The 56,927-nt window shown below is 61.8% G+C and carries 54 protein-coding genes and 1 pseudogene (1 of these 55 running past the window's edge); 26 read left to right on the top strand and 29 right to left on the bottom strand.

Features of this window, described 5'->3' with window-relative positions; all coding sequences use genetic code 11:
- On the bottom strand, nt 1–235 hold the 5' portion of the coding sequence (locus tag DDE20_RS00275; RefSeq protein WP_116556456.1) for a hypothetical protein. Its footprint begins 257 nt before the window's first position; only the first 235 of its 492 coding nucleotides appear in the window; its start codon is at nt 233–235; its stop codon lies beyond the left edge, outside the window.
- Nucleotides 236–491: 256 nt separating this feature from the next.
- Here DDE20_RS00275 and DDE20_RS00270 point away from each other — a divergent pair, with 256 nt between their 5' ends.
- Nucleotides 492–1,013: a MarR family winged helix-turn-helix transcriptional regulator gene (locus DDE20_RS00270; protein WP_116556455.1), complete on the top strand. Its 522-nt coding sequence runs from the start codon at nt 492–494 to the stop codon at nt 1,011–1,013.
- A 310-nt stretch (nt 1,014–1,323) separates the two neighbouring features.
- Here DDE20_RS00270 and lipA read toward each other — a convergent pair whose 3' ends face one another.
- From lipA to dusA, 6 genes are all read right to left on the bottom strand, one after another.
- On the bottom strand, nt 1,324–2,373 hold the full coding sequence (gene lipA, locus DDE20_RS00265; RefSeq protein ID WP_116557186.1) for a lipoyl synthase: 1,050 nt from the start codon (nt 2,371–2,373) through the stop codon (nt 1,324–1,326).
- Nucleotides 2,374–2,457: 84 nt separating this feature from the next.
- Complete coding sequence (locus DDE20_RS00260; protein WP_116557185.1) at nt 2,458–3,006, bottom strand: peroxiredoxin; 549 nt, start codon at nt 3,004–3,006, stop codon at nt 2,458–2,460.
- Nucleotides 3,007–3,132: 126 nt separating this feature from the next.
- Entirely contained in the window at nt 3,133–4,317 is a 1,185-nt protein-coding gene (locus tag DDE20_RS00255) for a vWA domain-containing protein (protein ID WP_116556454.1), read from the bottom strand.
- The gene (locus tag DDE20_RS18940) at nt 4,317–4,481 is read right to left on the bottom strand and encodes a hypothetical protein (protein ID WP_165814373.1); all 165 of its coding nucleotides are present in this window, start codon (nt 4,479–4,481) and stop codon (nt 4,317–4,319) included. Before DDE20_RS18940 ends, DDE20_RS00255 begins: the two co-directional genes overlap by 1 nt.
- Before the next feature lie 21 nt (nt 4,482–4,502).
- Nucleotides 4,503–5,939, bottom strand: coding sequence for a DUF2927 domain-containing protein (locus tag DDE20_RS00250; RefSeq protein ID WP_240607834.1), 1,437 nt, complete (start codon nt 5,937–5,939; stop codon nt 4,503–4,505).
- Nucleotides 5,939–6,925 (bottom strand): tRNA dihydrouridine(20/20a) synthase DusA, encoded by a 987-nt coding sequence (gene dusA / locus DDE20_RS00245; protein WP_276308514.1) that lies wholly within the window; start codon nt 6,923–6,925, stop codon nt 5,939–5,941. Before dusA ends, DDE20_RS00250 begins: the two co-directional genes overlap by 1 nt.
- Nucleotides 6,926–7,138: 213 nt before the next feature.
- Here dusA and hemE point away from each other — a divergent pair, with 213 nt between their 5' ends.
- Nucleotides 7,139–8,179, top strand: a complete 1,041-nt coding sequence (gene hemE / locus DDE20_RS00240; protein WP_116556453.1) for a uroporphyrinogen decarboxylase — start codon at nt 7,139–7,141, stop codon at nt 8,177–8,179.
- Between the two features lie 94 nt (nt 8,180–8,273).
- On the opposite strand, the gene DDE20_RS00235 is transcribed toward hemE, so the two are convergent.
- Nucleotides 8,274–9,107, bottom strand: coding sequence for an MBL fold metallo-hydrolase (locus DDE20_RS00235; RefSeq protein ID WP_165814372.1), 834 nt, complete (start codon nt 9,105–9,107; stop codon nt 8,274–8,276).
- A gap of 139 nt (nt 9,108–9,246) precedes the next feature.
- On the opposite strand from DDE20_RS00235, the gene DDE20_RS18935 reads away from it, so the two are divergent.
- Entirely contained in the window at nt 9,247–10,026 is a 780-nt protein-coding gene (locus DDE20_RS18935) for a metalloregulator ArsR/SmtB family transcription factor (RefSeq protein ID WP_165814371.1), read from the top strand.
- Nucleotide 10,027: 1 nt separating this feature from the next.
- Here DDE20_RS18935 and DDE20_RS00225 read toward each other — a convergent pair whose 3' ends face one another.
- Nucleotides 10,028–10,675, bottom strand: a complete 648-nt coding sequence (locus DDE20_RS00225) for a lysoplasmalogenase family protein (protein ID WP_165814370.1) — start codon at nt 10,673–10,675, stop codon at nt 10,028–10,030.
- Nucleotides 10,676–10,766: 91 nt separating this feature from the next.
- On the opposite strand from DDE20_RS00225, the gene DDE20_RS00220 reads away from it, so the two are divergent.
- On the top strand, nt 10,767–11,426 hold the full coding sequence (locus DDE20_RS00220) for a DUF938 domain-containing protein (protein WP_116556450.1): 660 nt from the start codon (nt 10,767–10,769) through the stop codon (nt 11,424–11,426).
- A 53-nt stretch (nt 11,427–11,479) separates the two neighbouring features.
- The gene (locus tag DDE20_RS00215; protein WP_240607786.1) at nt 11,480–11,830 is read left to right on the top strand and encodes a carboxymuconolactone decarboxylase family protein; all 351 of its coding nucleotides are present in this window, start codon (nt 11,480–11,482) and stop codon (nt 11,828–11,830) included.
- Between the two features lie 324 nt (nt 11,831–12,154).
- On the opposite strand, the gene DDE20_RS00210 is transcribed toward DDE20_RS00215, so the two are convergent.
- Genes DDE20_RS00210 through xdhA form a run of 7 tightly spaced genes read right to left on the bottom strand, consistent with a single transcriptional unit; the run spans nt 12,155 to nt 21,532 of the window.
- Entirely contained in the window at nt 12,155–13,243 is a 1,089-nt protein-coding gene (locus tag DDE20_RS00210) for a BMP family ABC transporter substrate-binding protein (protein ID WP_116556449.1), read from the bottom strand.
- A 49-nt stretch (nt 13,244–13,292) separates the two neighbouring features.
- Nucleotides 13,293–14,225 (bottom strand): ABC transporter permease, encoded by a 933-nt coding sequence (locus tag DDE20_RS00205; RefSeq protein WP_116556448.1) that lies wholly within the window; start codon nt 14,223–14,225, stop codon nt 13,293–13,295.
- The gene (locus DDE20_RS00200; protein WP_116556447.1) at nt 14,225–15,346 is read right to left on the bottom strand and encodes an ABC transporter permease; all 1,122 of its coding nucleotides are present in this window, start codon (nt 15,344–15,346) and stop codon (nt 14,225–14,227) included. Before DDE20_RS00200 ends, DDE20_RS00205 begins: the two co-directional genes overlap by 1 nt.
- Nucleotides 15,333–16,850 carry an ABC transporter ATP-binding protein gene (locus DDE20_RS00195; protein ID WP_116557180.1) on the bottom strand — a complete coding sequence of 506 codons (1,518 nt, stop codon included), beginning with the start codon at nt 16,848–16,850 and terminating at the stop codon, nt 15,333–15,335. The genes DDE20_RS00200 and DDE20_RS00195 overlap by 14 nt, the downstream gene beginning before the upstream one ends.
- A complete protein-coding gene (xdhC, locus tag DDE20_RS00190) occupies nt 16,850–17,794 on the bottom strand; it encodes a xanthine dehydrogenase accessory protein XdhC (protein ID WP_116556446.1) in 945 nt (314 codons plus the stop codon). Before xdhC ends, DDE20_RS00195 begins: the two co-directional genes overlap by 1 nt.
- Entirely contained in the window at nt 17,787–20,150 is a 2,364-nt protein-coding gene (gene xdhB, locus DDE20_RS00185; RefSeq protein ID WP_116556445.1) for a xanthine dehydrogenase molybdopterin binding subunit, read from the bottom strand. Before xdhB ends, xdhC begins: the two co-directional genes overlap by 8 nt.
- A complete protein-coding gene (xdhA, locus tag DDE20_RS00180; RefSeq protein ID WP_116556444.1) occupies nt 20,147–21,532 on the bottom strand; it encodes a xanthine dehydrogenase small subunit in 1,386 nt (461 codons plus the stop codon). The genes xdhB and xdhA overlap by 4 nt, the downstream gene beginning before the upstream one ends.
- Before the next feature lie 215 nt (nt 21,533–21,747).
- On the opposite strand from xdhA, the gene dnaE reads away from it, so the two are divergent.
- The gene (dnaE, locus tag DDE20_RS00175; protein WP_116556443.1) at nt 21,748–25,242 is read left to right on the top strand and encodes a DNA polymerase III subunit alpha; all 3,495 of its coding nucleotides are present in this window, start codon (nt 21,748–21,750) and stop codon (nt 25,240–25,242) included.
- A gap of 62 nt (nt 25,243–25,304) precedes the next feature.
- Here dnaE and hemF read toward each other — a convergent pair whose 3' ends face one another.
- From hemF to DDE20_RS00155, 4 genes are all read right to left on the bottom strand, one after another.
- On the bottom strand, nt 25,305–26,177 hold the full coding sequence (hemF, locus tag DDE20_RS00170) for an oxygen-dependent coproporphyrinogen oxidase (protein ID WP_116556442.1): 873 nt from the start codon (nt 26,175–26,177) through the stop codon (nt 25,305–25,307).
- Between the two features lie 136 nt (nt 26,178–26,313).
- Entirely contained in the window at nt 26,314–27,009 is a 696-nt protein-coding gene (gene pth / locus DDE20_RS00165) for an aminoacyl-tRNA hydrolase (RefSeq protein WP_116556441.1), read from the bottom strand.
- A gap of 138 nt (nt 27,010–27,147) precedes the next feature.
- Complete coding sequence (locus DDE20_RS00160; protein ID WP_116556440.1) at nt 27,148–27,786, bottom strand: 50S ribosomal protein L25/general stress protein Ctc; 639 nt, start codon at nt 27,784–27,786, stop codon at nt 27,148–27,150.
- Between the two features lie 139 nt (nt 27,787–27,925).
- Entirely contained in the window at nt 27,926–28,807 is an 882-nt protein-coding gene (locus DDE20_RS00155) for a TIGR01459 family HAD-type hydrolase (protein WP_116556439.1), read from the bottom strand.
- A 120-nt stretch (nt 28,808–28,927) separates the two neighbouring features.
- On the opposite strand from DDE20_RS00155, the gene DDE20_RS00150 reads away from it, so the two are divergent.
- Nucleotides 28,928–30,178, top strand: coding sequence for an aminopeptidase (locus DDE20_RS00150; RefSeq protein WP_116556438.1), 1,251 nt, complete (start codon nt 28,928–28,930; stop codon nt 30,176–30,178).
- A 175-nt stretch (nt 30,179–30,353) separates the two neighbouring features.
- Here the strand turns inward: DDE20_RS00150 and DDE20_RS00145 are convergent, their stop codons facing one another.
- Nucleotides 30,354–31,274: a manganese-dependent inorganic pyrophosphatase gene (locus DDE20_RS00145; protein WP_116556437.1), complete on the bottom strand. Its 921-nt coding sequence runs from the start codon at nt 31,272–31,274 to the stop codon at nt 30,354–30,356.
- Between the two features lie 111 nt (nt 31,275–31,385).
- Between DDE20_RS00145 and DDE20_RS00140 the strand changes: the two genes are divergently transcribed.
- Nucleotides 31,386–32,105, top strand: a complete 720-nt coding sequence (locus tag DDE20_RS00140; RefSeq protein ID WP_116556436.1) for a DUF2161 domain-containing phosphodiesterase — start codon at nt 31,386–31,388, stop codon at nt 32,103–32,105.
- A gap of 76 nt (nt 32,106–32,181) precedes the next feature.
- Here DDE20_RS00140 and DDE20_RS00135 read toward each other — a convergent pair whose 3' ends face one another.
- Complete coding sequence (locus tag DDE20_RS00135) at nt 32,182–33,321, bottom strand: amidohydrolase (RefSeq protein ID WP_116556435.1); 1,140 nt, start codon at nt 33,319–33,321, stop codon at nt 32,182–32,184.
- Entirely contained in the window at nt 33,314–33,826 is a 513-nt protein-coding gene (locus DDE20_RS19085) for a phosphatase domain-containing protein (protein ID WP_205961587.1), read from the bottom strand. Before DDE20_RS19085 ends, DDE20_RS00135 begins: the two co-directional genes overlap by 8 nt.
- Before the next feature lie 359 nt (nt 33,827–34,185).
- On the opposite strand from DDE20_RS19085, the gene DDE20_RS00125 reads away from it, so the two are divergent.
- From DDE20_RS00125 to DDE20_RS00115, 3 genes are all read left to right on the top strand, one after another.
- A complete protein-coding gene (locus tag DDE20_RS00125; RefSeq protein ID WP_116556434.1) occupies nt 34,186–34,473 on the top strand; it encodes a co-chaperone GroES in 288 nt (95 codons plus the stop codon).
- 46 nt (nt 34,474–34,519) lie between these two features.
- The gene (groL, locus tag DDE20_RS00120; protein WP_116556433.1) at nt 34,520–36,175 is read left to right on the top strand and encodes a chaperonin GroEL; all 1,656 of its coding nucleotides are present in this window, start codon (nt 34,520–34,522) and stop codon (nt 36,173–36,175) included.
- A 134-nt stretch (nt 36,176–36,309) separates the two neighbouring features.
- Nucleotides 36,310–36,747: a DUF3592 domain-containing protein gene (locus DDE20_RS00115; protein ID WP_116556432.1), complete on the top strand. Its 438-nt coding sequence runs from the start codon at nt 36,310–36,312 to the stop codon at nt 36,745–36,747.
- 81 nt (nt 36,748–36,828) lie between these two features.
- Here the strand turns inward: DDE20_RS00115 and DDE20_RS00110 are convergent, their stop codons facing one another.
- Nucleotides 36,829–37,173 carry a DUF6455 family protein gene (locus DDE20_RS00110; RefSeq protein WP_116556431.1) on the bottom strand — a complete coding sequence of 115 codons (345 nt, stop codon included), beginning with the start codon at nt 37,171–37,173 and terminating at the stop codon, nt 36,829–36,831.
- 426 nt (nt 37,174–37,599) lie between these two features.
- Nucleotides 37,600–37,806, bottom strand: coding sequence for a SlyX family protein (locus DDE20_RS00105; protein ID WP_116556430.1), 207 nt, complete (start codon nt 37,804–37,806; stop codon nt 37,600–37,602).
- A 100-nt stretch (nt 37,807–37,906) separates the two neighbouring features.
- Here DDE20_RS00105 and hisS point away from each other — a divergent pair, with 100 nt between their 5' ends.
- The 4 genes from hisS to DDE20_RS00085 are packed head-to-tail and all read left to right on the top strand — an operon-like array spanning nt 37,907 to nt 41,869.
- Nucleotides 37,907–39,412 (top strand): histidine--tRNA ligase, encoded by a 1,506-nt coding sequence (gene hisS, locus DDE20_RS00100; protein WP_116556429.1) that lies wholly within the window; start codon nt 37,907–37,909, stop codon nt 39,410–39,412.
- 2 nt (nt 39,413–39,414) lie between these two features.
- Nucleotides 39,415–40,539, top strand: a complete 1,125-nt coding sequence (locus DDE20_RS00095) for an ATP phosphoribosyltransferase regulatory subunit (protein WP_116556428.1) — start codon at nt 39,415–39,417, stop codon at nt 40,537–40,539.
- Entirely contained in the window at nt 40,536–41,240 is a 705-nt protein-coding gene (gene hisG, locus DDE20_RS00090; RefSeq protein WP_116556427.1) for an ATP phosphoribosyltransferase, read from the top strand. Before DDE20_RS00095 ends, hisG begins: the two co-directional genes overlap by 4 nt.
- Nucleotides 41,237–41,869 carry an HAD-IA family hydrolase gene (locus DDE20_RS00085; RefSeq protein ID WP_116556426.1) on the top strand — a complete coding sequence of 211 codons (633 nt, stop codon included), beginning with the start codon at nt 41,237–41,239 and terminating at the stop codon, nt 41,867–41,869. Before hisG ends, DDE20_RS00085 begins: the two co-directional genes overlap by 4 nt.
- Before the next feature lie 378 nt (nt 41,870–42,247).
- Here DDE20_RS00085 and DDE20_RS00080 read toward each other — a convergent pair whose 3' ends face one another.
- Nucleotides 42,248–42,673 (bottom strand): DUF1489 family protein, encoded by a 426-nt coding sequence (locus DDE20_RS00080; protein ID WP_116556425.1) that lies wholly within the window; start codon nt 42,671–42,673, stop codon nt 42,248–42,250.
- Nucleotides 42,674–42,841: 168 nt separating this feature from the next.
- On the opposite strand from DDE20_RS00080, the gene DDE20_RS00075 reads away from it, so the two are divergent.
- The 4 genes and pseudogenes from DDE20_RS00075 to DDE20_RS00060 all read left to right on the top strand — a co-directional run bounded on the left by DDE20_RS00075 (nt 42,842) and on the right by DDE20_RS00060 (nt 47,149).
- On the top strand, nt 42,842–45,118 hold the full coding sequence (locus DDE20_RS00075) for an adenosylcobalamin-dependent ribonucleoside-diphosphate reductase (protein ID WP_116556424.1): 2,277 nt from the start codon (nt 42,842–42,844) through the stop codon (nt 45,116–45,118).
- A 446-nt stretch (nt 45,119–45,564) separates the two neighbouring features.
- Nucleotides 45,565–45,903 (top strand): TA system antitoxin ParD family protein, encoded by a 339-nt coding sequence (locus tag DDE20_RS00070; protein ID WP_116556423.1) that lies wholly within the window; start codon nt 45,565–45,567, stop codon nt 45,901–45,903.
- Between the two features lie 329 nt (nt 45,904–46,232).
- Nucleotides 46,233–46,451 (top strand): annotated as a pseudogene (locus DDE20_RS00065) (transposase); the annotation flags it as partial.
- Between the two features lie 26 nt (nt 46,452–46,477).
- A complete protein-coding gene (locus DDE20_RS00060; RefSeq protein WP_116556422.1) occupies nt 46,478–47,149 on the top strand; it encodes a type I restriction endonuclease in 672 nt (223 codons plus the stop codon).
- Nucleotides 47,150–47,988: 839 nt separating this feature from the next.
- Here the strand turns inward: DDE20_RS00060 and tnpC are convergent.
- The 3 genes from tnpC to tnpA (DDE20_RS00040) form a co-directional block, all read right to left on the bottom strand.
- Nucleotides 47,989–49,554 carry an IS66 family transposase gene (gene tnpC, locus DDE20_RS00050; protein ID WP_116556420.1) on the bottom strand — a complete coding sequence of 522 codons (1,566 nt, stop codon included), beginning with the start codon at nt 49,552–49,554 and terminating at the stop codon, nt 47,989–47,991.
- A gap of 67 nt (nt 49,555–49,621) precedes the next feature.
- Nucleotides 49,622–49,954, bottom strand: a complete 333-nt coding sequence (tnpB, locus tag DDE20_RS00045) for an IS66 family insertion sequence element accessory protein TnpB (protein ID WP_205961585.1) — start codon at nt 49,952–49,954, stop codon at nt 49,622–49,624.
- A gap of 20 nt (nt 49,955–49,974) precedes the next feature.
- On the bottom strand, nt 49,975–50,391 hold the full coding sequence (gene tnpA / locus DDE20_RS00040) for an IS66-like element accessory protein TnpA (protein WP_205961584.1): 417 nt from the start codon (nt 50,389–50,391) through the stop codon (nt 49,975–49,977).
- Nucleotides 50,392–50,482: 91 nt separating this feature from the next.
- Between tnpA (DDE20_RS00040) and DDE20_RS00035 the strand changes: the two genes are divergently transcribed.
- From DDE20_RS00035 to tnpA (DDE20_RS00005), 7 genes are all read left to right on the top strand, one after another.
- The gene (locus DDE20_RS00035) at nt 50,483–51,850 is read left to right on the top strand and encodes a DUF1998 domain-containing protein (RefSeq protein ID WP_116556418.1); all 1,368 of its coding nucleotides are present in this window, start codon (nt 50,483–50,485) and stop codon (nt 51,848–51,850) included.
- Between the two features lie 542 nt (nt 51,851–52,392).
- Nucleotides 52,393–52,611 (top strand): hypothetical protein, encoded by a 219-nt coding sequence (locus DDE20_RS19080; RefSeq protein WP_205961583.1) that lies wholly within the window; start codon nt 52,393–52,395, stop codon nt 52,609–52,611.
- 72 nt (nt 52,612–52,683) lie between these two features.
- Complete coding sequence (locus DDE20_RS00025; protein WP_133240308.1) at nt 52,684–55,032, top strand: hypothetical protein; 2,349 nt, start codon at nt 52,684–52,686, stop codon at nt 55,030–55,032.
- A 71-nt stretch (nt 55,033–55,103) separates the two neighbouring features.
- A complete protein-coding gene (locus tag DDE20_RS00020; protein WP_116556416.1) occupies nt 55,104–55,577 on the top strand; it encodes a hypothetical protein in 474 nt (157 codons plus the stop codon).
- 236 nt (nt 55,578–55,813) lie between these two features.
- The gene (locus tag DDE20_RS00015) at nt 55,814–56,092 is read left to right on the top strand and encodes a transposase (protein ID WP_116556415.1); all 279 of its coding nucleotides are present in this window, start codon (nt 55,814–55,816) and stop codon (nt 56,090–56,092) included.
- A complete protein-coding gene (locus tag DDE20_RS00010; protein ID WP_116556414.1) occupies nt 56,089–56,421 on the top strand; it encodes an IS3 family transposase in 333 nt (110 codons plus the stop codon). Before DDE20_RS00015 ends, DDE20_RS00010 begins: the two co-directional genes overlap by 4 nt.
- 20 nt (nt 56,422–56,441) lie before the next feature.
- Nucleotides 56,442–56,861: an IS66-like element accessory protein TnpA gene (gene tnpA, locus DDE20_RS00005; protein ID WP_116556413.1), complete on the top strand. Its 420-nt coding sequence runs from the start codon at nt 56,442–56,444 to the stop codon at nt 56,859–56,861.
- Nucleotides 56,862–56,927 lie beyond the last annotated feature (66 nt).

The following is a 56,927-nucleotide window of genomic DNA, read 5'->3' as shown; positions in this document are numbered from 1 at the left end:
AATCGGGCGATTCGACAATATAGCCATAGCCGGGGATGTCATCGCAGTTACCCAGCTGGATATCGCCACCGGCATAGAGGTCATGGCTCTGGGCGCTATAGACGGTGTCGCTGTCATAGCTCAGCGCGCTACCGGAGCTGCCGTAGCTCGGGCAGCTTTGCGCGCTGGCGGCGCTGGCGAGAAAAGGTGCACCGATCAAAGCGGCGGCAAAAAAGGCATTGGAAATCAGACGCATGGGAACTCCTGTGAACTTATAGCGTATGGATGGCACAGCGAATTTCATCGGTCAACGGTCTTGCACGGGGGTGCCGATTTTGTGAGGTGGCACCTAACAGGCGTTACGGAATGGGCCGCGCAGAACACGGCTGTATACGCGGTCTGCGGGCAGGCGAAAGCCATCAAATACCGAGAAATCTAAAAAAGTTTTCACGGCTTAACCTGCTGTTGGTAATTGGCGCGCATACTGGCTCAAATGCCAAGTCGGAGGCCCTATGAGTTTTCATACACCAGTCAACCAAACCACGCAGAATGACGCCGGCAGGTCCGACACTTTGGACCTGTTGCCACGCTACCTTGATAGTCTGTCACTGGTCGAACGCTTGCACCGTTTGCTGCTCGATGTGATCAAGGATGAATTCGAACGCCTCGCGGTGCTCGATATCAATGCGGTGCAGGCGCTCTTGCTGTTCAATGTCGGCGATAATGAGGTAACCGCCGGCGAGTTGAAGACGCGCGGTTATTATCAGGGCTCGAATGTGTCCTATAACCTCAAGAAGCTGGTCGAAAACGGCTATATGCATCACGCGCGTTGCGAGATTGATCGCCGTTCGGTGCGGGTGAAGCTGACCGAAAGCGGGCAGGATGTGCGCCGGATCGTGACCGAATTATTCGCCCGCCACGCCGAGGGGTTGGTCGGCAAAGGGGTGATCGAGATTGACGAATTGGACCGGATCAACGGCGCGCTTAAACGGATGGAACGGTATTGGTCCGAGAAAATCCGGTATATTTATTAAGGGCTTGCGGCGGTGCTGATCCCTACGTAACGCGCTGGGGGATCACGCGCCGCGCCGTGCATTTCGCCCAATTGTCGCGAAAAGGGACGCGCCCGACCCTGGGTGGGCGCTAGTAACTTTTCCACAGCGCACTGCGCTCAGAAGCATGTATGTCGTTTGAGCGGTGGATGTCACTACCAATGCGCCCTCCCGGGGGGCGGGTCGGGCGCGGCCCGTGGCGCCCACGGGCTAGAGAGGTGCTTTAGCAAATGCCGGAAGAGATAGGCATTGCCGATGCTTTGAAAGCGGCAATGCCTCAATTCTCAACGGATTACGCGCGGCCCAGATGCGCCTCGCGGGCGCTGCGCAGACGGGCGAAATCATCCCCCGCGTGATACGAAGAGCGCGTCAGCGGCGTCGCCGAAACCATCAAGAACCCCTTGCCATAAGCAGCCTTCTCATAGGCGGCGAATTCCTCAGGGGTGACGAAGCGATCGACATGGTGATGCTTGGGCGTCGGCTGCAGATATTGGCCGATGGTCAGGAAATCGATATCCGCCGCGCGCATATCATCCATCACCTGCGATACCGACTGCCGGTCCTCGCCCAGACCGACCATGATGCCGGATTTGGTGAACATCCCGGGATCAAGTTCCTTAACCCGCTGCAATAGACGCAAGGAGTGGAAATACCGCGCCCCGGGCCGCACGCTCGGATAGAGGCCGGGCACGGTTTCCAGATTGTGGTTAAACACATCCGGCCGCGCCGCAACCACGGTTTCCAACGCCGAATCGTCGCAGCGCAGGAAATCGGGGGTCAGAATTTCAATCGTGGTATCCGGCGCACGGTGGCGCACGGCGCGGATCGTCTGGGCGAAATGCTCGGCCCCGCCGTCCGCCACATCGTCGCGGTCAACCGAGGTGATCACCACATGGTTGAGCCCCAGCGTGGCCACCGCATGCGCCACACGGCCGGGTTCGAACGCGTCAAGCGCGTCGGGCTTGCCGGTCGCCACGTTGCAAAACGAGCAGGCGCGGGTGCAGACCTCGCCCATGATCATCATCGTCGCGTGGCCCTGGCTCCAGCATTCGCCCACATTCGGGCAGCCGGCCTCTTCGCAAACCGTGGTCAGATTGTTGTCACGCATGATGCGCCGCGTCTGGTTATAGCCCTCACCACCGGGCGCGCGGACCCTGATCCACGAGGGTTTCTTCGGCTGCACAGCCTGATCGGGACGATGCGCTTTTTCGGGATGGCGTTGGTCTGGCAGTTTGAGGTCGCGCATCGGGTCGTTCCCTTGATAGAAATCTGCCTGCACAATAGACCCCCGCTGCGCAAGTGGCAAGAAACCTGCCGCCGTGGCTCCATGTCTGCGGCGCATGGCTGTGATTGCGGACGCAATGAGAAAGGGCCGCCCCTTGATCAAAGGGCGGCCCGAATTCTGCTGCAGATGCAAAGCTGTCGCTCAGGCGGCTTGCTCGCGATTGGCGTCGTTCAGCCAGTTCAACACGGTCTCGGGCGAGGAAACGCCGTAGGGGTCTTCGCCGTGGTTGTCGCAGAGGCCCGGCTCTTCGAACCATGCTTCGACAACACCGTTGTTGATCACTGCGGCATAGCGCCACGAGCGCAACCCGAAGCCCAGATTGTCCTTGCGCACCAGCATGCCGAGACGGCGGGTGAATTCGCCCGAGCCATCGGGGATCACCTGCACGTTTTGCAGCTTCTGGTCCTGCGCCCATTTGTTCATCACAAAGGCGTCATTAACCGACATGCAATAGATCGCGTCGATGCCCTGGGCTTTGAAATCCGCAAAGCCGTTCTCGAATCCGGGCAGCTGGTAGGTCGAGCAGGTCGGGGTGAAGGCGCCGGGCAGCGAGAACAGAACCACGCGCTTGCCAGCGAAATAATCTTCGGTGGACTTGCTTTCCCAACGGAACGGGTTCGGCCCCTCGATGCTCTCGTCGCGGATGCGGGTCTGGAAGGTCACGGCGGGAAGTTTATAGCCTGTGTGCATGGTCTCTCTCTCGATAGTGCAAAATTTAGCAAGCATTTTCAGCTGCATCGCGGCACGTTCTAGAATGATTCCAGACTGATTTGCAACCGCAGAAAGCGGCAAAGCAGTGCAGCATCTTGCCACAGGCTAGCGACCGAGCATCCGCATGCCTTTGGTCAACCCGTCCAGCGTCATCGGCACCATCCGGTCCTCGAAAATCTCCGATATCATCCGCGTTGAATGCGAATGCTGCCAGTAGTGCTCGGGCGTCGGGTTGATCCAGAGGGTATCGGGCCAATGTTCGCGCGCGCGGGTTAACCAGGTCGCGCCGCTCTCTTCGTTCCAATGCTCATTGGCACCGCCGACATAGGCGACCTCATAGGGCGACATATTCGCGTCACCGACGAAAATGCACTTATAATCAGAGCCATAGGTGCGCAGGATCTCCCAAGTCGGGGTCCGCGCGTCCCAGCGCCGCGCGTTGTCGCGCCAGAGGAATTCGTAAAGACAGTTGTGAAAATAGAAATGCTCGAGATGCTTGAACTCGACGCGCGCGGCGCTGAACAATTCCTCGACCACCTGCACATAGGGGTCCATCGAGCCGCCGATGTCGAAAAACAGCAGCACTTTCACCGCGTTGTGCCGCTCGGGTCGGGTTTTCACATCCAGCCAGCCCTGTTCGGCGGTGGCGCGGATGGTGCCGTCGAGGTCCAGCTCCTGATGCGCCCCGTCGCGCGCCCAGTTGCGCAGCCGTTTGAGCGCGACCTTAATGTTGCGCGTGCCCAATTCTACGGTGTCGTCCAGATTGCGAAACTCGCGCTTGTCCCAGACCTTAACGGCGCGCCCGTGACGGCCCTCTTTTTGGCCGATGCGCACGCCTTCGGGGTTATAGCCGTAGGCGCCGAACGGGCTGGTGCCAGCGGTGCCGATCCATTTGCTGCCGCCCTGATGGCGGTCCTTTTGCTCCTCAAGCCGCTTTTTCAGTGTCTCCATCAGCTTTTCAAACCCGCCCATCGCCTCGATCTGCGCGCGGTCTTCTTCGCTCATGTGTTTCTCGGCCAGTTTCTCCAGCCATTCGGCGGGCAGATCCATCGCCTGCACCACCGCCTCGGGGGTGATCTGATCCAGCCCTTTGAACGTCGCCGAGAACGCCTGATCAAAGCGGTCGATGTGCTTTTCGTCCTTCACCATCGTGGTGCGGGCGAGATAGTAAAACCCCTCGGGATCGAAGCGCGCCAGCCCCGCATCCATCGCTTCCAGAAAGCCCAGATACTCGCGCACCGTGACCGGCACACCGTGATGGCGCAGCTGTTCGAGGAAGGGGCGAAACATTACAAAAGCCGTTCAATTCCAAGGGTCAGGAAGACACCGAGCAAAGCGCCGATCAGCGCCCAGACAGCGGCATATTGGGCGATATCGAAGCGGTTGCCATTGCGTCGGCGGGTATAGATCACGCCCCAAATGGCGCCGATTACCAGACCTGCGATGATGATCATAAGTGCCTCAAACTGGCCGGTTTACAGACGCGCAAGCCGTTGGGCGGCGGTCCCGATCCGGGCGATTTCATCCATCCGGGCGCGCGCGGCGGCCTCGGTGCCAAAGCCATATCGCGCGGCTGGAAAGGAGTCGACCCTCAGCCGCTCGGCCTCATTGGTGCGGCCGATCAGGCTCAGCGCTTCGGCGCGCAAAAAGCCCAGAGAGGCGATGAAAGCGGCGTTTTCACTGCGTTCGGCGGCGGGCAGGGCGCGAGCGGTGAGGTCCAGCACCATCTCGGCCTGACCGGTGGCCAGCGCCTGCACCGCCAGATGCATGTCGATATGCGCCGCATGCACCTCGCCACCCGGCGCGCGGCGATAGAGTTCGGCGGCGGCCAAGAGCGCATCCAGCGCCGCCTCACCCTGATCGCGGGGCGCCAAACGGGCATTCAACATCAGGCTCAGCGCCAGCCGGTTGTCGCGCCAGCCCTGCGCGCGCGCCAATGACAGCGCCCGCGTGGCACCGGCGCGCCGTTCCACCAGCCCGCCGTCCGAGGCCAGCGCCTGTTCCACCGCCTGCTGCCAGACCCGCGGCGTGGGGCCGGGATCGACATTCGAGGGGCGGCGACCGCTTGGATTGAGCCGGTTGAACAGCGTCGGCAACCGCGCCTGCACCTCGGCTTTGCTCATCCCCGAGCGCAATTCCGGCGCATACCAGACGCGCAGCAGCAGCATGTCAAAACCGGTCAGCGTGGTCTGGAAATTGTCATCATTGAACACGCTGTCGGCAAGGCGGAACAGATCGTTGAGCGGGCCGAGCGCTTGGCCGATTTCCTCATGCAGACAGTCGCGGATTTCCTGCGGCGTGGTGTCACTGGGCACGAAAACCGCCGCCTGCGTGCGGGACACCACCCGTGTCCAGTCGATCGCCGAACTGCGCCGGTTGGCGACAAAATCCGACCAATTGCTGACATTCGGCACGACAAAACAGGCCGCATTCGGCACCACCGCTTGCATCTGTCGGCGCGGCAGGAATTCAACGGCGATCAGGTTTTGCGGCACATCGGAGGCGTTGAATGAGGCGTTAACCAAAGTGGCTGCGGGCGCGGCGCGGTTGATCTCGATCCCCGCTTCACCGCGCAAACGGGCCAGCAGCCGGTCCAGATCCGCCAGTGCCTGAGCCGGCACCGGCCCGCGTGTGATCACCTGCACCGGCCCTTCAAACCGCGAGAACTGCGGGATTTCGCGCCCGCTTTCCATGGCAAACCCCAGCTCGATGAAATCAGTCACCATCTCGGCATTGGGGCGGCTGGCGGGCAGCGGGCGCGGCGTTCCGGGCGCGTAGCTGGTCACCGGCGCGGTTGCGCCGCTGGCCACCTCGAGCCGCTGCACCTGTCCGGTCGGCGTGCAGGCACCCAGCGCAAAAATGCCAAGAATTCCGGCAGTTGCATAGGGTCCAAGGCGCCCGACCGCGCGCATCACGCGGCGCTCCGCTGTTGCACGCCGTCCAGCAGCTCCTCGAGATCCGCCAGCGTGCCATTGGGCATTTCCGAAAGCGCCCGGCGCCAGGCCCGCGCGCCGGTCTGTCCGGCAAACAGCCCCAGCAGATGCCGTGTGATGCCGATCAACCGGCCGCCACGCTGCAGATGCGCTTCGATCACCGGCAGCATCTCGTAGGCCACCTGCACCGGATCGGCATCGGGCGCACTGCTGCCAAAAATCCGCCGGTCCGCCGCCGCAAGAACCGCCGTCGGCTGGTGATAAGCGGCGCGCCCCAGCATCACACCGGCAAATCCGCGCGCCAACAGCGCCTCGGCCTCGTCCAGCGTGGCGATCCCGCCGTTCAGGCAGATGGTGAGGGCCGGAAATTCGGTTAACATCCGCTCGACCAGCGCGTAATCCAGCGGCGGGATGTCGCGGTTTTCCTTGGGCGAGAGCCCCTGCAGCCAAGCTTTGCGCGCATGCACGCTGACCCGCGTGATCCCCGCATTCTGTGCCGCCTCCAAAACCGCTGGCAATGCCTCCTCGGGGTCCTGATCATCCACCCCGATGCGGCATTTCAACGTGACTTCAGCTCCCTGCGCTGCTTTCATCGCCGCCAGACATTCGCCGACCAACCCGGGTGATTTCATCAGCACCGCGCCGAAACTCCCCGATTGCACCCGGTCCGAAGGGCAGCCGACATTCAGGTTGATCTCGCCGTAGCCTTCCTCGGCCCCCATCCGCGCCGCCTGCGCCAGTTCCACCGGATCCGAGCCACCGAGTTGCAAGGCCACCGGCTGCTCAACCGGATCAAATTCCAGCAAATGCCGCGCCCCGCCGCGCACCAGCGCCGCCGAGGTCACCATCTCGGTATAAAGGAGCGCATGCCGCGACAGCCGCCGGTGAAACTGGCGACAATTCGAATCGGTCCAATCCATCATCGGCGCCACCGAGAGGCGCCAAGGGGCGAAATGTTGTGCCAAAAGAGCCACCCAGCAATGACAAGCCAGCACTTGGTATAAACCAGCGCTGCCCGCGCGTCTATCGGCCCGCGCCAATTGCAGGGCGTATTGCAGAACACGCGTACGGCCCCGCCGACCGCCTCCACACGGGCATCATGTCGCGGCTCGGGCGGCGCGGCTTGACATCGCAGCCCCTGCAGCCCATCGACAGGCGACGTTATAAGGAGTGTTCCCGTGACCCAGACCGCCCCCCAAAAGACCATTCTGCGTGCTCTCGCAGGCGAGACCCTGCCAGTGCCACCTGCGTGGATGATGCGGCAGGCGGGGCGCTATCTGCCCGAGTATAAGGCGACCCGCGCGCAGGCCGGAGACTTCCTGTCGCTGTGCTACAACCCCGAACTGGCCGCCGAAGTCACCCTGCAGCCGCTGCGCCGGTTTGATTTCGATGCGGCGATCCTCTTTGCCGATATTCTGCTGATCTGTCAGGCGCTTGGTGCGAAACTCTGGTTTGCCGAGGGCGAGGGGCCTCGTCTCTCCACGATCACCGACCGCAGCGGCGTCGCCGCATTGCGCCCCGCGGGTGATGTGCATGAGACACTCTCGCCGATCTATGAGACGATCAAGATCCTCACCCGCGAGCTGCCCGCGCCGACCACGCTGATCGGCTTTGCCGGCGCGCCCTGGACCGTGGCGACCTATATGACCGCTGGCCGCGGCACGCCGGATCAAGGCCCCGCGCATGCGTTCATCGCTTCGGACCGCGAAGGCTTTGCGATGTTGATCGACCGGCTGACCGAGGCGACAATCGAATATCTCTCGGCGCAGATCAAGGCTGGCGCCGAAGTGATAAAGATTTTCGACAGCTGGGCCGGCAGCCTCAAGGGGCAGGATTTCGACGATTTCGCCCTCAAGCCCACCGCCGCGATCATCTCCGCACTCAAGGCCCGCCACCCGCAGACGCCGATCATCGCCTTCCCGCGCGAGGCCGGTGACCGCTATATCGGTTTCGCCAAAGCCACCGGCGCCGATTGCGTGGCACTCGACAATTCGGTCAGCGCCTCTTGGGCCGCAGAAAACGTGCAAAAAGACGGCTGCGTGCAGGGCAATCTGGCGCCGCGTCACATGGTTGAGGGCGGGCCGGAATTGATCACCGAGACCAAACGCATCGTCAAGGCATTCTCGGGCGGGCCGCATATTTTCAATCTCGGCCACGGTATCACCCCCGACGCCAACCCCGACAACGTCCTGCGCATGCTCGAAGCCATTCGCGGCTGACCAACCCGGATCGCAGAGCACCCTGCGGCTTCATCTTGCCAAAAATACTCAAAACGCCCGGCTTACCCCCGGGCGTTTCGCATGTCTGGCGCAGTTACGGGCGCTCCAACCGGTAGCCATCCCCGTCGCGCACCGCCTGATGAAATGCCGGATGCAGGAAATGCCCGCCGGTGAACAGCGCCCCGTCGCTGGCCAATTCATCGAGCAGCCGTTTGCGCGTCTCGCGCGCGGTGTCGGCGTCCATGTCAAAGGCAATCGCGATATTCGGATCGGCGGCCTGCAGGACAGGGGCGTGGATAATGTCGCCGGTATGCAGCAATTGCGCGCGCCCGCTCTCCAGCCGCCAGCCGCCATGCCCCGGCGTATGACCCGCGAGCGGCAGGATATGCAGCCCCGCCGCGATCTCGCCACCGCCCGAGACTATCCGCAGCCGGTCGGCATAAGCCGCCAGAACCGCCCGCGCCAAAGCACCCCAATCGGGCATCGGCTCGGGCAGGTTGTCGGTATTTGCGGCGTCGCTCCAGAAGGCGTGCTCAGCCTCGCTGACCACCAGTTCGGCATTGGGAAACACCGCCGCGCCCTCCGGGGTGATCATCCCGGCGATATGATCGGGGTGTAAATGCGTGGCATAGAGCGTGTCGATATCGCCGGGCGCCGCCACCGCTTCGCGCAGCGCGTCGGGCAGAAAACCGCAGGTGGGGCCAAACAGGTCACGCGGACCGGCGTCGCAAAGGATGGTGTTGCGCGCAGTGCGGATCAGCACCGCGTTGAAATTCGTGGCGATCGCATTGGCCGCCTGCGCAGTCAGCAGTTCGGCGATATGCGCCTCACTGGTGCCGGGAAATAGCTCGGTGCCGAAATCAAGGCCGCCGTCGGTCAGGATGACCACTTCGGCGTCGCCGATGGATTGCGTTGCGGTGCGTGACATGCGGATCTCCCTTTGTTTGGCGCAGGCTAACACGATTGGCGCGTCAAGCAATTGCCACAGTGGCGGGATCGGCAGCAGTTTGCGATTGCTGCGATGCAGAAAAATCTTGCCATGCATTCTGCAGTGCAGTATTTCGCTTATGATGGAACATAATCTCGTGCCCGTTTTCGCGGCCCTCGCGCATCCGCAACGCCTGCAGATCATGCATTTGCTGGTCCGCCAGCATCCCGCGCCGGTGGCCGCAGGAGCGATTGGCGCGCGGCTCGGGCTCAAACCCAGCACGCTTTCGGGCTATCTTGCGCAACTGGTCGAGACCGGTCTGATCGCGCAAGAGCGGCGCGGCACCTCGCTGTTGTATTCCATCGTGCCCGAGGCATTGGCTGGTTTCAACACGGCATGGATTGGCGATCTGTGTCAGGGGCGCGGGCTGCCTGAATTGTCCGCTGCCGGGCCACGCATCCGCAATTTGCTGTTTGTTGACCATCAGAACTCCACCGCCAGTCTGATGGCCGAAGCCGCCTTTCGCACCCTTGCGGGTGAGCGGTTCGAGGTCTTCTCGGCGGGGCTTCATGCGGCCTCCGAGCCTGACCCCGAGGTGCTTGCGATGCTTGAGGAACAGGGGTTTCAAGCCGGCGTGTTGTGGTCGAAATCGCTCGATCTCTTCACCGGCCCCGACGCGCCGGTGATGGATATCGTGATCACCTTGGGCGAGGTCGCAGCCGAGGATTTACCCGCGCTCTCCGGCTATCCGGTCCATGGCCGCTGGCAATTGCCCGAGGCTTCCGCCCCCGTCGACACCGTGCGCCTGTTGCTGGCACGGCTGCGTGCGCTATGGGAGATCGATCCGACCAGCGCCTCGCGCGCGGAAATTCAGGAGATCGTGGATTTCCATTGCGATACGGTCCTGCAAACCGCCTAGGTCAGAGCACCGCGCCCCAGAGGATCAGCGCTTGACCGCCCCAATATAGTGGCCAGAGACTGCGCGCCGCGAGCAGCCGTGTGCGCGGATGTGTGGCGATGAATTTCCCCAGCGCGAGGATGAAATCCGACGCGAGAAACGCCGCGACGCCGATTTGCAGCAGCCAAAGCCCCGAGGAATGCGGCAGGAGGCTGGCCGCCAGCGCCATCGCGCCGATGATCAGAGCATAGGCGCGCACCGGCCAGGCGAGACCACCCGCTTTTGGCGCGATCCACAGCAGGGTCAACGGCACGAGCAGGGCCATTGCCGCCACGGTCACCCAGAACACCGAGCCGACCTGCGGGTCGCCCGCCGCGAGAAGCCGCGCGAATTCAATCACATAGGCCAGATGGCCCACAGCGAAGGCCAGCATACCGGCGAGAAACGCGCGGTCTCCGGCGCGCGATAGTGCCAGATCGCCGAGCGATCCGAAGGCCAGCCCGATCACCACCAAAAGCGGCGCATTCAGCCACCAGCCCAGCAGCGCCAGCGCTGCGGTGCTCAGGGTTTTGACGCAGGAGGCGGCGGGTGAGGGCGTCTCGGCTCCCGCATATCGCAACCAATAGACCAGCGCCGCCACGGCGGCCACGCCCCCCAATATGATCTGCAATGCGCCGCCCTCCTTGTGCTGGTCTGCATCCTCTGACACCCTTAAGGAATTGGCGAGAGGTAACGTCGCGGGATCATCAGGGCAGGGCGAAATGCGCAAACTTCAGCTACCGGACAGCGCCGCGCTTATTGCCGAGGGACGCCGCAACGCCCCCTCGGCCGAGCGCAATCTGGCGCCGATCCTCGCGGTTCTGGCCGAGGCATTGCCCGACAGCGGCGCCGCGCTCGAGATCGCTAGCGGCACCGGCCAGCATATCGCCGCCTTCGGGGAACGGTTTCCGCATATTCGCTGGCAGCCGAGTGACGGTAATCCGGCAAACCTCGGCTCAATTGCGGCGTGGTGCGAAGGGCAGGCGAATATCCTGCCGCCGCAGGTTCTCGACGCCTGCAAAACGGGTTGGGCGCAGGCATGGCGGCGCGATCACCGGGCGTTGACCTCGATCCATCTGACCAATCTGCTGCATCTGATTTCCACCCCCGAGGCCGAGACTTTGCTGGAGGAGGTCGCGCAGGCGCTGGCGCCCGAGGGGGTGTTTTGTCTTTACGGTCCATTCAAACGCGGTGGCGCGCTGGTCAGCGAGGGCGACCGCGCCTTTGATGCCTCCTTGCGCGCGCAGGATCCCGCGATCGGCTATAAGGATATCGAGTGGGTGCAAGAGCGCCTGCGCAGCGCCGGTCTCCAAACCATTGAACTCATCGAGATGCCCGCGGATAATCTGATGCTACTGGCGCGGCGCCCGCTCTCGGCTTGACCTGAATCAAAGCCCGCGCCGCGCGGCTGTGCGATCCCTTGCATGAGACATTCATGAAAGGGAATATTATGGGCGCGAAAGCCGATCTCGAACGCACCAAGGACCGCTCGCGGGCGTTGATCCAAGCGGTGAAACCAACGATGAAAGCCTTTGGCGGGGTCAGCGCGGCGGTGAAAGCCGCGGAGGCGCTGAGCAATAAGGAAAAGGAATATATCGCCCTCGGCATCGCCGTGGTGCAGGGCTGCGATGATTGCGTCGGCTATCACGCGGATTTGCTGCAGAAACTGGGCGGCACGCGAGAGGAATTCTGTGATGTGCTGGCAATGTCGATCCAGATGGGCGGCGGGCCAGTGGTGATGAACGCAGGCCGCGCGCTGGAAATCTGGGACGGGCTGGCGGGGTAGGCACAGGCAGGCATCGGTGCCTCGGACTGCTGCCCCGCCGTTTTCGCCTCGTTCCGATCACCGCATCGCTCGACGCAAAGCGATGAGGGCAGCGCCCGACCCTGGCTGGGCGCTTGTTCCGTCTCCGCAACGGGCAGCGCTTACAAGCATTGATGGGGTTCGAGCAGTGAATGACTTCGCGAGTGCGCCCTCCCGGGGGGAGGGTCGGGCGCGGCCCGTGGGGGCCACGGGCAGGGCGGTTCGAACAACGACATAGCGTTACGACGCCACAGAAAAGGGCGGCCCGCAACACGGACCGCCCTTCGAATTAGACTAACGCTCCGATCAGTTCGGGATTTCGCCGGTCATGCCTTCGACATAGAAATCCATGCCCAAGAGGTCACCATCCGGCGCGGTTTCACCCTCGGCCAGCCATGTCGAACCGTCCTGACGGTTGATCGGGCCGGTGAACGGGTGGAAGGAGCCATCGGTGATCGCCGCGATCATCGCGTTGGCTTCTTCCTGCACATCCGCAGGAATACGGTCGTTGAACGGCGAGAGCACCACTTCGCCATCAGGAATGCCGAGCCAGACGTTGTCGGCCTCCCAGGTGCCATCCATCCGCTCTTGGATGCGGCGGATGTAATAGGGCGCCCAATTGTCCTCGATCGCGGTCAGATGCACATCGGGGGCAAAGGAGGACATATCCGAGGCCTGACCAAAGGCCAGCGCACCATGCTCTTGTGCCACGGTCAGGGGCGCGGTCGAATCGGTGTGCTGCATGATGATGTCAGCGCCCTGTTCGATCAGCGCTTCGGCGGCGGCGGCCTCTTGCGCGGGGTCAAACCACGTATAGGCCCAGACCACGCGGAACTCGATGTCGGGATTGGCGGCCTTGGCAGCCAGATAGGCGGCGTTGATGCCCATGATCACTTCGGGGATCGGGAAGGAGGCGATATAGCCCACCACATTCGATTCCGTCATCCGTGCCGCAATATGGCCGATGACCGCGCGGCCCTCGTAGAAACGCGCGTTATAGAGCGAGACATTCGGCGCTTCCTGCAGGTAGCCGGTGGCATGCTCGAAAGCGATGTCGGGGAAGCGCTGCGCGACGGCGTTGATCTCGGGGCCATAGCCAAAGGAGGTCGCGAAGATCATATCCGCACCCGAGAGCGCCATCTGGGTCATCACGCGGCCCGAATCCGCGCCTTCCGGCACGCTTTCGACAAAGACCGTCTCCAGCGAGTCGCCGAAATGCTCGACCGCGGCCAGACGGCCGACGTCATGCGCGGTGGTCCAGCCGAAGTCGCCGACCGGTCCGACATAGATAAAGCCGACCTTCAGCGGCTCATCCTGCGCCAGCGCGGCGGTGCCCATGGTCGCGGCAAGGCCGAGCGCCATGGCCGAGGAGGTAAGTAGGGTTCTGCGTTTCATTGAGACTCTCCCAGTTGAACGGGCGTTGTGCCCTTAAAGTGCTGCCAGATCACCCGGCGGCGTGGAACGACCGACCCAAAGAGCCGGGCGCGGCCATGGATCTGCGTCCTCGACTTGACGACATTATGACGAGAACGACAATAGTGATCAGATACGGCGACATCGACAGGTATTCCACCGGAATCCGGAAACCCGCGGCCTGAAGGTTCAGCTGTAACACCATGATTCCACCGAAAAGATAGGCACCGGCCAGCACCCGCCATGGCCGCCATGAGGCAAACACCACCAGCGCCAGCGCGATCCAGCCCGCGCCTGCGGTCATGCCCTCGGTCCAGCTGGGCACCCGCACAAGGCTGAGATAGGCGCCGCCCAGACCGGCGCAGGCACCGCCGAACATGATTGCCAGAATCCGCACGCGGGTGACCTTATAGCCCAGCGCATGGGCGCTATCGTGATTCTCGCCAACCGCGCGCAACACCCGCCCGCCTTGGGTTTTGTTGAGCCAGAACCACGTCGCGGCGACGATCAGGAGCGAGATATAGACCAGAATATCATGGCCAAAGATGATCCGCCCGACCACCGGCAGATCAGTTAGTGGACCAAAGTCCAGCTTGGGTGTGCGCGGCGGCACGATGCCCACATAGTTCTGCCCGACCAGCGCCGAGAACCCGAGGCCAAACAGCGTTAATGCCAGACCCGAGGCCACCTGATTGGCCATCAAGAGTTGCGTCAGCGCGGCAAAGATCAGCGCCACCAGCGCACCGGCGACAATCGCCGCCAGCATCCCCAGATAGGGGTTCTGCGTGGTCACCGCGATGGCAAATCCCGAGACCGCACCGACGATCATCATCCCTTCGACGCCAAGGTTCAGCACGCCGGATTTCTCGACCACCAATTCGCCGATGGCGGCCAGCAGGATCGGTGTCGCCGCCACCATCAATGAGGCGATCAACACGACCGGATTGATTGAGCTCAGGTCCATCAGACACTCTCCGTGCTGGGTTTGGGCGCGGGCGCTGTGACCGGCGCCGGGCGCATCAGGCGCAGGCGGTAATTCGACAGGACATCCAGCGCCAAAAGGAAGAACAACAGCATGCCCTGAAACACCTGAATCGCCGCTGAGGGCAGGTTGAGCATGAATTGCGCCAATTCCCCGCCGATATAGGTCAGCGCCAGCAACAGCCCTGCCAGCACAATGCCGATGGGGTGCAACCGGCCCAGAAACGCCACGATAATCGCGGTGAACCCGTAGCCCGAGTTGAAATCAATGGTGATCAGACGGGCAGGGCCGGCAACCTCGAACATCCCCGCAAGCCCCGCCATCAACCCCGAGATGCCAAGGCACAAGAGCACCAGACGCGCCGGCGCGACACCGGCGAATTTGGCCGCGCGCGGTGCTTGACCGGCAAGCTGCACATGAAAGCCCAGAAGATGCCGGTGCAGAAGCACATAGGCGAAAATCACCGCGATGAACGCTGCAACCACACCCCAATGCAGGCCGGAATTGGCAATCAATTCCTGATTGGATGCCGCGCTGTAGTTGAAAATATTGCGCGATCCGGGAAAGCCCGAGCCTTCGGGGTTGCGCATAAAGCCGGTGGCGGCGGCGGCGAGAATTTTCTCGGCGACATAGACCAGAAGCAGCGAGACAAGGATTTCATTGGTGTTGAACCGCGTCTTCAGCACCGCAGGGATCATCGCCCAGAGCCAGCCGCCAAAGGCCCCCGCAAGGATCATCAGCGGGAACACGATCCACAGCTCGGCGGGGTAGAACCACAGCGCCATCTGCGCGGCACAGAGCGCGCCGATGATATATTGGCCTTCGGCGCCGATGTTCCAGATACCGGCGCGAAAGCCGATCGCCAGCCCGACCGCAATCAGGATCAGCGGGCCCGCTTTGATCAAGAGTTGCGGGCGCGAATAGGCGGCGAATTGCTCGGAAAACAGCGGGTCCCAGAAGATCAGCTTGATCGCCTCGAAAGGGTTCTTGCCGAGCACCCAGAACAGGATGCCACCGGCGACCATGGTCAGCAGAACCGCAACCACCGGCGTGGCGTAATTCCAAAATTGCGAGGGATTGGGGCGCTTTTCAAGCCGCAGCATCGCTGTCTCCTTCTGCGCCACCCAGCAACAGGCCGATCTGGTCCATCGTCAAGCCCTGCACAGGTCGCGGTGCGCTTAATCTTCCGGCGTTCAAAGCCGCGAAACTATCCGCGACTTCAAGGATTTCATCAAGGTCCTGGCTGATCACCACCACCGCCGCTCCGGCTGCCGCCAGATCCAGAAGGGCCTGCCGGATCGCCGCCGCCGCCGAGGCATCGACGCCCCATGTCGGCTGGTTGACCACCAAAACCGAGGGGCGCTGCATGATCTCGCGGCCAATGACGAATTTCTGCAAGTTCCCGCCCGAAAGCGCCCGCGCCGCCACATGCGCGCCGGGTGTGCGCACGTCGAAAGTCTCGATGACGCGTTCGGCAAATTTGCGGGTCTTGCCCCAATTCACAAAGCCGCGCTTGACCAACCTCTCGCGGTAGGCGCCGGTCAAGAGGGCGTTTTCGCTCAGGCTCATATCGGGGGCGGCGGCATGGCCAAGCCGCTCTTCGGGGGCGCAAAGCAGCCCCAAGGCACGGCGCGCGGTGGGGCCGATATGGCCGACCGGCTCACCCGCCATACGCACCGCCTCACGGGCACTGCGCATCTCGCCCGATAGCGCGCCCAAGAGTTCATCCTGCCCGTTGCCCGCAACCCCGCCAATGCCGAGGATTTCGCCGGCCCGCACGGTGATATTGATCTCTTTGAGCGAGGTGCCAAAGGCCGATTGCGGCGGCAGCGACAGGTTGGTGACTTCAAGCAATGTCTTGCCCGGCGCCGCCGCCTCACGCGAGGGTTGGTGCAGCACCTGCCCGACCATCATCTCGGCCAGCGAGCGCGCGCTTTCCTGCCGCGGATCGGCCTTGCCGACGACTTTGCCCAGCCGCAGCACCGTGGCATTCTCGCAAAGCGCGCGGATTTCCTCGAGTTTATGCGAGATATAGAGGATCGATTTCCCCTCGGCGCGCAGCTGGCGGAGGGTGCGAAACAGGATATCGACCTCTTGCGGGGTCAGCACCGAGGTCGGCTCGTCCATGATCAACAGTTGCGGGTCTTGCAGCAGGCAGCGGATAATCTCGACCCGCTGGCGCTCACCAGCCGAAAGATCGCCGACCATCCGGTCAGGGTCGAGCGGCAGCCCGTAGTTGTTCGACACTTCGGTGATCTTGGCGGCCAATTCGCGGATCGGCGGCGGGTTGTCCATCCCCAGCGCCACATTCTCCGCCACGTCCATCGCGTCAAACAGGCTGAAATGCTGGAACACCATCGCCACGCCACTGGCGCGGGCCTGCGCGGGCGCATGCGGCTCATAGGCCTCACCGCGCCACCTCATCGTGCCCGCATTGGGCCGCACCAGCCCGTAGATCATCTTGACCAGCGTTGATTTGCCGGCGCCATTCTCGCCCAGAAGCGCGTGCACCTCACCCTCGCCAATGTCGAACGTCACATCGCTATTGGCGACGACTCCGGGGTATTCCTTGGTCAGCCCCTGTAAGGACAAAAGTGGCGTTGTCATCATGCGCGTTCTCTTTTCTGGACAGGCTCCGCCCGCGAGAGAAACGCAGCGGCGACGGAAATGGCGATGGCATTCGGGTGTTTGCCGAAAGACGGGTCCCCGATCGGGCAGGTGATTTCTCCAACCTTCTCAGGCGGATGACCCAGCGCTGTCAAGCGGCTGCGAAACCGCGCCCATTTCGAAGCCGAGCCGATCAACCCGCAAAAGCCGAATCCATGGGTCAGCAGCCGGTGGCACAGATCGAGATCAAGCGCGTGGCTATAGGTCAGGATCAGATGCTCGGCCTGCGCAGGCGCCTCGGGCACCAGATCGGCGGGATTATCCGCGATGCGCGCGGTCACGCCCTCGGGGATCACCTCAGGGAAGCGGTTGCGCGCGGTGTCCAGCCAGGTGATTGCGACATTGGGCAAGGGGTTAATGGTATGCACGATTGCCCGCCCGACATGGCCCGCGCCCCAGACCCAGAGCTGCCGCTGCGGTGGCGCCACAGGTTCCGCCAGCCAGCCTTGCAAATACCGCGGCGCCATCACGCCTTGGCCGCGCGCGGTTTTCATCGCACGGCGGATTGGTAGCGGCATCTCTTCGGGCGCATCAGCGGCCACGGGGCGGGCATAGAGCCCGTCCTCGGGCAACATGGCCAAAGAATTCGCGTCAAACCGCTCGTAGGCCAGCGTCACCGCACCGCCGCAACATTGCCCCAGATTGGGGCCCAATGCGACGCGCTCAACGCGGGGCAAATCGCCGCCCGTCAGCATCGCGCGCGCCTTCAGACTGGCGTCATACTCCAGCGCGCCGCCGCCGATGGTGCCGGTCTGCCCCTCGGCAAAGACCAGCATCGCCGCCCCCGCCTCACGCGGGGACGAGCCTTGGTAGCTGCAGATCACCACCCGCACGACCGCATCGCGCCCTTGCAGTGCCTGCGCGATGGTGGCGCGGTCAAACATCGACGCCTCGCTGCCGGTTGACCGCCATCAGGATGCATTCGGCGGTGGCAGGCGCGTTCAGATCGGCATAAAGCGAGCCATCGCCGCAGGCCTGCACCGCATCCGAAAGCGCCATCAGCACCGAATTGCCATGCATGAATGGCGGCTCACCGACGGCCTTTGAGCGGTGGATCGTATCCTCGGGGTTGGCGCGATCAAACAGCTCGACGTTGAAAATCCGTGGCCGGTCGCCGCAGGCGGGGATTTTATAGGTCGAGGGCGCATGGGTGCGCAGCCGTCCCTTATCGTCCCAGACCAGTTCCTCGGTGGTCAGCCAGCCCGCGCCCTGCACATAGCCGCCCTCGATCTGCCCGATATCGAGCGCCGGATTGAGGCTGCTGCCCACGTCATGCAGGATATCGGCGCGCAGAATGCGGTTCTCGCCGGTCAGCGTGTCGATCACCACCTCGGAAACCGAGGCGCCGTAAGCGAAATAGAAGAACGGGTTGCCGTCGCCCTTCAGCCGGTCCCATGCGACCTTGGGCGTCGCGTAGAAACCCGTCGAGGACAGGCTGACCCGCGCCATATAGGCCAGATTGGCGGCCTCGGCGAAGCTGAATTCGTCGTCGCCAACAATCACCCGCCCGTCCTTGAACTCAACATCCTTGGGGTCGGCCTGATGGGTCTCGGCCAAGAGCGCCGCGATCCGGTCACGGATGGTGACACAGGCGGCCTGCACCGCCATCCCGTTGAGATCCGAGCCCGAAGAGGCCGCGGTGGCCGAGGTGTTGGGCACTTTGGCGGTGTCGGTGGCGGTGATCTTGACCATCACCGGATCCAGCCCGAAGACGCTCGCCGCGACCTGCGCGACCTTCTGGAACAGACCTTGCCCCATCTCGGTGCCGCCGTGGTTCAGATGCACCGAGCCATCTTGATAGACATGCACCAAAGCGCCCGCCTGATTGAGATGGGTCAGGGTAAAGCTGATGCCGAATTTCACCGGCGTCAGTGCCAGACCTTTCTTGAGGATCGGGTTCTGAGCGTTCCACGCGTCCACCGCGGCGCGGCGGGCGGCGTAATCCGAGGTCGCCTCCAGCCTCTCGGTCATCTCATGCAGGATGAAATCTTCGACCACCTGCCCGTAAGGCGTGGTCTGCGGGCCATCATCGGCAGGCGCGGCGGGGCTATGCGCGCCGCCAAAGCGTTTCGCCGTGCCCGCGCCCGAGGGTTGCGCGGCTTTGGCGCGGTAGTAATTCACCTTGCGCACTTCCAAAGCCTCGCGGCCCAGCGTATGCGCGATGTGATCCATCACCCGCTCGATGCCCAGCATGCCCTGCGGCCCGCCAAAGCCCCGGTAAGCGGTGGCCGAGCACATATTGGTGCGCAACCGGTGGCTCTCGATGCGTACATCGGGCAGGAAATAGGCGTTATCGGCATGCAACATCGCCCGATCTGCCACCGGCAGCGACAGGTCCATCGCCCAGCCGCAGCGGGTGTAATGGGTGAACTCGATCCCCTCAACGCGGCCCTCGGCATCAAAACCGACGCGGTAATCGACGCGGAAATCATGGCGTTTGCCGGTGATCACCATATCGTCGTCGCGGTCATAGCGCATTTTGCAGGATTTGCCGGTCAGCCGCGCAGCCAGCGCGCAGGCAATCGCCAGATGATTGCCCTGACTTTCCTTGCCGCCAAAACCGCCACCCATGCGCCGCGTCTCGACCCGCACCGCATGCATCGGCACGCCCAAAGCCTCGGCCACCTTGTGCTGGATCTCGGTCGGGTGCTGGGTCGAAGAGACCACATGCATATCGCCGCATTCCTGCGGGGTGACCAGAGCGGCCTGACCCTCAAGGTAGAAATGCTCTTGCCCGCCCATCTCGATGCGGCCCTCGATCTGATGCGCCGCGCCTGAGATCGCCGCCCCGGCGTCACCGCGCGCCCAGATCCGCGGGCCTTCCTCAAAGCGGCTGTCCGCGGCCAGCGCGTCCTCGATGCTCAGGAGGGCAGGGCGCTCGCTATAGGTGATCTTGCCCAACCGCGCCGCCTTGCGGGCGGCGAGATGGGTCTTGGCAATCACCAGAAAGACCGGCTGGCCGACGTAATGCACCTCGCCAAGCGCCAGTAGCGGCTCGTCGTGATTGGACGGGCTACAATCGACATGGCCGATGTCCTCACCGGTCAGCACCGCGACCACGCCTTCGGCGGCACGCACCGCTTCCAGATCCATCGCGTCAATGCTGCCAGCGGCAACTTCGGAGAGGCCAAAGACCAGATGCAGCGTGCCACTGGGCGTCGGAATATCATCGACATAACGCGCGGTGCCAGTGACATGCAGGGGGGCTGCGTCATGCGGCAGGGGTTTATGGACGCTCATGCTTCGACCTCCAGCACACGGGTGTCAAACCCTTGATCCTCAAGGATATACCGCACCAATAAGTTCTGCGCGATGGTCAGACGGTAGGCCGCCGAGGCGCGCATATCGCTCAGCGGTGTATAGTCCTGGGCAAAAGCGGGCAGGGCGGCGGCCACGGTGTCTTGCGTCCACGGTTGGCCGGTCAGCGCCGCCTCCACCGCGCTGGCGCGTTTGGGCGTGCCGGCCATACCGCCAAAGGCGATGCGGGCCTCGGTGACCACGCCATCCTCGACAATAATATTGAAACAGCCGCAAACCGCCGAGATATCCTGATCGAAACGCTTCGAAATTTTAAAGCATTTCAGCCGGTCAGTCTGGCGCGGGATGGTGATGAATTCGACGAACTCGCCCTTTTCGCGGTCCTGTTTGCCGTAGTCGATGAAAAACTCTTCAATCGGCATTTCGCGCCGCGCATCGCCTTTGCGCAGATTCAGCGTCGCATTCAGCGCAATCAGCGCGGGCGGGCCGTCCCCGATAGGCGAGCCATTGGCGACATTCCCTCCCAGCGTCGCCGCCGCGCGCACCTGCGCCGAACCGTAGCGGCGGATCATCTCGGCGAAATCGGGATGATAGGGGGCAATCGCGGGCATGATCTCGGCCAGTGTGGCGGCCGCTCCGATGCGGATGCTGTCCTCAGTGACGGTGATCTCTTGCAGGTCCACGGCGCCGGTGACAAAGGCCACCGGTCCCAGATCGCGCAGCTGTTTGGTCACCCAAAGCCCAACATCGGTGGCACCGGCAATCAGCAACCCGTCCGGGTTTGCGTCATACCATGCAGCAAGTTCATCCGAGCTTCGCGGCAGGGCGAGATCGGGGGAATTGAGTATTTCGGGCAAGATGAAGTCGCGGCTTGTGCCCGAGATCAGCCAATCGGGCACCGGTTTTGCCGCCGTAGCCTCGGCAGCGCGGATGATCGGCGCATAGCCGGTGCAGCGGCACAGGTTGCCCGCCAGATGGGTGTCATGATCGCTGACCCCATTAAGATGACCGGTGGCCATCGAGACGATGAAACCGGGCGTGCAAAAGCCGCATTGGCTGCCGTGATGGGTGATCATCTCTTCCTGCACCGGATGCAAAGCCCCGTCCGGCGCGCGCAGCCCCTCGACGGTATGCACAGACTTGCCGTGCAGTTGCGGCAGGAACAGGATGCAGGCATTGACCGCCCGCGTGCCGCGCTTATCAGAGACCATCACCGTGCAGGCGCCGCAGTCGCCCTCGTTGCAGCCCTCTTTGGTGCCGTGCAAGCCGCGGTCCTCGCGCAGCCAGTCCAATAGGGTGCGCGTCGGGGGCTGGTCCGCAACCTCCACCGCCGTGCCATTCAGAACAAAGCTCAATGTGCTCATGGGTCAATCCGCCGCTGTCGATATGTGACTGGCTTTCCCTCGGGCCTGATGCGGCGTAAGGCCTGCACGGGATGCCATATATGCTAAGTTAATGTGAGCATTCTTTCGCCCGATCTGGCAAGTAGGAATTATCCACATATCAGCTATGCATTTTCTACGCATCATTGAAAATCATTCCACCTTGCGCCGCCCGACCCCAAGGATATCCTTGCCCCATGTCAGACCCGAAATTCATCCATCTGCGCGTCCATACCGAGTATTCCCTGCTCGAAGGGGCGCTGCCGCTCAAAGAGCTTATCAAACACTGCGGCACGCGCCAAATGCCGGCGGTGGCGGTCACCGATTCGAACGCGCTGTTCGGCGCGCTGGAGTTTTCGGTGCTGGCCCAAGGCGCCGGCGTGCAGCCGATTGTCGGCATGCAGATCGATGTGATGCTGCCGCCCGAGCAGACCGGCGATAAGCCGCGCCCGCCCGCGCCTTTGGTCCTGCTGGCGCAGAATGAGGCGGGCTATGAAAGCCTGATGAAGCTGAACTCCTGTCTGTATCTGCGCGGCGACGGGCAATTGCCCCATGTGACGCCCGAAGACCTCGCCAGCCATGCCGGGGGGCTGATCTGCCTCTCGGGCGGCGCCAATGGCGTGGTCGGCAAGCTCATTCAAGACGGGCAGGCGGCGCGGGCGCAGGCGCTGATGACGACGCTGGCGGCGATCTATCCCGAGCGGCTCTATGTGGAACTCCAGCGTCATCCCGGCGAGGGCGGCCAGCCCACCGCCGCCGAGACCGCCACCGAGCGCCCCTTTGTCGAGATGGCCTATGCGATGGACCTGCCGCTGGTCGCCACCAATGACGTGCATTTCCCCAACGCCGATATGTATGAGGCCCATGACGCGCTCTTGTGCATCAAAGAGGGCGCCTATGTTGACCAACAGGCCCCGCGCCGCCGGTTGACGCCGCAGCATTACCTGAAATCCGCCGAGGAAATGGCCGCGCTCTTTGCCGATCTGCCCGAGGCGTTGGCCAATACCGTCGAGATCGCGCGCCGCTGCGCCTTTGCCGCCTATAAACGCGATCCGATCCTGCCCAAATTCGCCGATGACGAGGTGCAGGAACTCCGCCGCCAAGCCAACGAAGGGCTGCAAAACCGTCTCAAGGTGATCCCCCATGCGGCACCGGTCGAAGAGTATCAGGCGCGGCTGGATTTTGAGCTGGATATCATCGAAGGCATGGGCTTTCCCGGCTACTTCCTGATCGTTGCCGACTTCATCAAATGGGGCAAGGATCAGGGCATTCCGGTGGGGCCGGGGCGCGGTTCGGGTGCGGGCTCGCTGGTCGCCTATGCGCTGACCATCACCGACCTTGACCCCCTGCGCTATGCGCTGCTGTTCGAGCGGTTCCTCAACCCAGAGCGGGTGTCGATGCCCGACTTCGACATCGACTTTTGCATGGACCGCCGCGAAGAGGTGATCCGCTACGTGCAGGACAAATACGGCCGCGACAAGGTCGGGCAGATCATCACCTTCGGTGCGCTCTTGTCGAAAGCGGCGGTGCGTGATGTGGGCCGCGTGCTGCAAATGTCCTACGGGCAGGTCGACAGCCTGTCCAAGATGATCCCCGTCGAAGGGGTCAAACCGGTGTCGATCACCAAGGCGCTGGCCGATGAGCCGCGGATGCGCGAGGCGGCCAAAGAAGAGGTCGTCGGGCGGCTGCTGAATTACGCCGAGAAGGTCGAAGGCCTGCTGCGTAACGCCTCGACCCACGCCGCCGGCGTGGTGATCGGCGACCGGCCGCTGGATGAGCTGGTGCCGCTCTACCGCGACCCGCGCTCGGATATGCCGGCCACCCAATTCAATATGAAATGGGTCGAGGCCGCCGGTCTGGTGAAATTCGACTTTCTGGGCCTCAAAACCCTGACGGTGATCCAGAACGCCATCGACCTGATCCACACCTCGGGCCGCGACATCCATATCGCGCCGGACGGGCACCAGATCTACACGCCCGCCGAGGGCGCGGAAAACGAGATCAACGCGATCCCGCTGGATGACGAGCCGACCTATAAGCTCTATGCCTCGGCACGCACCGTTGCGGTGTTTCAGGTGGAAAGCACCGGCATGATGGATGCGCTGCGGCGCATGAAACCGACCTGTATTGAGGATATCGTGGCGCTGGTGGCGCTCTATCGTCCTGGTCCGATGGAGAACATCCCCACCTATTGCGAGGTTAAGAACGGCCTCAAACCCATTGAATCTATTCACCCTTCTATTGATCATATCCTTGAGGAAACCCAGGGCATCATCGTCTATCAGGAACAGGTGATGCAGATCGCGCAGGTAATGGGCGGCTACTCGCTGGGCGGCGCCGACCTGTTGCGCCGTGCGATGGGTAAAAAGATTGCCGAGGAGATGGCCAAGGAACGCCCAAAGTTCATTTCGGGCGCCATCGAGAACGGTGTCGACAAGAAGAAGGCTGGAGAAGTTTTTGATCTTCTTGAGAAATTCGCCAACTATGGGTTCAATAAATCCCACGCCGCTGCCTATGCGGTGGTCAGCTATCAAACCGCTTGGCTGAAGGCCAACCATCCGGTTGAATTCATGGCCGCGGTGATGAACTGCGACATCCATCTCACTGAAAAGCTTGCAGTTTATAAGCGTGAGGTCGACCGGATGGGCATCGAGGTCATCGCGCCTTGCGTCAACCTGTCGAAAGCCGGTTTCAGCGTCGCTGACGGCAAAGTGGTCTATGCTTTGGGCGCGCTCAAGAACGTCGGCGTTGATGCGATGGGGATGATCGTTGAGGCGCGCGGCGATGCGCCGTTCCGCGATCTGATCGACTTTGCGCAACGTGTGGATATGAAACGGGTTGGCAAACGCTCGCTGGAAATGCTGGCCCGTGCCGGAGCCTTTGACGCGCTGGAGAAGAGCCGCAAGAAGGTATTCGAGGGGCTGGATGCGCTGACCGCTTATTCCGCCGCCTCCCATGCCGCTGCGGCCTCGGGGCAGCATTCGCTGTTCTCGGGTGGCGACGATCTGCCGCCGCCGCGTCTGAAAACCAAGGGTGAATGGCTGCCGATGGACCGTCTGGCCGCCGAGCATCAAGCAATCGGGTTCTACCTATCCGGCCATCCGCTGGACGACTATGAAGGCGCGTTGAAGCGCAAGGATATCATCACCGTCGCCGAGCTGACCAAACGCGCCGAACGCGGCGCTCTGGTGGCGCGGATCGCAGGTTCGGTGTCCTCGCGGCAAGAGCGTAAATCCGCCCGCGGCAACCGTTTTGCCTTTGTGCAACTCTCTGACACGACGGGACTTTACGAAGTGACGGTGTTCTCCGACACGCTGGAGGCGGCGCGACAGCATCTGGAAACCGGCATGAATGTGGTGCTGACCGTCGAGGCGACGCTTGAAGCCGATACGCTGAAGCTATTGGCACGCGGGGCGCAGCCGATTGACGATGTGGTGGCCGATGCCGGTGCGGCGGGGCTCTGCCTGCGGTTGGAGGGCCCGCATGCTTTGGCCGAAGTTGCCGAGGTCCTTGATCTGCACCCGCCGCAAAAAGCGCCGCGCAAATCCTTGGGACCGCTGCTGTTTTATGTGCCCGATCCCGAGACCGGCGGCGAGATCGAAATCGACGTCGGCCGCGAAGTGCCAGTGACGCCGGTGCTCAAAGCCACGCTGCGCGGTGTCGAAGGTGTGTTGGAGGTCGCAGAGGTCTAAATACAATGTCAGACAATAAGGCGGAGCTCCTCGCAAAATTGTCTGACATTAGGATTGCGGCTCTAGGTCCATTTCGCCAGCGGCGGCAGGCTCATCAGAACAGCATTCGCGTCATGGCCGGTCTCCAGCCCGAATTTCGTGCCGCGATCATAGACCAGATTATACTCGGCATAGAGGCCGCGGTGCACCAGCTGCGCGTCGCGGTCGGCCTCGGTCCATGGCGTGGCGCGGCGGCTCTCGCAGAGTGGTGCGAAAGCGGGCAGGAAGGCCTCGCCGACGGCTTTGGTAAAGGCAAAATCCGCCTTCCAATCGCCGGTGTTCAGATCGTCATAAAAGATCCCGCCGACACCCCGCGCGCGACCGCGGTGGGGGACGTAGAAATACTCATCCGCCCAGGCTTTGAAGCGGTCGTAATAGCCCGCGTCATGGGCATCACATGCGCGCTGCATCTCGCCGTGGAAATGCGCGGTATCCTCGGGGTATTCAAGGCAGGGGTTGAGATCGGCGCCGCCGCCAAACCACCAGGCATTCGGCGTCCAGAACATCCGCGTGTTCATATGCACGGCGGGCACATGCGGGTTTTGCATATGGGCGACAAGGCTGATCCCCGAGGCCCAGAACCGCGGGTCATCGGCCATGCCGGGCACGCCGCGCGCCGCCATCGCCTTTTGCGCGCGCTCACCCAGCGTGCCGTGCACTTCCGACCAGTTGACGCCGACCTTTTCAAACAGCCGCCCGCCGCGCATCACCGACATGATCCCGCCGCCACCGCGCCCCTCGTCACGCTGGGTCGGGGTGACCTCGAACCGCCCCGCAGGCGCGTCCGCCTCGGTGCTGTCTTCCAGCGCCTCGAACCGTGCAACGATGGTATCGCGCAATGTATGGAACCAATCCGCCGCCTGTTTCTTGCGTGCGGTGAAATCACTATGGGTCATCGGGCTCTCCTGTGCTTGGCTCGGTGTATAGCGCCCGTTGCGGGGAGCGATGCGCCAGATCGTCGCGGTGATATGAGTATTTAGGCAAGATGAAGCCGGAGGATGCGAGGGGCCTGCGGGCGGGGCAACAGGCTGGTTAGCGAAACCTGTCGGCCAGGCGTTGCAAGGGGCTGCGGGTGTCCTCGGGTGGGTCCGCGGGGGCAGGTGCTTTGGCCGCGGGCTCGGTTGTTGCTTGCGCGGGCGGCTCTTTGGAGGCGTTGCGCGCCGGTGCCACGCGGAGGGCGACAGCGTTTTGGAACCGGCTGCCGTCACCGGCGACCAGATGCGGCGCCCCGTCCGAGATCCCGCGCAGCAGGTCATCCAGCCATTCGGCATCCGCCTTGGGGAAATCACGCAGCACATAGCCCGCCACGGCGTTTTTATTCCCCGGATGACCGATGCCGAGGCGCACACGGTCATACTCGGCGCCAATATGCTGGTGGATCGAGCGCAACCCGTTGTGCCCAGCATGCCCGCCGCCGGACTTCAGCCGCAGCTTGCCGGGCGCTAAATCAAGCTCATCGTGGAATACCACCACGTCGTCGGGCGCGAGTTTCAAATAGCGCATCGCCTCGCCAACCGCTTGACCCGAGAGGTTCATAAAGGTCTGCGGCTTCAGTAACATAACCCGCTCGGAGCCAAAACGCCCCTCGCTGATCTGCGCCTGAAACCGCGCTTTCCACGGGGCGAACCCGTGATCCGCGGCAATATGGTCGAGCGCCATAAACCCGATGTTATGGCGGTTCTGCGCGTATTTCGCGCCGGGATTTCCAAGGCCGACAAGTAATTTCATGGCGGCGTTTTACGCGGTGGCGGCAGTGCTGTCTATCACCTGCGGCAAAACTCTCGCGGGCGGGGATGACGCGGGTGGCGCAACGAAAAACCCCGCCCAAAGGGGCGGGGTTCAAATGCATGACGCGGGTGCGGAAGATTACTCTTCTGCGGCCTCTTCGCCAGCAGCGTCTTCGGCACCATCATCTTCGCTATCCGAGGAGCGCAGGCTCGACGGGGCGGCGATATTGGCCAGCACAAAGTTCCGCTGGATGGTCGGCTTGGCGCCCGAGGGCAGGGTGACGTCGTTGATATGCACCACGTCGCCGATATCCAGACCGGCCAGATCAACGGTGATCTGCTCGGGGATGTCACCGGCCAGCACGTTCAGTTCAACTTCGGGGCGCACCACGGTCAGCGTGCCGCCACGCTTGAGACCCGGGGCCTCTTCGTGGTTGATGAAGTCGATCTGGATGTACAGGCTGATCCGCGAGGTGCGGCGCAGGCGCATCAGGTCAACATGGGTCGGCAGGTCTTTGACCACGTCGCGCTGCACATTGCGGCAGATCACGCGGACATCGTCCTGGCCTTCAACCTTGAGGTTGAACAGCGTCGACAGAAAGCGGCCTTGCTTGAGCAGCTTGAGCAGGTAGTTGTATTTAAAGTTCAACGAGACGGGCTCTTCGCCGCCCCCGTAAACCACTGCCGGCACCAAACCATCACGACGAGCTTGACGAGCGGCCCCCTTGCCTGTCCCCGTCCGGACCTCGGCGACGAGATCAGGGATCTCTTTAGCCATATCGGTTCTCCTAGAATAAGATTGCGTAAGATGCGCCCCTCCAAGGGTGGATGCGCATCGCTGTGGCGCTTAGACGATCTTGTCGTGGAAGGGAAGCGCAAAACGCAAAATGGCAGGGGAAACCCTGAGGCCGCGCGGATTACGCCAGCCGCCCGATGGCAAAGCGCGGATGCAGGTCTTCGGCCGCGAGCCATGCCTCTAATGCCGCGGCATCGGGGGCGTCCGGGTCGGGGCCGAAATGCGCGGTCTCCAGCCCGCCGGTGACAAACACCGCGTCGATCCCCTCGGCCTGCGCGCCGCGAATATCGGTGCGCACCCCGTCGCCAATGGCCAGCATCGCGTCACTCTCGGAGCGCGCGCCGATCTTGGCCAGCTCCCGGCGGGCAAAGTCGTAGATCGGCGGATGCGGCTTGCCAAAGGACAGCACCTCGCCGCCCATTTCGTCATAGAGCGCGGCCAAAGCGCCCGAGCAGATCAGCCGTGTCTCGCCGAAATCCACCACCAGATCGGGGTTGGCGTTCAGCATCTTAAGGCCCTTGGTTTTGGCATAGAGAAACTGCGCGCGGTAATCCTCGGGCGCGTCGTTAAATTCGTCAAACGGGCCGGTGCAGATGATCCCCTCTGCCTCTTCCAGTGGCACCAGCTCAATCGGCGGTTGGTCCTGCAGCCATTCGGGAATGATCTCGAACAGATCCGCATCTTTGCCCGGTCCCAAATGCCAGAGCTTTCGCCCCGCCGCCCCGCTCAGCATCGCCTCCTGTGTGGCATCGCCTGAAGCGACAATCAGATCATAGGCATCGGCAGGTAACCCCATGGCATCGAGCCGCTTTTTCACCGCATGACGCGTGCGCGGCGCGTTGGTCAAAAGCACCACCGCCCCGCCACGCTCGCGAAACCGCTGCAACGCGGCCACCGCCTCGGGGTAAAGCGCCTTGCCGTTATGCAGGCAGCCCCAAAGGTCGCAGAGCAACACATCATAGGGCGCAGCGATATCATCAAGGCGGCTGATCAATTGGGTCACGAAATGCTCCTGAGACGTTGACGGCGGCGAGGGTCGGTCTATCCTGCCAAGCGAACTGGCGCAATCGCCGCGCGGTTCCATCACATGACCCGAAACGCGCAGACCCGACAGAGGCATAGAATGAGCACCAAAACGAGCCCCGCCATCGATCCCGTGAAACTTGACCGCTTGGCCGAAGTCGCCGTGCGCACCGGCCTCAACCTGCAAGAGGGGCAGGATCTGATCCTCTCGGCCTCGGTCACCGCGCTGCCCTTGGTGCGCAAAATCGTTGAACACGCCTATAAGGCGGGCGCGGGGCTGGTGACGCCGATCCTCTCGGATGATCAAACCGCGCTGGCCCGCTACCGCTATGGGCATGACGCCGGATTTGACCGTGCCGCGGGCTGGATGTTCGACGGCATGGCGCAGGCCTACGACAAGGGCGCGGCGCGGCTGGCGGTGGCGGGGGGCGACCCGATGCTCTTGGCCAATGAAGACCCCGACAAGGTCGCCCGTGCCAATAAAGCCATGGCGTTGGCCTATACGCCGGCACGCGAGCGCATCACCCAGTTCAAAACCAATTGGTCGATTGTCGCTTATCCCGATCCCGCTTGGGCGCGGCTGGTCTCGCCGGACCTGCCTGAAGACGAGGCGGTGCATGTGCTGGCCGAGGCGATCTTTGCCGCCTCGCGGGTCTCGGACGATAGCGCGGTGGCGAGTTGGGCCGCCCATAACGCCGAGCTGGGCCGTCGCGCTGCATGGCTCGACGGGCAAAACTTCGCCGCGCTCCATTACACCGGCCCCGGCACCGATCTAACCATCGGCCTCGCGGACGGACACAAATGGATCGCCGGCGCCACTGAGGCGCAGAACGGAATCTCCTGCAACCCGAATATTCCGACCGAGGAAGTCTTCACCACGCCCCATAAGCTGCGCGTCGAGGGCAGGGTCGCGGCGACCAAACCGCTCTCGCATCAGGGCACGTTGATCCGGGACATCGCGGTGGAGTTCAAAGACGGCGCGATCACCCAAGCGACGGCGAGCAGCGGCGAGTCGGTGCTGAATAAAGTGCTCGACACCGACGAGGGCGCCCGCCGCTTGGGCGAAGTGGCGCTGGTGCCGCATGCCTCGCCGATCTCGCAATCCGGCCTGCTGTTCTACAACACGCTGTTTGATGAAAACGCCGCCAGCCATATCGCGCTGGGGCAATGCTATTCGACCTGTTTCCATCGCGGCGAGACAATGGACAGTGACGAGATCGCGCGCCGCGGCGGCAATGCCAGCGCAATCCATATCGACTGGATGATCGGCTCGGATCAGATCGACATCGACGGCATCACCCAATCGGGTGAGCGTGTGCCGGTGATGCGCAAGGGCGCTTGGGCAAACTAATCGGGCCGCCCATCACTTTATGCCGCAAATATCCTGCGGGGGAGCGGCCCGCAGGGACGCCGGGGGTGCAATACCCCCGGCGTTTGTCGGGGGCTCATCGTCCATCGGACTTGAACCGATGGCGTCAGATGAACGATCCGCCGGCAAACGCGCCCTATAGTGCCAAAGACCCTCCTTACAGGGTCAGGGCCGGAATGATCTGCTTTTTGCGGCTCATCACGCCGGGCAGGACAACGGTATCACCGGTGACCGTCGCGCCAAAGCTTTTCTCGGCGAATTGTTTGACCAGATCATTGGGCACCAAAAGCGTGGCTTCCTCATTGAGGATGTCGATGACGAACAAGAGCACCTGATCGGCGCCGTCTTCAGCGGCGACGGCAGTCATCGACGCCATCAGGCTGGCCTTGCGGTCGAGGATCAGTTTCGGCGCGGTGGTTTCCAGAACCGAGACCCGCAGCGCTTTGCCAGCGGCAGTGTATTCCTTGCTGTCCATGCGCAAGAGTTCCGCGTCCGTGAAAGCAGAGATGTCGGATTTCGCTTCGAACATCTGCGCGGCATAGGCGGAGAGATCGAGGTTCAACTCGGCGGCCAGTTTCTCAGCCAATGCGCGGTCGGTCGCGGTGGTGGTGGGCGAGCGGAATTCCAGCGTGTCGGAGAGGATGCAGGACAGCATCAGCCCCTTCACCCAGTCGGGCATCTTATCGGCATCCGCGCCCATCAGATCATGCATCAGGGTTGCGGTGCAGGCGAGGGGGCGGATGGTGATGTCGATCGGGCCTTTGGTTTCCAGCCCGCCGACCAGCTTGTGGTGGTCGATGATCGCGGTGATATCGAGGTTGTTGATATTCGCGGGCAGCTCGGCGGGGTTGTTGGTGTCGACGATCACGACTTTGGTGCCGGCTTCAAAGCTTTCAACGATGCGCGGCTTGGGGCAGGACCATTTTTCCAGCACAAAGGCGGCTTCGGTGTTGGGTTCGCCCAGAAACACGGCTTCGGCGCGCTGGCCTTTGATCTCGTTGAGATACCACGCCCAGATGATCGGCGAGCCGGTGGAATCGGTGTCGGGGGATTTATGGCCGAAAACGAGCGTGGTCATGCGTGGGCATCCTGTAGGAGTTGCAATTCGCGGGACTTATAGGCAAGCGGGGATGATAGGAAAAGGGGGCGGGAGGATGTCGGCGGGCGATATTGCTCCCGTTGTGGGCAAATGCAGCGCGAATCCGAACTCTATGCGCCGCTGAAGGCGTTCTTTGAAGCGCGCGGGCTGACCGTGAAGGGCGAGATTGGCGCGGCGGATCTGGTGGCGATGGGCGGCGATGAGCCGGTGATTGTCGAGATGAAGCTGAAATTCTCGCTGGCGCTCTATCATCAGGGGATCGAGCGGCTGAAGGTGACGCCGCAGGTTTATCTGGCGGTGATGCGGCCCGAGGGGCGGGCGGCGCGGCGGATGATCAAGGAAAACACCGCGATGAGCCGGCGGCTGGGGCTGGGCCTGATGGTGGTGCGGGCGCGGGATTTGTTTGTCGAGGTGCTGGCGGAACCGGGGCCTTATGCGCCGCGGATATCGAAGGTGAAACGCAAGCGGATTGAAGCGGAGTTTGCGCGGCGGCAGGGCGATCCGAATGCGGGCGGGGCGACGCGGCATGGGATCGTGACGGGATACCGGCAGGATGCGTTGAGATGTGCCGCCTATCTGGCGGAATACGGGGCGGCGAAGGGGGCGGCGGTGGCCAAGGATACCGGCGTTCCGGTGGCGACGCGGTTGATGGCTTCCAATCATTACGGCTGGTTTGAACGGGTCGAAATAGGCGTCTACCGGCTGAGTGAGGCGGGTAAAAAGGGGCTGGCGGATTGGGACGGGGCGCTGCCGGAGGAGGGCGACCCTGCTGATCATTCCGCTGATCGTCCCACGCGTGGGACAGAGTGAGGGACACGCAATATCAAGAGCTTGGCCTGTCGCGTTAACCTCGGGTTGACCATGTTCCGCCCCGTCACACGGCGGGTTATTCGGGCAGCCGCGCCCGTGCAATGGCCATATGCGTGGCGACACCGTGGGCCAATGCGGCGTCGTTGAAGTCATAACTCGGGCTGTGCAGCGGGGCGGAGGTCTCGCCGTTCCCGATATAGGCGAAGGCGCCGGGGACATGGGCGAGGAAGCGGGCGAAATCCTCGGAGGCGGTCATCGGCGCGGGGCGCAATTTGGCCACTTCGGAGTGCGGCGCGGCGGCGTCGAGAAAGGCCTCGGCGAGGTCCGCGTCATTGATCAGCGGGATAAATTCGCGGCTGTAGGTGAGATGTGCGGTGACCCCGTGAGCCTCGGCCACGGCATGGGCGAGACGCTGCATTTCCGCCTCGATTTTCGCCGAGATCTCGGGGTTGAAGCTGCGGCAATCGCCGAGAATACGCGCCTCGCCGGGGAGGGCGTTGCGGGTGCCGTCGGTCAGGAGTTCGGTGACCGAAAGCACGGCGATCTCGGCGGGATCAATGCGCCGCGCGATGATGCTTTGCAGTTCCATCACCAGCGCGCAGGCGGGCAGCATCGCCTCGCGGATCATATGCGGACGAGAGGCATGGCCGCCTTGGCCGCTCAGGGTGATCTCGAAAACATCCTCGGCGGACATCAGCGCGCCCGCGCGGGTCTCGAAATGGCCGAGCGGCAGGCCGGGCATATTGTGGAGGCCGTAGATTTCATCAAAGGGAAAGCGGCTCATCAGCCCGTCATCAAGCATGGCTTGCGCGCCGCGCCCCCATTCCTCGGCGGGTTGAAAGAGAAAGCGGATGGTGCCGTCAAAGCCGCCCTCGCGGGCCAAGAGTTGCGCGGCACCTAAGAGCATGGCGGTGTGCCCGTCATGGCCGCAGGCGTGCATCAAGCTGGGGGTTTGTGAGGCGTGTTCGGCGCCGGTGGCCTCGGTGATGCGCAGGGCGTCCATATCGGCGCGCAGGGCAATCGCGCGGCTGGAGGTGCCGCGTTGGAGCGTGGCGACAACGCCGGTGCCGCCGATCCCTTCGGTGACCTCAAGCCCCGCCGCGCGCAAGACATCGGCGACGCTTGCGGCGGTGCGATGCTCTTCAAAGCCGAATTCTGGGTGGCGGTGGAACGCGCGGCGCAACGCGGTGAGGTCGGTGAGAAATGCGTCATTCATCGGTGTCAGCCTCCGTTGGTCCCGCCGTGGCCCAATGTAGTTGCGCCGCAGTTTCCACCGCTCCCGGGCGGGTGGCGCGTAGGCGGGCGAGGGCGGCGGCGGGGTCTTCACCGCCCTCGATCATCAGGCGCAAGAGGATCATGCCCGAGCGGCCAAAGCCACCCCTGCAATGGGTTAACACCGTGCCATGGGCGGCGAGGACGGACTGCGCCGCGCGTGAGACGGCGGCCCAATCGGCGTGATCGGGCGGGATGGCATAGTCGGTGATCGGGAAGGCGCGGAATTGTTTGGTGAGCGCGGCGAGCTGGCGGGGCAGGTCCGGCACGCCAAGGGCGGTGTTTTCGCTCAATGGCGTCAGGCTGAGGATCAGATCGGGGGCCAGCGCCTTGACCTGCGCGAAATCTTCGGCCTCACGCGGCACTGGGCAGAGGGCCAATCTGCCGTGGGGGCGGGCTGTCTGCGACGGCAGCGCGGGCAGGGTGCAGATGGTAAATGTCGCCGTCATGATCGCCCCCTGATCTATGCGCCCGCCTGTCCAGCCCCTGCCGGAATGTTGCAGCTTAGGTGCGGTGCAAATGCCGAGGGTAAGCCCTTGAAAACCCTCTGGCAATGCATAGGTTCATCAAGACGCCCTAGCGTCATTTCCAATCTTGAGAGAGTGCCAGATACGCCGCCATTCGGCCCGTATTTGCTGGGAATTTTGAGGCCAAGCGCCTGCACAACGCCAGACCGGAGGCGCCTGAAAAATTCCTGCAACACCGGTGTTGACACGCGCGCCGCCTCTGCCTATCTCAATCCTCGTTAGCACTCGCCTTGGGTGAGTGCTAAAACCCTTCATACCTGAACCTTAGGGAGTGTTCACAAATGGCCTTCAAGCCCCTTCATGACCGCGTATTGGTCCGCCGTGTCGAAAGCGATGAAAAGACCAAGGGTGGTTTGATCATCCCCGAGTCGGCAAAAGAAAAGCCCGCCGAAGGTGAAATCATCGCCATCGGTGCCGGTGCGCGTGACGAAGCCGGTGCACGCATCGCGCTGGACGTTGCTGCAGGCGACCGCGTGTTGTTCGGCAAATGGTCGGGCACCGAAGTCACGGTCGACGGCGAAGAGCTGCTGATCATGAAAGAAAGCGACATCCTCGGCGTGATCTCCTGATCCGCTGACGTTTCCTTTCCTTCCAACCTGAATTCAAGGAGCCGCAATCATGGCTAAAGAAGTCAAATTCGATACCGACGCCCGCAACAAGATGCTCAAGGGCGTCAACGTTCTGGCAGACGCTGTTAAAGTGACCCTCGGCCCGAAAGGCCGCAACGTGGTCATCGACAAGTCGTTCGGCGCGCCGCGCATCACCAAAGACGGTGTCACCGTTGCCAAAGAGATCGAACTGTCGGACAAGTTCGAGAACATGGGCGCGCAGATGGTCAAAGAAGTGGCCAGCCGCACCAACGACGAAGCCGGTGACGGCACCACCACCGCTACGGTTCTGGCTCAGGCCATCGTGCGCGAAGGCATGAAAGCTGTCGCCGCGGGCATGAACCCGATGGACCTCAAGCGCGGTATTGATCTGGCGACCTCGAATGTCGTCGAAGCGATCCGCAAGATGGCGCGTCCGGTCAAGGACAGCGACGAAGTGGCTCAGGTCGGCACGATCTCGGCCAACGGCGAAGCCAACATCGGCCGTTTCATTGCTGACGCGATGCAGAAAGTCGGCAACGAGGGTGTGATCACCGTCGAAGAAAACAAAGGCATGGAGACCGAGGTCGAAGTCGTCGAAGGCATGCAGTTCGACCGTGGCTATCTGTCGCCCTACTTTGTCACCAACCCGGACAAGATGATTGCCGAGCTGGAAGACTGCTACATCCTGCTGCACGAGAAGAAGCTGTCGTCGCTGCAGTCGATGGTGCCGCTGTTGGAGAGCGTGATCCAGTCGCAAAAGCCGCTCTTGATCATTGCCGAAGACGTCGAAGGCGAAGCGCTGGCGACCCTCGTGGTCAACAAGCTGCGCGGTGGTCTGAAGATCGCTGCGGTCAAGGCACCGGGCTTTGGTGATCGTCGCAAGGCCATGCTGCAGGACATCGCGATTCTGACCGGTGGTCAGGTGATCTCGGAAGATCTGGGCATGAAGCTTGAGTCGGTGACCATGGATATGCTCGGCACCGCCAAGAAAGTCTCGATCAACAAGGACAACACCACCATTGTTGACGGCAACGGCGAGAAGCCCGAGATCGAAGCCCGCGTGGCCCAGATCCGTCAGCAGATCGAGGAAACCACCTCGGATTACGACAAAGAGAAGCTGCAAGAGCGTCTGGCCAAACTGGCTGGCGGTGTTGCGGTGATCCGCGTCGGTGGCCTGACCGAGATCGAAGTGAAAGAGCGCAAGGACCGTGTTGACGATGCGCTGAACGCAACCCGTGCGGCCGTCCAAGAGGGCGTGATCGTCGGTGGTGGCGTGGCACTGGTGCAGGCTGCCAAAGGTCTGACCGATGTGACCGGCGACAACTCCGACCAGACCGCCGGTATCACCATCGTGCGCCGTGCTCTGGAAGCGCCGCTGCGTCAGATCGCTGACAACGCCGGTGTCGACGGTGCCGTCGTGGCCGGTAAGGTCCGCGAGTCGAGCGACGTGAACTTCGGCTTCAACGCCCAGACCGAAGAATATGGCGACATGTTCTCGTTCGGCGTCATCGATCCGGCGAAAGTGACCCGTCACGCGCTGGAAGATGCGGCCTCGATCGCCGGTCTGTTGATCACCACCGAAGCGATGATCGCCGACAAGCCCGAGAAGTCGGGCGGCGCCGGTGCCGGTGGCGGCATGCCCGACATGGGCGGCATGGGTGGCATGGGCGGCATGATGTAATCATGCGCCTGACGGCACAGGGAAAGGGCGGCCTTCGGGTCGCCCTTTTTTCTTGCCTGACGCGGGGGCTCTGGGGTTAAATACCCGCGTGTATACTCTGTGTGCCGCGTGTCGGGAGCGCGGGGGAGGCTGTGATGAGTGATCTGCCGGCTTGGCTGCAATTGTTGATCTATGTGTGTTTCGTGATCCTGCCGGCGATCATCATGCTGGCTGGCTGCGGGATGCTGGCCCGCGTCTGGCGGTTTCGCCAAGCCTGCGAGACGGTGACCGGCACGGTGGTCGAGATCATCACCCATCGGCATTTCGGCAGCGGTCGTGCCGAGACGCTTTACTACCAACCGAGTTTTGAATTCTCCGCCCCCGATGGCAGCACCCTGCGCGCGCTGGCGGCGAGTTGCGGGGTGAATATGCAATATCCGATCGGCTCGACCCGCGAGATTTTGGTGAATTTCAACGCGCCGAAAGAGGTGCAACTGGATGGCTGCCGTTCAGGGATTATCACCGGCGCCGCCTGCGTGCTGATCGGCGGTGGGATACTGGCGCTGGGGCTGTATTTTGTGATCAGCTGGTAAAGGGGCGCGGGCGCTTAGGGGGCGCCCGCGGTGCTTTTGCTGTGGTTTTGCCAAAAGGTGAGTATTTTTGGCAAGATGAAGCTAGGGGGCGGCGTCTTGGGGCGCTGTCGTCTTGTGAGGCGCGGCGGCGGTGCTGTAGCGGCGGTTGCGCTGTAGATCCGAGAGTTTTTCGCGGTTCGGGCAGAAGCTGGGCGCCTGCGCGGTGCGCCCCGCGCGGCTGTCGAGATAAACCCCACATAGGCGCGGCGCGGGGCAGGCATGGCAATTACGCATCATCGCGCCGAGCGTCTTGATCGGCAGTTCATCACGCTGGATGGCGCAGGCCAGATCAATCTCCATGGCGTTGACCATCTCCCAGATCAACAGGTCTTCGCCGCGATCGGGGGCGGCATTTGCGGGTGTGTTTTGAGGGGCCTTTGGCGGCATCGTCTTACTCCAAACAGTGGCGGCGCCCCTTGTGGCCCGAAACCTGCGGGAACCTGCATCGGGCGAGGGCGTTGCGCCTATAAGTTGAGCAATGATGCCTTAGCTCGTGGTTAGCGTATTGAGATGGCTCATATGTATGTTTCAATTCGTGCAATTGTGGGATTTCGGGCACAGCTTTGCGCGCGCGGCAGTTTTTCCCGTGTTTTCAACGGGGTGGCGCGGGGATTTGCGGTAATACAAGGGCCGGATTGGGGCGATTTCGGGGCGGTTTTGGTGTGGGAATTTGCGCTATGGGCTGGCGGAAATTCTGCCCGATTCTCTGGCCCCGAGGTTGCGCCAGAAGGTGAGTATTTTTGGCAAGATGAAGCCGGGGGGGTGCTGTAGACGGGCGCGGCGGGTGAGCGGCGCGGGCGGATTAGGCGCGGTTTACCAATGTGGCGGGCGCTGGTCGGCGAGGGGGACGGAGCTGCCGCTATCGGCCTCCCGCTCGGCCTCGCGCTGCATCAGGGCGCCGAGGCGCCGCGACATCACGTCCAGCAGCTTGGCCTGATCGGCGACCACATCGGATAGATCCTCGACCGCGCGGGTCAGATGGGCGATTTTCTCTTCGAGAAGGGCGGTTTTTTCACTCATAGGCGCTGAATGGGGCAAATGCGCGGCGAGGTCAACGGCTCCTTCTTGCTCATAAGCCTGCTGTAAGCTAGACCACGCGCGACAGATTCAGGACGGTTTCATGAGCAAATCCAAAGCCCCCCGCCGCCCCCGCGCCGAAGCGCCCAAGGGGTTCCGTGATTATTTCGGCACCGAAGTGACCGCCCGCAACGAGATGCTGGCGAAGATCGCCGCGGTCTATCATCGCTATGGGTTCGACCCTTTGGAGACCAGCGCGGTGGAGACGGTGGAGGCCTTGGGCAAGTTTCTGCCCGATGTGGACCGGCCCAATGCGGGGGTGTTTGCCTGGCAAGAGGATGAGGGCGAGAGTAAGGCGGGCGATTGGATGGCGCTGCGCTATGATCTGACCGCGCCTTTGGCCCGTGTCGCGGCGCAATACCGCAATGATCTGCCGTCGCCCTACCGGCGCTATGCGATGGGGCCGGTCTGGCGCAATGAAAAGCCGGGGCCGGGGCGATTCCGGCAGTTTTATCAATGCGATGCGGATACGGTGGGCTCGGGCAATGTGGCCGCGGATGCCGAGATCTGCGCGATGCTGTCGGATGTATTCGAGGAGTTGGGGCTGGGCGGTGACTATATCGTGCGGATTAACAACCGCAAGGTGTTGAATGGCGTGATGGAGGCGGCGGGGGTGTTGGACCCTGCCGACCCGTCGAAATTTGAAGAGGAGCGCGGGATTGTGCTGCGCGCCATCGACAAGCTGGACCGGCTGGGCGAATCCGGTGTGCGCGCGCTTCTGGGCGAGGGGCGCAAGGACGAGAGCGGCGATTACACCAAGGGCGCGGGGCTGCCTGCGAGTGCGGCGGATACCGTGCTGGCGTTCACCGGCGCGCGGCGCGACAGCGGGGCCGAGACCTGCGCAGTGCTGCGCGAGTTGGTCGGCGGATCGGTGATCGGTGCCGAGGGTGTCGCCGAGTTGGAAGAGATGGCGCGGCTCTTGGAAGCGCAGGGGTATGGCGCGGACCGCATTGTCATTGACCCATCCGTGGTGCGCGGGTTGGGCTATTATACCGGCCCCGTCTATGAGGCGGAGTTGACCTTCGAGATCCTCGACGAGAAGGGTCGCAAGCGGCAGTTCGGCTCGGTCGCGGGGGGCGGGCGCTATGACGATCTGGTCAAGCGCTTCACCGGCCAAGCGGTGCCCGCGACGGGCGTCTCGATCGGTGTCGATCGGTTGCTGGCGGCGCTGGCGGCGAAAGGGCAGGGCGCCAAGCCCGCGCTGGGACCGGTGGTGGTGACGGTGATGGACCGCGCGCGGATGACGGAATATCAGGCGATGGTCGGCGAGTTGCGCCGCGCCGGTATCCGCGCCGAGGTCTATCTGGGCAACCCGAAGAACTTTGGCAACCAGTTGAAATACGCGGATAAACGCGGCTCTCCGGTGGCCATCATTCAGGGCTCGAATGAGGCCGAGGCGGGCGTGGTGCAGGTCAAGGATCTGGTGCTGGGTGCGAAGATTGCCGAGAGTGCCAGCCTTGAGGAGTGGAAATCGCGGCCCGCGCAGGTGGAAGTGAAGCGCGAAGATCTGGTGGCGACGGTGCAGGCGATGCTGGACGATCCGGCGTGAGTATGAGCGCGCAAAACAACGGCGGGCAACCCGGCAACGGGCAGGCGGCGCGGGCCGAGGCGCAGCGGCTGTTTGGCGCGTTCCAGAACTGGGGCGCGGTGCCGATTGAAGCGGCGATCTTGCAGCCGGCGGGGACTTTGCTGGATCTTTACGGCGAGGATATCCGCGCCCGTGCCTATGTCACCCATGATCCGGTGCAGGGCGAGATGATGCTGCGCCCCGATTTCACCGTGCCGGTGGTGCAGACCCATATGGCGGGCGGCGCGGAACCGGCGCGCTATTGCTATATGGGCGAGGTGTTTCGCAAGCAGGAGGGCGCGGGCGGGGCGCGGGCCTCGGAGTATCTGCAGGTCGGCTATGAGGTTTTCGACCGCGCCAATCCGCAGCGCGCCGATGCCGAGGTGTTTGCGCTGTTCGCGCGGCTGCTCAGCGGGCGAGCGTTGCGGCCCTCGATTGGCGATATCGGGATTTTGCGGGCGGCGGTGAACGGGCTGCCGACGTCCGATTTGCGCCGCGCCGCGCTGATGCGCCATCTGTGGCGGCCGCAGCGGTTTCGCGCACTTTTGGAGCGGTTCGCGGGGCGTGCGCCCTTGCCCGAGGCGCGTGCGGCGCTACTAGCGCGGTTGCAGGCGGGCGAGCGGGTGGAGAGCGCGGCGCCGCAGATCGGGCTGCGCAGTGGCGCCGAGGTCGAGGCGCGGCTGACGAAACTGCTGAGTGACGCACAGACGCCGCATATTCCGGGGGCGCTGGTGGACCGGGTCGAGGCGCTGCTGAATGTCGCCGATAAAGCGCCGAAAGCGCTGGCACAAATGCGCGCCCATGCCGGTGATATGCCGTGGATTGCGCCCTCGCTGGACCTGTTGGAGCAGCGTTTGGCGGCGCTTGCGGCGCTTGGCATTGATGTGGATGCGCTGGATTTCGAGGCCAGCTACGGGCGCACGACGCTGGAATATTACGACGGGTTCGTCTTCGGGTTTTCCGCCGATGGGCGCGAGGATCTGCCGCCGGTGGCCTCGGGCGGGCGGTTTGACGCGTTAACCACGGTGCTGGGGCAGGGTTCGTCGATCCCGGCGGTCGGCGGGGTGGTGCGTCCGGCGCTCTTGGTGGAACTGGAGGGCGGCGCATGAGCCTTGATCAGCGGGTGAAAATCGGGGTGCCGTCGAAGGGGCGGCTGATGGAGAAAACCTTTGACTGGTTCTCGGCGCGCGGCATCACCATGCGCCGCACCGGTGCCGAACGCGAGTATTCGGGCGCGGTGGACGGGCTTGAGGGGGTCGATCTGGTGCTCCTCTCGGCCTCGGAAATCCCGCGTGAACTGGCGGCGGGGCGCATTCATTTTGGCGTCACCGGCACCGATCTGGTGCGCGAAAAGCTGGCGGATTGGCGCGCGCAGCTGGAGGTGATGGCGGAACTGGGCTTTGGCCATGCCGATCTGATCATCGCGGTGCCCGAGGCGTGGGTCGATGTGGAAACGCTGGATGATCTGGATGCCGTCGCGGCGGCGTTCCGGCAGGATCACGGGTTCCGGCTGCGGATTGCGACGAAATATCACCGGCTGGTGCGCGAGTTTCTGCGCGCCAACGGGGTCGCGGATTACCAATTGGTCGACAGTCAGGGCGCGACCGAGGGCACGATCCGCAACCTGACCGCCGAGGCGGTGGCGGATATCACCTCGACCGGCGAAACCCTGCGCGCGAACCATTTGAAAATCCTTAATACCGCGCCGGTTTTACGCTCGCAGGCGACGCTTTATCGGTCGCTCTCGGCGGATTGGTCGGGGGCCAGCGCCGACATTCTGGCGCATCTGCGTGAAAGGGTTGCGGGATGATCGAGGGGATCGAAAATATTCGCGCAATTGCGTGGGATTTCAACGGTGTATTGAATATCGCGGGGGATGGCTGGCGGGCGGCTCTACGGGCCGAACTGGGCCTTGATCCTGAGGCGTTCGAGCAGGCGGTGTTCAAACGCAACCGGCGCGCGTTGCAGATCGGCGAGGATGATATTCTCGACCGGCTGGAGGCCTTCGTCGCCGAGAGCGGGTTCGAGGGCAATGCCGAGGATATTCTCGAGGTTTTGTTCGAACAAGACAACGCGCCGGACCGCGAATTGCTGCTGATGATCGCGCAATTGGACCGCGCCGGCGTGGCGCAGGTGATGGCGACGAATTGCGACGCACGGCGGGCGCGGTTCTTGGCGGTCGAGGGCGGCTGGGCCGAGCGGTTTGACGCGATTTTCGCCTCGGGTGAATTGGGCGTGGCGAAACCCGATGCGGGGTTCTTCCAGCGGATCGAAGAGGCGATGAAACTGGCGCCCGAGGAGCTTTTGCTGATCGACGATCGCGAGCGGAATATTGACGCGGCGGATACCCGTGGCTGGCAGGTTTGGCACTATCAGTCGGGCGGTGCGATGGCGCTGGCGCAGGCGCTGATGCCGCTGTTGCTGCGGGCGGAAGACTGAGGTTTTCGAGCGGGTTAGGCGGCGCTCTTAAAGCTAATACTGCGAAGCTGTAGAGCGACGTTGCCCCTTGAAACCGTTACGCCAGGGGGCACCCCGGGCCGCGCCCGACCCTCCCCCCGGGAGGGCGCCTCGGCGATGTCATTCGCGGCTCACGCGACATCCTCGCTTTGAAGCGCAGCACGTCATAACAGCGCTGCTTGCGCCCACCCAAGGTCGGGCGCGCCCCTTATCGCCTCAACTCCCGCCAGCGATCTTAACCTTTTCGCAACCCTTGGTTGCTACTTTGTTCTCATAGCCTCACGAGAGGGGGTACAGAGACGGAGGACGCCATGCGATAAGCGCATACCCCCGATGCAAGGTAAATTAATGCGGGCCAAATTAATGCAGGCCAAATTCCGCCAGCGCTTCCGCCATACCCTGCGGCAAGTCATCATCCCCCTTGCGCTGCTGTGGCAGATCGCGGGGCGCATCCTCGGGGTTCAGATAGCGCCAGCCTTGAAACGGGCGGCGCGGTGCCGGTTCGGTGCGGATAATCTCGGGATCAAACACGAAGCCGCAGCGTTTGATACCGTCCTCACCCACCACCTCATCGAGACGCAAAATGCGTTGCCGTGCCAGAACTTGACCCTTGAACACCCAATAGAGCGAGCCGCCATCCAGCACCTCGGCAGCGCGTTTCGGGGTCATGCGGGTGACATGGCGCGGCAGCCCGTCCGGGCCGCGCGATCTGGCAGAATTCTGCCAGTCGATCAGCGAGTCGACACCCTCGGCGCCAACGCATAATTTGATGATATGAACCGTCATACCCCTATATGTGCTGTATCTGGCGGCAGGTTCAAGGGGCGATCCCGAGGTGAAGGCAAGAGAAAATGGCAAGCGCAAGACGTAGAAAACAGCCAACCCCTCCGTTGACGATGGGATTGCTCTGGCCTATGTGTTGCGCCCGTTTCCACGTCACTTCAGGATGCCGCCATGACCCCTCATGCGACCCGTTTTGCTGCTCCGATCGCCGAGCAAATTTGGGATATGAAATACCGTTACAAGGATGCCGAGGGGCAGCCGCTTGACGCCACGCCCGAGGACAGCTGGCTGCGCGTGGCGCGCGCGCTGGCCGCCACCGAGGCGAAACCCGAGGCTTGGGAACAGAAGTTCTATGCCGCGCTGGAAGACTTCCGCTTTCTGCCTGCCGGTCGGATTCTGGCCGGTGCAGGCACCGGACGTTCGGTGACCCTGTTCAATTGTTTTGTCATGGGCACCATTCCCGACAGCATGGGCGGGATCTTTTCGATGCTCAAAGAGGCCGCGCTGACGATGCAGCAGGGCGGCGGAATTGGTTATGATTTCAGCACCATACGCCCCAAAGGCGCGCAGGTCACCGGGGTTGCGGCGGATGCCTCGGGGCCGCTGAGCTTCATGGATGTCTGGGACGCGATGTGCCGCACGATCATGTCGGCGGGCAGCCGCCGCGGCGCGATGATGGCGACGATGCGCTGCGACCACCCCGATGTTGAGGATTTCATCGCCGCGAAACAGGACAGCGCGCGGCTGCGGATGTTCAATCTTTCGGTGCTGATCACCGATCCCTTCATGGAAGCGGTGCAGGCGGATGCGCCTTGGGATCTGGTCTTTGACGGGCGCACCTACCGCACCGTGCAGGCGCGCGATCTGTGGAACAAGATCATGCGCGCGACCTATGACTATGCCGAACCGGGGGTGATTTTCATCGACCGGATCAACGCCGCGAACAACCTGAATTACGCCGAAACCATCGCCGCCACCAACCCCTGCGGCGAGCAACCGCTGCCGCCCTACGGCGCCTGTCTGCTCGGCTCCATTAACCTTGCGCGTTTGGTTAACACCCCCTTCGAGGGCGGCGCCGATATCGACGTGGCGGAGCTTGACGAATTGGTCCGCACCGCGGTGCGGATGATGGATAATGTCGTCGACGCCAGCCGCTTTCCGCTGCCGGAACAGGCGCAGGAAGCACAGGCCAAACGCCGCATCGGGCTGGGTGTCACCGGTCTGGCCGACGCACTCTTGATGGTCGGCTTGCGCTATGGCTCGGATGAAGCGGTCGCGCAAACCGAGGTCTGGATGAAGGCCATCGCCCGCGCCGCCTATCTCGCCTCGGTCGATCTGGCCCGCGAAAAGGGCGCCTTCCCGCTGTTCGACGCCGAGAAATTCCTCGCCTCGGGCAATATGCTGGCGATGGACGACGATGTGCGCGCGGCGATCAAAGAGCACGGCATCCGCAACGCTTTGCTGACCTCGATCGCACCGACCGGCACCATCAGCCTCTACGCCGGAAACGTCAGTTCGGGGATCGAGCCGGTCTTTGCCTATGCCTATAATCGCAAGGTATTACAAAAAGATGGCTCGCGCACCGAAGAGGAAGTGGTGGATTACGCCGTCGCCCTCTGGCGCGAGAAATTCGACGACAAACCGCTGCCCGAATATTTCGTCTCGGCGCAATCGCTGGACCCGATTGACCATGTAAAAATGCAGGCCGCGGCGCAGAAATGGATCGACAGCTCGATTTCCAAGACGATTAACTGCCCCGAGGATATCTCGTTCGAGGCGTTCAAGGACGTCTACCAGGCGGCCTGGGACATGGGCTGCAAGGGCTGCACGACCTATCGCCCCAACGCGGTCACCGGCAGCGTGTTGAGCGTCTCGGAAACTAGCGAAGCCGCGCCGCAGGTCGATAGCGGGGCCGAGGTGATCTACCTCTCGGAACCCCTCGACCGGCCCGCCGCCTTGGAAGGCCAGACCTATAAGCTGAAATGGCCGGTGTCCGAGCACGCGATCTATATCACGGTTAACGATGTCATCGTCGGCGGTCGCCGCCAGCCGTTCGAGGTGTTCATCAACTCCAAGAATATGGAGCATTACGCCTGGACCGTGGCGCTGACGCGGATGATCTCGGCGGTGTTCCGGCGCGGCGGCGATGTGTCCTTTGTGGTTGAAGAGCTGAAAGCCGTGTTCGACCCGCGCGGCGGCGCCTGGATGCAGGGGAAATATGTGCCCTCGATCCTGGCGGCAATCGGCGGGGTGATCGAGGAACATCTGATCTTGATCGGCTTCATCGAAGGCGCCGGACTGGGGTTGAAATCCGACCCGAAGGCCGAGGTCTCCGCCGTCGGCAACGCCCCCCGCGGCGCCAGCTGCCCGAGCTGCGGGGCCTTCGAGATGTCGATGATCGAAGGCTGCATGACCTGCCGCGCCTGTGGCCACTCGAAATGCGGGTGAGGGGGCTTTAGGCGCCAGTTATTGTCAGACCCACCAAAAAGTGACCATTTTGGCGTTTTTTATGACCATTGGACACGCATAAATTGTCCATCGGGTCAGGTCTTTTGCTGTAATTTGTAATTATATCAGATACTTAGGGTTAAAATTGGGGTCGGCGTGTTTTCGGTTGGAAACTTGCCGATCCCTATAGCTTTGAAGCAGGCAGTTTCCCTTCGTGGTCAGCGCGTAACGGCGTTAGTTGGGGCCGTCTAATTTGGCAATCATTCTGAGCGGGACCCGTCGGACGAATTTGATCACCATGCAAGGGCTTCGGGATTCTGCGGCGCGGATAACGCGATCGAACGCCGTAAGTCGCCTGCACCGAGTTCTGTGCAGAACACGATGGTCCGCCGACTTTCGACTACCAGCTGGATTTTGCTAAGTGTGGATTGACGTAGGAGGCGAACATGGCGCAACCAGTGAAGCTTGCCGACGACATCATGGCTTTGGTCCGCCGTGAGGCGGACCTTCAAAGCCGGTCACTGGCCGGTCAGATCACTCATTGGCTTAAAATCGGTCGGGCGATCGAGCGTTCAGGCGCCTTCGACTACGGGCATATCATGGCCGCATTAGCGGGCGAGCGCGACACGACCGAATTGACCGAGTTTGAGGAAATCGCTTGGCTCGATGACTTCATCGAAAAGATGGGATATCCCATGAAAGCCGAAGAAACGTTCTTCGCCCGACGCCAAGTGTTGTGCCGCGGCGTTGGTCTCGACGCTTGTGGAAATCTTGTCTGCGCTTAAGAGGGCACCACAACGCGAGAATAAGCAGTGTCGTGTCTGTCGAAACCAACGGTGATGGTAAAGCGTTTCCTATCCAAACCCACGTGTTTCCCGGATTCATGGGATCTTTAATCGTTGGGGCGCCCAAATTCCTGATGCTATGGGCGCAATGCGCTCGCGATTGGCAGCTTTGAGCGTATCGGCAACGGAGGCTCGCAATAGCAGCGAACTTCCGAAAACCTCACTCTCGACCGAGGCTGATTCCGGCCTATTTTGTTGAACAACTATTGTTGATTTGAACGCTAGTCGCTGATTCAATTCCTCTTATTCTGTTGGGGGGGGGAACTGCGATGCTGGGGCCGAAGCAAGAGGCGCAAGGCGCACTGTTTTACGAGGTCTCAATTGAGGAACACGTCCCGCAGGACCACCTGCTGCGCTCCATCGACCGTTTTGTTGATTTGACCGGAATCCGTGCCTACCTCGCGGACTTCTACAGTCACACGGGTCGGCCTTCGATTGATCCCGAGCTTCTGATCCGTATGCTTCTGGTCGGCTATTGCTTCGGGATACCGAAGACAACCTTGTCCAGAAAACCATGGCCGACTACCTCGCCGAGACCCACGGCTGGCGCTCGGTCATGGCGTGGAACCGCGAGACCTTCGGCCCCGAGGGCACGCTGGGCCGTCGCTCGGACAAGGAGGTGGTGCTGACGCGCTATCTGGGCGAGGCGCTGGTGCGGCTCAACCCCGGCCTGCCGGATGTGGCCTACAGCCATGCGCTGCGTGAAATCACCGACATTTTCGGGTCGCAATCGCTGATCCGCATCAATCAGGACAAATACGCCCTGATCCGCGACGGGGTGAAGGTGAAATTCCGTCAGGATGACGAGCAAAAGATCGAGCGCCTGCGTGTGTTCGATTATGACGATCCTGAAAACAACGATTTCCTCTGCGTGCGGGAAATGTGGATCCGCGGCTATGCCCACCGGCGGCGGGCCGATATCGTCGGGTTCGTCAACGGTCTGCCGCTGATGTTCTGCGAGCTCAAGCGCCCCGACCGCGACCTGCGCCGCGCCTATAACGAAAACCTGTCGGATTACAAAGACACCGTCCCGCATCTGTTCCACTTCAACGCCTTTGTCATTCTGGGCAATGGCGAGCAGGCAAAGATGGGGTCGATCACCGCCGATTATGAGCATTTCGCCGATTGGCTGAAGCTGAATGAGGGCGACAGGCGCGACGCCATGCTGCCGATGATCGGCTTTTGACCGAAAGCCTTTCAAGGCTTGCCATCATACCGACCTACAGTTTTCCGGTGAGTTCATTGAGCTTGGAGGTTGTCCGAGATCGCGGGCACGGGCGCGGAAGCGAAGATATCGAATTGGCACGCGATGCGTCGCTCGCAATTTCTGAATTTGCTCCGGGAGCAGAAACCATCGCGGCTGGGCGCGTCTGGACCAGCGCAGGCATATCTCGACGAAGTTCTCATAGTGCGAATGACGTTTGGATGGAAGAAGGTAGCCTTCAGATTTGTCGAACCTGCCGAAACGTGGAACGCCTTCCTAATGATGGGGATGTCCTCCAAATTTGTCCATCTTGTGAAGGGAAATTGGAGCCGCCTCGGCGGTTTGTAGAACCAGTTGGATTTCTGACCAATTATCGCGACCGTGCTGGTGGTGAACCAGGATCGTCGCGGCTGCGCCCTCGCGCAGTCGATGAAGCGCGTTTGCTGACCAAGGCGCCAGCGAACCTTATGGCTACGACGGACGTTCGTGATGTAAGCACCTTTTTCGCCTCGGCTCTTGGTAGTAAAGATCATCCTGAGGGCCAGATGATTGTCGTGAACCGCGGTCCAAATGGGACAGGGTATATGCGATGTCACAGGTGCGAGCACGCTGAGCCCGCACCTAAGAGTTATTTCGGCTTCGCCCCTTTGAGTTCAAAGCATTACGACCCTCGCTCCGGTGATCCGTGCCCTGTCGAAGAAATCAAAGGTTCGACGGACCTAGCTCACACTTATTCTACGGATATCAGACTCTTACGGGTATGCGTGCCGATCGATCTTCCGCAATCTGTGGCAGATGAACGTAAGCGCTACGGCCTCACCCTATGCGGCAAGGCTTGACGGCTCATTGAAGCGCCATGGCATGAGGTCTTCGATTCCGCTTTGCGGGTGGCCGTCGAGGATGGCGCGCAGGGTGGCGGCGAGATAGTCGACGGGGTTCACGGCGGACATCTTGCAGGTGGCCACCAGCGAGGCGAGGATGGCCCAGTTCTCGGCGCCGACTTCATTCCCTGCAAATAGTGCATTCTTTCTTGTCAGGGCGATCGGTCGGATCTGGTTCTCGACCGGGTTGGTGTCGAGCTCCAGCATGCCGTCCTCGAGGAAGCGGATCAGTCCGGGCCAGTGCGCCAAGGTGTAGCGGATGTCTTCGGCGAGCTGGGATTTCTGCGGTATGCGCGAGAGCTGGGCTTCCAGCCAAGGTTTCAGCGCCGCAATGATCGGGGCCGAATGCTCACGCCGGGCGGCGAGGCGCGCACCCGCCTCCTTGCCGCGGACGGACTTCTCGATCTGATAAAGCAGCGCGATCTGGCGCAGCATTTCCTCGGCGATGGGCGAGCCGTCACTGTCGAAGCGTTTCACGAAGCGGCGGCGGACATGCGTCCAGCAATAGACCAGTTGCCATGGGCCATTGTCGCGCGCGATTTCGGTCATCGCGTTGTAGGACTGGTAGGCATCGCACTGCAGGAAGCGGCCGCGGTATCCGGCGAGGAAGTTCAGCGGATGCGCCTTGCCCCGACCGGGGGCGTAGTGGAACAGCACGATGGGTGGGCCGGCACCGCCATGGCCGCGATCATCGGACACGACGGCCCAGAAGAAGCCGCTCTTGGTGCGTTTCAGGCCCGGTTCCAGAACCGGCGCGCGGGTTTCATCCACGAAGATCCGGTCGGCGCCACGCAGATGGGCACGCATATGGTTGATGACCGGCATGAGGTGGAAACAGGCGCGCCCAACCCAGTTGCCGAGCGTGCCGCGGTCCAGATCGATCCCTTGCCGCTTGAAGATTTCGGCCTGCCGATACAACGGCAGGTGATCGCCGAACTTCGAGACGATAATCCAGGAGATGAAGAGTTCCGTAGGCAGTCCACCGGGCACGACATGTTCAGGTGCATGTGCTTGCACCACGGCCTGCGCGCAGCGGCGGCAGGCATATCTGGGGCGCCGCGTGACCAGCACCCGGAACTGCGCCGGGATCACGTCCAGACGTTCGGAGACATCTTCGCCGATCTTCGCCATCTCGCTGCACCCGCAGAGGCACTGGGTGCTGGCGGGCTCGATCACGCGCTCGACCCGGGGCAGATGCGCCGGCAGATGCCCGCGGTTGCGCCTGGGCTTGCGGGGCGCATCCCCGCTTGCCCTTTGCATCGCGGCTTCAGCCTTTTCCTGCGCCGCCTCGAGCACACCCTGGGCCAGTTCGGCATCCTCCAGCGGCAGGTTGAACTGGTCTGCCGACAGCTTCTCGGAGCGCTTGCCGAACTTCTCGCGCTGCGCCGCACTCAGAATATCTTGCAGCCGCCGATTGGCCTCTTGCGTCTCGACCAGCGTCGCCTCGACCTCGGCGAGGCGGGCTTTCAGCAGGGCATTTTCGCGCGCAAGATCAGCGGTTTCCATGGCAGGAAGTGAATCACAAGATACCCTGTCAGGCCAGTAAAAAAAGGCCTTTCGGCACAGTTTTCCGTCATCCGGCCACCAGCGGGCGCCGTGCCCGCTCTGGCCGCACCAGCCGCCAATCGACGCCTTCAAAAAGGGCCGCAAACTGCGCGCTGGACATGCGCATGACGCCATCACGCACCTGCGGCCAGACGAACTTTCCGCCCTCCAGGCGCTTGTGAACCAGAACCATCCCGGTCTGATCCCAGATCAAAAGCTTGATCCTGTCCGCCCGCTTCGCGCGGAAGACGAAGGCGGCTCCGCAGAACGGGTCCATCCCGAACATCTCCTGCACCGCCAATGCCAAGCCATCCATGCCCTTGCGAAAGTCCACCGGCCGGGTCGCCACAAAGACCTTCACCGGCCCACCATGACCGAACATCACGATGCCGCAGCCCGTGCCGCGCGGATCGCCCGCGTCAGTTGACCTTCATCGACACCAGCGCCAGCGCGGATCACCACATCGCCCACGGCGATCTCGAGAACGGACCCTGCAACCGCCGCAGGTGCCTCCGCCGAACTGTCGTCGACCATCAGTTCCGCGAATACCGGCAGGGATGCCACGCTCTCGGGCACCACTAGATTGCCTTTGCGTATCTGTTTGCGCCAATCGTAGATCTGCCAGCGGGTTGTGCCATGCTTGCGCGCCACATCGGCAACCGTCACCCCCGGCATCATGCTCTCCGCCGCGATCCGCGCCCGCTCTGCCTTCGTGCGCCGCCGTCGACCACTCGGCCCCTCGATCACTTCAAGACGGGAAACTCCAACGCCCATCGAGCCGTCCAAATGGACGCCCATTTTGCCGTCTACTTCCAAGTTCCAAACCCTCCGTCACGCCCATGCGCACAGAATGGCTCGATCAAGTCAGTAATGGCAGGAGGGGATCGCCGTGGCGCTTACAGATGAACGTGGATGGCAGGAAGATGTCCTGCGTGGTGCAGCGGAAGCAATTAGGCTCGCTGCAGCTGACATGCTCGGGACAGATACACGGGACTTGCGGGCAACTTTTGAACTGGCTCCGGCGGGAGGCTTCGACATTGTTTTGGCTGATTCCACACCCGGCGGTGCGGGCTATGCTCGGCGGCTTATTGAGGAAAGTCGATTTTCTGCCCGTAGGCTACTTCTCGAAGCGATCAGTAAGCTCGATTGCGAAAAAGACTGCCAAACTACCTGCGTTCATTGCTTGAATGACTATTCCAATCAAATTTGGTGGGACCGCATGGATCGACACCTCTCGCGGGTGTGGCTGGAGAAAGTAGTATCACGATCTATCGCTCGGCCGAGCCACGTGCCCAAGGAAGCCGTCCCATGCATGTCGCCTATTGGCATTGCCCTCGGTCCGGTTCTAAAGGGCCACAAACAAGTAATTGCTGTTGGATCTTCCATTTGGGGCGCTGAGGAGCCCGAGGCTTCTTTGGGCAGCGCCCGCGCACTTCGCGACTGGTTGGACGACGGTCGTGATCGTTGCGCCTGGCTTGCAGCTTCAGATCGAGATGAAATCAGCCCCACAGGAGCGGACCGCCAAATCGCCCAAATGCTTCGGCCCGCCGAAGAGAGCGGGCGTCTGGTTTTTGTTAGGTTGTCCGAGGAAGAGATGCAAAACGCGCCGAGATTGACGATGTTCGGCGGCATATCAAACGAAGAGCTCTTTGATGATGAGCCGAGGCAGAGCTTTTTGTCTGGCTTGGGAAATGGGGTTTGTTTTAGGCGACATGGGATGGAAGACTTGTCTTCGCTGTGGATCGCCAAACACGTGCATAAGATTCTGGAGGCCCCGAAGTCAGAGATATTTTCTAGGCTCCTTGATCGCCTCGTAGTCCACCGGTTTCAAGCTGGAGCGCCTCGGAATATCTCGGCGGTATTCGAAGATCTTAAGGGGAAAACAGTATCTTTGGATATCCAAGATCCTTATGTGGCTGCGCAACATCGTAACCGTGAAAAACTTGGTGAATTTCTTCGCGCCCTTCGGCAAGTTGATATCTCAATTGAACGGTTAACACTGACTTGGAACCCGCGAAATGGAAACGATCATCGGCAAAGTCAAAGCGAAGGGTTGCGAAGTATTTCTCAGCCGCATTTATCTGGAGACGTTGTCTTGAGTCCGTGGGAGCCATCGCGCGGCGAGCACTTTCATGATCGAATTGTTCACATCCGCGAAAAAGGATCTGGAGCAACTTGGCGGGTAGATGTCACGTCGGGAATCGACAATCTGATGTCATATCAAAAGCAATGCAATCTGTTTATAGAGAAATTTTAGAGCCGCGTATGACTGGTGGTCAGGGGTAAGCGTCAGTTGGACAGCACGTCGATTTCAGGTTGACCGGTTGAAGTTCCAAGGCAGCAATTCGACGATACGGTTTTGGGGATCCCGCGCGCGATGGCCTCGAGGGTGGCCGACTGCAATCGCCTCAAAACTCTCATCGAGACTGCGGGAGCAATCATCCAACTGTGGTGAGCGCTAACAACCCCCTAGCCAACGACAAAAAATGCGGCCCAAAATCTTGGGTGGCTGTAAGCGCCGTTCGGTGTTGATTTTCGTGTCGGATTGACCCATTTTTCCATTTGGCGCTGACCCCTCTGAAATATGATAATCTCATGAGAAGTCGGCGGAATTATTGAAATCAGTGGGTCACGGCGTTTTGGAAAAATGGGTCAATTCCTCGCAGAACTCAACAGTCTCTGACCCCAAGTACAGCACCGGTCGCGCCGACCAAGTGAGATTTGGAATGCGTCAGAGCTTTCGCCTTAGCCGCCACCGCCTGGGTGGCGCTGGGCTGATGCGCGGCGGAGGAGTTCCTATTGAGGTCGGACAACGGGCTGGTCTTCAACAGTCGCCACTTCACGGCCATCGTCTGCAGCTATGGCCTGAAGCAGGCATTCATCGACGTCGCTGCGAAGGCATCCGACATAGAAACCGCTTCTTCGGCGATTGGATCAGCTTCTGCAACAACCGCCGCCTCATCACGCCCTTCCCATCCGCACGCCTGCCGTGTCATTCTCATTGGCGACTTTACCTGAGCAGATTCCGCTGGTTAGATACACCCGTGTCGCTACCGACATGCTGACCATGCTAGAAACGGGTGATGGCGAATGAACCAGGACACTGTCAACCCGTCGCGCACCGATCACCCGACAAAGGCGCAGGGACCGCGCCGTTCGCACACCGACAAAACTGAAAGGCCCAAAATGAGCAGATTGTTATTCCAGGCTTTGCTCATCCTAAGCATAGTCATCGCGCCTCTGGCAGTCCGCGCGCAGCCCCATGCCGAGATCATTTCCGAAGGTGCCGTTCATGCCGACCAGCCGTTTTCACTTCGCTACTCTGGGCTCGAGGCAAGTACTCCTTATTGGGCGGTGCTGTTCGATCCTGCGACACAGACTGGCAGCAATGGCGACTACGTTGAATATGCCAACGTTCATCCGGGATTCACTTTCGATGTGACGTTCCGCGGCGTAAGCGCCGGAGCCTATGTGGTTCGTCTACAGCCGGCGGTCCGCGGAGCCAAAGCGATCCTTGAAACGCGGATCAATGTGCGCGCTGCTGCGGGGCTTGGCGACACCACGGTGCCTGAGACCACCGGACGGGATCCCTTTTTCTTCGTTCCCGAGACCGCCGGACGGGATCCCTTTTCCTCGGTGCCCGTGATCGCCGGACGAGATCCCTTTTCCTCGGTGCCGAACCCCGCCACCGCACTCTTGGCGCGCAGCGCCTATCACACGATTGGTGTGCCCGAGGATGTGTTTCTAGAGAGCTATGAGGCCGAAATCTCTTGCTCTGAGATGGCAGGCTTTCGTCTTCGGATCCACCTTACGGATATTCAGCCTGGCGTGACCTCGCCGCGGATCACCGGGCGATTCACGTTGGCAAACGCGGCGGGTGTGGTCCGCGTTCAGGGGCCCATGACTGCCCGATCGGCCAGCGTTGTTTCTCGACGTTTGGTTTTTGTCTTAGATTATGAAGCGTTCCGCGATGCGGGAATGCGTGACTTCTGGGTCAATGGTTGGCAAGTCTATGTTTCGGCGGACCTGAACGAAATCGAGAGCCGCCATCAAGGGTGTCGGGCGCTGACCTTTGTTCCTGTTCCAGGCAGTCTCGCACCGCGCAATGACGCGTCGACGCAGGCCGGATCCGAACTGGCAGCGGCTCAGATGTTGAACTTGCACACGGTCGGCGAATCCTGCCGAACCGCGCGCACAAGAAACCAGATCGGTGCCTGCATCTTTCAGTCGATTATCTATAACGCAGGGCCCGGTTCGATCAGAAACTACACTGGTTTGGCCCTGCACTCTTTGGTGCCATCCGGCACGCTTGTCCCATCAACAAGCGAATGTCGCAATATGATTGATAGTATTCGCCGCGATATGTCGGCCCTCGGGATGGCATTTATCAGAAACCGAAATGAACGACTGACATTTACCAATACGGCCCTTAACTGCCGGTCAGTCGGGTATCTACGCAATCAGCTTTTTAGTGAAACCCTGTCGCTTTCAAATTGCCAACCGAACATGCGCACTCTGGCGGATTTCCGCGGTTGTCTGGACCAATTTGCAGAGGTTTACGCCCCGGCTCACTTGGCGGCAATGCGACAGGCTGCCGAGCAGACATTTCAAGACGCCATCGGAATGGTTCCAGAGGTCATAAACGACGGGTTCACGGGTGATGCAATGTCAGAGATCGTTGAAGCCTTGGAAAATGACGCCGAATGGTGCCGGCGGGGCGCTTTGAACCCCAATATGCTGAACATCGGAAACGATCCTTACGGGCATGCAACCGGCGCAATCCTTGCTGGCACGGCGTTCGGCCAGTTGTCCGCTGATGATACAGAACGGCAGCCTCTGGATTGGAGCACGTTGCAAAGTCGCGTGACCTGCGAACATGTGATGCAATTGCTGGGTCACTACACCAACGCGGGAGACGCATTGCTGGCGGAATATCAAGCCTTGTCTGAGAGCGCTCGAGAGGCGATGTGCGTTTCAAGCCGGAGCGAAGATGGCCCATCCGAGCGATTGCTGGCTGTCGCCGTCAACAGTTTCCTTGTGTCTCATTGCACCAACGCTGATTTCCTGTCCTTTTGGCTAGACGATGCTGCGAACGGTCGCGACCCGCAAGGCAACCCGCTGGCGCTGGCGATTCTGGACTTCACTGGGTCCAGTAATCGGTGTCGCGTTCAGTCGCGGCTGACCACCAGCTTCTCACAGCCTGAGCTTTCGTTCCGCGTGACGAGAGCCACAATTGTGGATCAGGTTCCCGCGGGTAATGGTCGGTTCTCTATGGGCGTGAATGCCTGGTTGTCCTGCCAAAGCAATTCAACTTCTCGGACCCGCCAGGCCATTGACTGTAGCCTATTTGAAATCGCGCCTGCCCCGTTTTCCCTTATTGCCTCTTGGTCAGAATCCACGTGTGAATGGAGTGTTTCGGACGTGCAGCGCATGCGCTGATTGGGCGGTATGAAGCATCGACTGATCACCTGCCGCAGCGTCATTGCCGCAATTGAAGAAGGAAAAACCATATGAAATTGTTCAGCTATGTTGCTGCAGCAGGCGTCGTTTCCCTGGTTCTACCCGGGATGGTACAGGCGCAGACAAGCGGCATCGTTCTATGTTTTGCACAGGGTAGCAGCGTCGAAAGGGCGAGAAGGGTTGTTGCCTCCCCGATGATCGCAGCGGATCTTGCAACGCAGGACTTGAGATACACGATGTCCCCGCATGTCATCTCGATGTCGGTCGCCGAAGTCCCGGTTGCGCTGCAAGTGGGGGTCGCAAACGGTTACGCGTTCTATGATCGCGAGGTCGTGCTGGGCACCGATTCCGATTTCGGGATCAGCGGGCAAAGGGTCCGTGACTGGTTGGGAACCGCAATCGGCGGTTGTCGACTTGTCGCCGAGATGGAGACGTGCCCGCGATCGGACGATCAGGATTTTACCGTCAGTTGCTCTGACAGCCAAGCACTTGAAACCGAGGCACAGGAAGGGAACAATTTCTGAAACTCGAACCAGCTTCGAACGATGCTTGAGCAAATGGATTGACGCCGGGCCGCCTTAACCCTGCGTCAATGCCCGCTTCCCCGACGAGTTGCTGAACAGCGAGGCTTATTACACGCTGCACGAGACCCAGATCCACATCGAAAGATGGCGTCGCCACCACAACGGTGCCATGAAGTGGTCCGGCAAAACTGGACAGCCTGCTAAGATGTATCCAACACTTACGACAGGATACACAAATGACGAAGAGACGCAGTTTTTCGGACAAGTTTAAGGCCACGGTAGCGCTTGAGGCGCTGCGTGGAGACAAGACGGCGCAAGAGATTGCGGCCAAGCACAAGATCCATCCCACACAGGTAACGACGTGGAAGCGACAGGCGATTGATGGCCTGACGGGTGTGTTTTCTGGCAAGGCCAGGAAACCAGAAGACAATGAGGCCGAAGTCAAAGAGCTTCACGCGAAGATCGGAAAGCTGGCGGTCGAAAACGATTTTTTGTCACAAGGGCTGAAGCGATGAGCCCGAACGAACGCAAAGCGATGATCCGCAAAGATCACGCCGACCTAAGTCTGATCAAGCAATGCAAACTGCTCAAGATTAGCCGGTCATCACTGTATTACACGCCGGTCGGCGTGAATGCCGAGACGCTGAAGCTGATGAACGAAATCGACCGGGTTTTTACGAAATACCCGTTCTTTGGCAGCCGCCAGATCGCGGCATATTTGCCCAGAAACGGGTTCCATGCAGGCCGCCATCGTGTGCGAAGGTTGATGGGATTGATGGTATCCGTCCGGTTGAGGCGCTCTGACGGCGCGATGAAGTGCCTGCTAGATGTCCATCAACGATAATGGACATCTTGAGGTGAGCGATGGCAGGCAGGAAGGGTCAGAAGCGGCGGTTCTGGTCGGATGATGAGAAGCGCTCGATCTGCGCGCAGGCGCGTGTGCCGGGGGTCTCGGTTGCGCAGGTGGCACGACGCTTCGCGATGAACGCCAATCTGATCCATACGTGGCTACGCGATCCCCGGTTTGCGCCGGAGACGCCGACCACTGACGAAGCCGAGGTGGAGGACGCGACGTTTTTCCCGATTGAGATCACGGGCGCTTCGTCAACGCCGACAGCCCGGCTTTCGTCGCTAGCCTCGAGCAACCCCCTCACGGCGCACCGCGTCGACATTGCGTTGTCAGATGGTCGGCGCATTCTGGTGGAGGGCGCGACCGCGCTGTCTGCGGGTTTCGCAAATTCCCGGACACGGATTTCAGTAATTCCCGGACACACGTTTCGGTAAATCCCGGACAGGGATTTCGGTAATTCCCGGACGGTTCCGGGGGCCGGTCACCGTTGGTCATCGCCT

It is taken from the genome of Pararhodobacter oceanensis, assembly GCF_003076755.1.
Taxonomy (GTDB): domain Bacteria; phylum Pseudomonadota; class Alphaproteobacteria; order Rhodobacterales; family Rhodobacteraceae; genus Pararhodobacter; species Pararhodobacter oceanensis.
The sequence above is the reverse complement of the archived record's forward strand: the minus strand, read 5'-3'. Positions and strand labels throughout refer to the sequence as shown.

Coding starts and splice junctions, on each gene's coding strand:
- DDE20_RS00080 (WP_116556425.1), bottom strand. CDS start 42,673: ATGACGGTTCATATCATCAAATTATGCGTTGGCGCCGAGGGTGTCGAC.
- hisG (WP_116556427.1), top strand. CDS start 40,536: ATGAGCCTTGATCAGCGGGTGAAAATCGGGGTGCCGTCGAAGGGGCGG.
- DDE20_RS00025 (WP_133240308.1), top strand. CDS start 52,684: ATGAACCAGGACACTGTCAACCCGTCGCGCACCGATCACCCGACAAAG.
- DDE20_RS19085 (WP_205961587.1), bottom strand. CDS start 33,826: ATGACGGCGACATTTACCATCTGCACCCTGCCCGCGCTGCCGTCGCAG.
- lipA (WP_116557186.1), bottom strand. CDS start 2,373: ATGCGCCGCAGACATGGAGCCACGGCGGCAGGTTTCTTGCCACTTGCG.
- tnpA (WP_116556413.1), top strand. CDS start 56,442: ATGGCAGGCAGGAAGGGTCAGAAGCGGCGGTTCTGGTCGGATGATGAG.
- DDE20_RS00270 (WP_116556455.1), top strand. CDS start 492: ATGAGTTTTCATACACCAGTCAACCAAACCACGCAGAATGACGCCGGC.
- DDE20_RS00070 (WP_116556423.1), top strand. CDS start 45,565: ATGGCGCAACCAGTGAAGCTTGCCGACGACATCATGGCTTTGGTCCGC.
- DDE20_RS00060 (WP_116556422.1), top strand. CDS start 46,478: ATGGCCGACTACCTCGCCGAGACCCACGGCTGGCGCTCGGTCATGGCG.
- DDE20_RS00085 (WP_116556426.1), top strand. CDS start 41,237: ATGATCGAGGGGATCGAAAATATTCGCGCAATTGCGTGGGATTTCAAC.
- DDE20_RS00160 (WP_116556440.1), bottom strand. CDS start 27,786: ATGGCTAAAGAGATCCCTGATCTCGTCGCCGAGGTCCGGACGGGGACA.
- DDE20_RS00125 (WP_116556434.1), top strand. CDS start 34,186: ATGGCCTTCAAGCCCCTTCATGACCGCGTATTGGTCCGCCGTGTCGAA.
- DDE20_RS00010 (WP_116556414.1), top strand. CDS start 56,089: ATGAGCCCGAACGAACGCAAAGCGATGATCCGCAAAGATCACGCCGAC.
- DDE20_RS00260 (WP_116557185.1), bottom strand. CDS start 3,006: ATGCACACAGGCTATAAACTTCCCGCCGTGACCTTCCAGACCCGCATC.
- DDE20_RS00195 (WP_116557180.1), bottom strand. CDS start 16,850: ATGACAACGCCACTTTTGTCCTTACAGGGGCTGACCAAGGAATACCCC.
- DDE20_RS00145 (WP_116556437.1), bottom strand. CDS start 31,274: ATGACCACGCTCGTTTTCGGCCATAAATCCCCCGACACCGATTCCACC.
- DDE20_RS00140 (WP_116556436.1), top strand. CDS start 31,386: ATGCAGCGCGAATCCGAACTCTATGCGCCGCTGAAGGCGTTCTTTGAA.
- DDE20_RS00200 (WP_116556447.1), bottom strand. CDS start 15,346: ATGCTGCGGCTTGAAAAGCGCCCCAATCCCTCGCAATTTTGGAATTAC.
- hemF (WP_116556442.1), bottom strand. CDS start 26,177: ATGACCCATAGTGATTTCACCGCACGCAAGAAACAGGCGGCGGATTGG.
- DDE20_RS00095 (WP_116556428.1), top strand. CDS start 39,415: ATGAGCGCGCAAAACAACGGCGGGCAACCCGGCAACGGGCAGGCGGCG.
- DDE20_RS00020 (WP_116556416.1), top strand. CDS start 55,104: ATGAAATTGTTCAGCTATGTTGCTGCAGCAGGCGTCGTTTCCCTGGTT.
- dnaE (WP_116556443.1), top strand. CDS start 21,748: ATGTCAGACCCGAAATTCATCCATCTGCGCGTCCATACCGAGTATTCC.
- DDE20_RS18935 (WP_165814371.1), top strand. CDS start 9,247: ATGATGGAACATAATCTCGTGCCCGTTTTCGCGGCCCTCGCGCATCCG.
- xdhA (WP_116556444.1), bottom strand. CDS start 21,532: ATGAGCACATTGAGCTTTGTTCTGAATGGCACGGCGGTGGAGGTTGCG.
- xdhC (WP_116556446.1), bottom strand. CDS start 17,794: ATGTTTGACCGCGCCACCATCGCGCAGGCACTGCAAGGGCGCGATGCG.
- DDE20_RS00220 (WP_116556450.1), top strand. CDS start 10,767: ATGCGCAAACTTCAGCTACCGGACAGCGCCGCGCTTATTGCCGAGGGA.
- pth (WP_116556441.1), bottom strand. CDS start 27,009: ATGAAATTACTTGTCGGCCTTGGAAATCCCGGCGCGAAATACGCGCAG.
- DDE20_RS00015 (WP_116556415.1), top strand. CDS start 55,814: ATGACGAAGAGACGCAGTTTTTCGGACAAGTTTAAGGCCACGGTAGCG.
- xdhB (WP_116556445.1), bottom strand. CDS start 20,150: ATGAGCGTCCATAAACCCCTGCCGCATGACGCAGCCCCCCTGCATGTC.
- DDE20_RS00075 (WP_116556424.1), top strand. CDS start 42,842: ATGACCCCTCATGCGACCCGTTTTGCTGCTCCGATCGCCGAGCAAATT.
- DDE20_RS00110 (WP_116556431.1), bottom strand. CDS start 37,173: ATGCCGCCAAAGGCCCCTCAAAACACACCCGCAAATGCCGCCCCCGAT.
- tnpA (WP_205961584.1), bottom strand. CDS start 50,391: ATGGGCGTCCATTTGGACGGCTCGATGGGCGTTGGAGTTTCCCGTCTT.
- DDE20_RS00105 (WP_116556430.1), bottom strand. CDS start 37,806: ATGAGTGAAAAAACCGCCCTTCTCGAAGAGAAAATCGCCCATCTGACC.
- DDE20_RS00115 (WP_116556432.1), top strand. CDS start 36,310: ATGAGTGATCTGCCGGCTTGGCTGCAATTGTTGATCTATGTGTGTTTC.
- tnpC (WP_116556420.1), bottom strand. CDS start 49,554: ATGGAAACCGCTGATCTTGCGCGCGAAAATGCCCTGCTGAAAGCCCGC.
- hisS (WP_116556429.1), top strand. CDS start 37,907: ATGAGCAAATCCAAAGCCCCCCGCCGCCCCCGCGCCGAAGCGCCCAAG.
- DDE20_RS00135 (WP_116556435.1), bottom strand. CDS start 33,321: ATGAATGACGCATTTCTCACCGACCTCACCGCGTTGCGCCGCGCGTTC.
- DDE20_RS18940 (WP_165814373.1), bottom strand. CDS start 4,481: ATGATCATCATCGCAGGTCTGGTAATCGGCGCCATTTGGGGCGTGATC.
- DDE20_RS00205 (WP_116556448.1), bottom strand. CDS start 14,225: ATGGACCTGAGCTCAATCAATCCGGTCGTGTTGATCGCCTCATTGATG.
- DDE20_RS00250 (WP_240607834.1), bottom strand. CDS start 5,939: ATGCGCGCGGTCGGGCGCCTTGGACCCTATGCAACTGCCGGAATTCTT.
- DDE20_RS00150 (WP_116556438.1), top strand. CDS start 28,928: ATGAGCACCAAAACGAGCCCCGCCATCGATCCCGTGAAACTTGACCGC.
- DDE20_RS00210 (WP_116556449.1), bottom strand. CDS start 13,243: ATGAAACGCAGAACCCTACTTACCTCCTCGGCCATGGCGCTCGGCCTT.
- DDE20_RS00235 (WP_165814372.1), bottom strand. CDS start 9,107: ATGTCACGCACCGCAACGCAATCCATCGGCGACGCCGAAGTGGTCATC.
- DDE20_RS00215 (WP_240607786.1), top strand. CDS start 11,480: ATGAAAGGGAATATTATGGGCGCGAAAGCCGATCTCGAACGCACCAAG.
- DDE20_RS00255 (WP_116556454.1), bottom strand. CDS start 4,317: ATGTTTCGCCCCTTCCTCGAACAGCTGCGCCATCACGGTGTGCCGGTC.